Annotated in this window: 53 protein-coding genes (2 of these 53 running past the window's edge); 24 read left to right on the forward strand and 29 right to left on the reverse strand. The window is 64.8% G+C overall.

Going from position 1 to position 55690, the window contains the following annotated elements; all coding sequences use genetic code 11:
• Positions 1-198: the 5' portion of an MFS transporter gene (locus BMI86_RS17610; RefSeq protein WP_078542495.1), read on the reverse strand. Its footprint begins 1038 nt before the window's first position; the window shows 198 of its 1236 coding nt (coding positions 1-198); it begins with the start codon at positions 196-198; its stop codon lies beyond the left edge, outside the window.
• A gap of 172 nt (positions 199-370) precedes the next feature.
• On the opposite strand from BMI86_RS17610, the gene BMI86_RS17615 reads away from it, so the two are divergent.
• Positions 371-967 carry a glutathione S-transferase family protein gene (locus tag BMI86_RS17615; RefSeq protein WP_078542496.1) on the forward strand — a complete coding sequence of 199 codons (597 nt, stop codon included), beginning with the start codon at positions 371-373 and terminating at the stop codon, positions 965-967.
• A 52-nt stretch (positions 968-1019) separates the two neighbouring features.
• On the opposite strand, the gene BMI86_RS17620 is transcribed toward BMI86_RS17615, so the two are convergent.
• The 7 genes from BMI86_RS17620 to BMI86_RS17650 form a co-directional block, all read right to left on the reverse strand.
• Positions 1020-2378, reverse strand: coding sequence for a cytochrome c peroxidase (locus tag BMI86_RS17620; RefSeq protein WP_210402737.1), 1359 nt, complete (start codon positions 2376-2378; stop codon positions 1020-1022).
• Between the two features lie 25 nt (positions 2379-2403).
• Entirely contained in the window at positions 2404-4038 is a 1635-nt protein-coding gene (locus BMI86_RS17625) for an alkaline phosphatase family protein (RefSeq protein WP_078542498.1), read from the reverse strand.
• A gap of 294 nt (positions 4039-4332) precedes the next feature.
• Positions 4333-5520, reverse strand: coding sequence for a TIGR03862 family flavoprotein (locus tag BMI86_RS17630; protein ID WP_281480122.1), 1188 nt, complete (start codon positions 5518-5520; stop codon positions 4333-4335).
• Positions 5517-6539, reverse strand: coding sequence for a DNA polymerase III subunit delta (gene holA, locus BMI86_RS17635; RefSeq protein WP_078542499.1), 1023 nt, complete (start codon positions 6537-6539; stop codon positions 5517-5519). Before holA ends, BMI86_RS17630 begins: the two co-directional genes overlap by 4 nt.
• The gene (gene lptE, locus BMI86_RS17640; RefSeq protein ID WP_078542500.1) at positions 6536-7033 is read right to left on the reverse strand and encodes an LPS assembly lipoprotein LptE; all 498 of its coding nucleotides are present in this window, start codon (positions 7031-7033) and stop codon (positions 6536-6538) included. Before lptE ends, holA begins: the two co-directional genes overlap by 4 nt.
• The gene (gene leuS / locus BMI86_RS17645; protein WP_078542501.1) at positions 7020-9578 is read right to left on the reverse strand and encodes a leucine--tRNA ligase; all 2559 of its coding nucleotides are present in this window, start codon (positions 9576-9578) and stop codon (positions 7020-7022) included. The genes lptE and leuS overlap by 14 nt, the downstream gene beginning before the upstream one ends.
• A gap of 153 nt (positions 9579-9731) precedes the next feature.
• A complete protein-coding gene (locus BMI86_RS17650) occupies positions 9732-10280 on the reverse strand; it encodes a DUF3576 domain-containing protein (RefSeq protein ID WP_078542502.1) in 549 nt (182 codons plus the stop codon).
• 350 nt (positions 10281-10630) lie between these two features.
• Between BMI86_RS17650 and BMI86_RS17655 the strand changes: the two genes are divergently transcribed.
• Together BMI86_RS17655 and BMI86_RS17660 are read left to right on the forward strand one after the other, a co-directional pair.
• Complete coding sequence (locus BMI86_RS17655) at positions 10631-11665, forward strand: porin (RefSeq protein WP_078542503.1); 1035 nt, start codon at positions 10631-10633, stop codon at positions 11663-11665.
• Positions 11666-11764: 99 nt separating this feature from the next.
• Positions 11765-12418, forward strand: a complete 654-nt coding sequence (locus BMI86_RS17660; protein WP_078542504.1) for a YggS family pyridoxal phosphate-dependent enzyme — start codon at positions 11765-11767, stop codon at positions 12416-12418.
• Here the strand turns inward: BMI86_RS17660 and BMI86_RS17665 are convergent.
• Both BMI86_RS17665 and ribA read right to left on the reverse strand, forming a co-directional pair.
• The gene (locus BMI86_RS17665) at positions 12415-12969 is read right to left on the reverse strand and encodes a L,D-transpeptidase family protein (protein WP_078542505.1); all 555 of its coding nucleotides are present in this window, start codon (positions 12967-12969) and stop codon (positions 12415-12417) included. The two genes, BMI86_RS17660 and BMI86_RS17665, sit on opposite strands and share 4 nt — an antisense overlap.
• Positions 12969-14045 (reverse strand): GTP cyclohydrolase II, encoded by a 1077-nt coding sequence (ribA, locus tag BMI86_RS17670; RefSeq protein WP_078542506.1) that lies wholly within the window; start codon positions 14043-14045, stop codon positions 12969-12971. The genes BMI86_RS17665 and ribA overlap by 1 nt, the downstream gene beginning before the upstream one ends.
• Before the next feature lie 142 nt (positions 14046-14187).
• Here ribA and BMI86_RS17675 point away from each other — a divergent pair, with 142 nt between their 5' ends.
• Positions 14188-14874, forward strand: a complete 687-nt coding sequence (locus tag BMI86_RS17675; protein ID WP_078521549.1) for a response regulator transcription factor — start codon at positions 14188-14190, stop codon at positions 14872-14874.
• Positions 14875-14965: 91 nt separating this feature from the next.
• On the opposite strand, the gene BMI86_RS17680 is transcribed toward BMI86_RS17675, so the two are convergent.
• The 12 genes from BMI86_RS17680 to BMI86_RS17735 all read right to left on the reverse strand — a co-directional run bounded on the left by BMI86_RS17680 (position 14966) and on the right by BMI86_RS17735 (position 28996).
• Positions 14966-15310, reverse strand: coding sequence for a DUF3775 domain-containing protein (locus BMI86_RS17680; protein ID WP_078542507.1), 345 nt, complete (start codon positions 15308-15310; stop codon positions 14966-14968).
• Positions 15311-15377: 67 nt separating this feature from the next.
• Positions 15378-15995, reverse strand: a complete 618-nt coding sequence (locus BMI86_RS17685) for an aminotransferase class IV family protein (protein WP_078542508.1) — start codon at positions 15993-15995, stop codon at positions 15378-15380.
• Positions 15968-17080 carry an aminodeoxychorismate synthase component I gene (locus tag BMI86_RS17690; RefSeq protein WP_078542509.1) on the reverse strand — a complete coding sequence of 371 codons (1113 nt, stop codon included), beginning with the start codon at positions 17078-17080 and terminating at the stop codon, positions 15968-15970. The genes BMI86_RS17685 and BMI86_RS17690 overlap by 28 nt, the downstream gene beginning before the upstream one ends.
• 61 nt (positions 17081-17141) lie before the next feature.
• Entirely contained in the window at positions 17142-18320 is a 1179-nt protein-coding gene (gene rmuC / locus BMI86_RS17695; protein ID WP_078542510.1) for a DNA recombination protein RmuC, read from the reverse strand.
• Positions 18317-20215 carry a DNA mismatch repair endonuclease MutL gene (gene mutL / locus BMI86_RS17700; protein ID WP_078542511.1) on the reverse strand — a complete coding sequence of 633 codons (1899 nt, stop codon included), beginning with the start codon at positions 20213-20215 and terminating at the stop codon, positions 18317-18319. Before mutL ends, rmuC begins: the two co-directional genes overlap by 4 nt.
• Positions 20216-20280: 65 nt before the next feature.
• Complete coding sequence (locus tag BMI86_RS17705) at positions 20281-21606, reverse strand: pitrilysin family protein (protein WP_078542512.1); 1326 nt, start codon at positions 21604-21606, stop codon at positions 20281-20283.
• Positions 21603-22985 (reverse strand): pitrilysin family protein, encoded by a 1383-nt coding sequence (locus BMI86_RS17710; RefSeq protein WP_078542513.1) that lies wholly within the window; start codon positions 22983-22985, stop codon positions 21603-21605. Before BMI86_RS17710 ends, BMI86_RS17705 begins: the two co-directional genes overlap by 4 nt.
• Before the next feature lie 93 nt (positions 22986-23078).
• Positions 23079-23630 carry a DUF3035 domain-containing protein gene (locus tag BMI86_RS17715; RefSeq protein WP_078542514.1) on the reverse strand — a complete coding sequence of 184 codons (552 nt, stop codon included), beginning with the start codon at positions 23628-23630 and terminating at the stop codon, positions 23079-23081.
• Positions 23631-23701: 71 nt separating this feature from the next.
• Positions 23702-24181 carry a signal peptidase II gene (gene lspA / locus BMI86_RS17720; protein ID WP_078542515.1) on the reverse strand — a complete coding sequence of 160 codons (480 nt, stop codon included), beginning with the start codon at positions 24179-24181 and terminating at the stop codon, positions 23702-23704.
• Positions 24182-24265: 84 nt separating this feature from the next.
• Positions 24266-25852 (reverse strand): bifunctional phosphoribosylaminoimidazolecarboxamide formyltransferase/IMP cyclohydrolase, encoded by a 1587-nt coding sequence (gene purH, locus BMI86_RS17725; RefSeq protein WP_078542516.1) that lies wholly within the window; start codon positions 25850-25852, stop codon positions 24266-24268.
• Positions 25853-25916: 64 nt separating this feature from the next.
• Positions 25917-27638, reverse strand: a complete 1722-nt coding sequence (locus tag BMI86_RS17730) for a heparinase II/III family protein (protein ID WP_078542517.1) — start codon at positions 27636-27638, stop codon at positions 25917-25919.
• Positions 27639-27724: 86 nt separating this feature from the next.
• Positions 27725-28996 (reverse strand): transcription antitermination factor NusB, encoded by a 1272-nt coding sequence (locus tag BMI86_RS17735; RefSeq protein WP_078542518.1) that lies wholly within the window; start codon positions 28994-28996, stop codon positions 27725-27727.
• Positions 28997-29076: 80 nt separating this feature from the next.
• Between BMI86_RS17735 and BMI86_RS17740 the strand changes: the two genes are divergently transcribed.
• Complete coding sequence (locus BMI86_RS17740; RefSeq protein ID WP_078542519.1) at positions 29077-29262, forward strand: DUF1674 domain-containing protein; 186 nt, start codon at positions 29077-29079, stop codon at positions 29260-29262.
• Between the two features lie 78 nt (positions 29263-29340).
• Here BMI86_RS17740 and dapB read toward each other — a convergent pair whose 3' ends face one another.
• Positions 29341-30150 carry a 4-hydroxy-tetrahydrodipicolinate reductase gene (dapB, locus tag BMI86_RS17745; protein WP_078542520.1) on the reverse strand — a complete coding sequence of 270 codons (810 nt, stop codon included), beginning with the start codon at positions 30148-30150 and terminating at the stop codon, positions 29341-29343.
• A gap of 97 nt (positions 30151-30247) precedes the next feature.
• Between dapB and rbfA the strand changes: the two genes are divergently transcribed.
• From rbfA to putP, 7 genes are all read left to right on the forward strand, one after another.
• A complete protein-coding gene (rbfA, locus tag BMI86_RS17750; RefSeq protein WP_078521678.1) occupies positions 30248-30679 on the forward strand; it encodes a 30S ribosome-binding factor RbfA in 432 nt (143 codons plus the stop codon).
• Between the two features lie 13 nt (positions 30680-30692).
• Positions 30693-31409, forward strand: a complete 717-nt coding sequence (locus tag BMI86_RS17755) for a phosphodiester glycosidase family protein (protein WP_246831764.1) — start codon at positions 30693-30695, stop codon at positions 31407-31409.
• A gap of 51 nt (positions 31410-31460) precedes the next feature.
• Entirely contained in the window at positions 31461-32363 is a 903-nt protein-coding gene (gene truB, locus BMI86_RS17760; RefSeq protein ID WP_078542522.1) for a tRNA pseudouridine(55) synthase TruB, read from the forward strand.
• A 79-nt stretch (positions 32364-32442) separates the two neighbouring features.
• Positions 32443-32973 (forward strand): DUF1643 domain-containing protein, encoded by a 531-nt coding sequence (locus BMI86_RS17765; protein WP_078542523.1) that lies wholly within the window; start codon positions 32443-32445, stop codon positions 32971-32973.
• A gap of 87 nt (positions 32974-33060) precedes the next feature.
• Positions 33061-34089 carry a calcium-binding protein gene (locus BMI86_RS17770; protein ID WP_078542524.1) on the forward strand — a complete coding sequence of 343 codons (1029 nt, stop codon included), beginning with the start codon at positions 33061-33063 and terminating at the stop codon, positions 34087-34089.
• Between the two features lie 125 nt (positions 34090-34214).
• Positions 34215-34484, forward strand: coding sequence for a 30S ribosomal protein S15 (gene rpsO, locus BMI86_RS17775; protein ID WP_075776826.1), 270 nt, complete (start codon positions 34215-34217; stop codon positions 34482-34484).
• A gap of 254 nt (positions 34485-34738) precedes the next feature.
• Complete coding sequence (gene putP / locus BMI86_RS17780) at positions 34739-36184, forward strand: sodium/proline symporter PutP (RefSeq protein WP_078542525.1); 1446 nt, start codon at positions 34739-34741, stop codon at positions 36182-36184.
• A gap of 61 nt (positions 36185-36245) precedes the next feature.
• Here putP and BMI86_RS17785 read toward each other — a convergent pair whose 3' ends face one another.
• The gene (locus tag BMI86_RS17785; protein WP_078542608.1) at positions 36246-36929 is read right to left on the reverse strand and encodes an NYN domain-containing protein; all 684 of its coding nucleotides are present in this window, start codon (positions 36927-36929) and stop codon (positions 36246-36248) included.
• A 264-nt stretch (positions 36930-37193) separates the two neighbouring features.
• Between BMI86_RS17785 and pnp the strand changes: the two genes are divergently transcribed.
• Positions 37194-39338 carry a polyribonucleotide nucleotidyltransferase gene (gene pnp / locus BMI86_RS17790; protein WP_078542526.1) on the forward strand — a complete coding sequence of 715 codons (2145 nt, stop codon included), beginning with the start codon at positions 37194-37196 and terminating at the stop codon, positions 39336-39338.
• A gap of 139 nt (positions 39339-39477) precedes the next feature.
• On the opposite strand, the gene BMI86_RS17795 is transcribed toward pnp, so the two are convergent.
• Positions 39478-40131: a peroxiredoxin gene (locus BMI86_RS17795; protein WP_078542527.1), complete on the reverse strand. Its 654-nt coding sequence runs from the start codon at positions 40129-40131 to the stop codon at positions 39478-39480.
• Between the two features lie 179 nt (positions 40132-40310).
• Between BMI86_RS17795 and BMI86_RS17800 the strand changes: the two genes are divergently transcribed.
• The 5 genes from BMI86_RS17800 to BMI86_RS17820 all read left to right on the forward strand — a co-directional run bounded on the left by BMI86_RS17800 (position 40311) and on the right by BMI86_RS17820 (position 44551).
• Positions 40311-41747: an aldehyde dehydrogenase family protein gene (locus BMI86_RS17800; protein WP_078542528.1), complete on the forward strand. Its 1437-nt coding sequence runs from the start codon at positions 40311-40313 to the stop codon at positions 41745-41747.
• 126 nt (positions 41748-41873) lie between these two features.
• On the forward strand, positions 41874-42662 hold the full coding sequence (locus tag BMI86_RS17805; RefSeq protein ID WP_078542609.1) for an exodeoxyribonuclease III: 789 nt from the start codon (positions 41874-41876) through the stop codon (positions 42660-42662).
• A 96-nt stretch (positions 42663-42758) separates the two neighbouring features.
• Entirely contained in the window at positions 42759-43676 is a 918-nt protein-coding gene (locus BMI86_RS17810; protein ID WP_078542529.1) for a co-chaperone YbbN, read from the forward strand.
• Between the two features lie 27 nt (positions 43677-43703).
• Positions 43704-44342, forward strand: coding sequence for an LON peptidase substrate-binding domain-containing protein (locus BMI86_RS17815; RefSeq protein WP_078542530.1), 639 nt, complete (start codon positions 43704-43706; stop codon positions 44340-44342).
• Positions 44339-44551, forward strand: a complete 213-nt coding sequence (locus tag BMI86_RS17820) for a Trm112 family protein (protein WP_078542531.1) — start codon at positions 44339-44341, stop codon at positions 44549-44551. Before BMI86_RS17815 ends, BMI86_RS17820 begins: the two co-directional genes overlap by 4 nt.
• 10 nt (positions 44552-44561) lie before the next feature.
• Here the strand turns inward: BMI86_RS17820 and BMI86_RS17825 are convergent, their stop codons facing one another.
• The gene (locus BMI86_RS17825; protein ID WP_143594856.1) at positions 44562-45788 is read right to left on the reverse strand and encodes an FAD-dependent monooxygenase; all 1227 of its coding nucleotides are present in this window, start codon (positions 45786-45788) and stop codon (positions 44562-44564) included.
• A gap of 82 nt (positions 45789-45870) precedes the next feature.
• Between BMI86_RS17825 and BMI86_RS17830 the strand changes: the two genes are divergently transcribed.
• From BMI86_RS17830 to BMI86_RS17845, 4 genes are all read left to right on the forward strand, one after another.
• Positions 45871-47187, forward strand: a complete 1317-nt coding sequence (locus BMI86_RS17830) for an amidase family protein (protein WP_078542533.1) — start codon at positions 45871-45873, stop codon at positions 47185-47187.
• A 120-nt stretch (positions 47188-47307) separates the two neighbouring features.
• Positions 47308-48486, forward strand: a complete 1179-nt coding sequence (locus tag BMI86_RS17835; protein WP_078542534.1) for an aminotransferase class I/II-fold pyridoxal phosphate-dependent enzyme — start codon at positions 47308-47310, stop codon at positions 48484-48486.
• Positions 48487-48498: 12 nt separating this feature from the next.
• Positions 48499-51666: a DNA translocase FtsK gene (locus tag BMI86_RS17840; RefSeq protein ID WP_078542535.1), complete on the forward strand. Its 3168-nt coding sequence runs from the start codon at positions 48499-48501 to the stop codon at positions 51664-51666.
• A 229-nt stretch (positions 51667-51895) separates the two neighbouring features.
• Positions 51896-52492 carry an outer membrane lipoprotein carrier protein LolA gene (locus BMI86_RS17845; RefSeq protein ID WP_078542610.1) on the forward strand — a complete coding sequence of 199 codons (597 nt, stop codon included), beginning with the start codon at positions 51896-51898 and terminating at the stop codon, positions 52490-52492.
• Between the two features lie 4 nt (positions 52493-52496).
• Here BMI86_RS17845 and BMI86_RS17850 read toward each other — a convergent pair whose 3' ends face one another.
• Positions 52497-53075: a lytic transglycosylase gene (locus BMI86_RS17850; protein WP_078542536.1), complete on the reverse strand. Its 579-nt coding sequence runs from the start codon at positions 53073-53075 to the stop codon at positions 52497-52499.
• Positions 53076-53265: 190 nt separating this feature from the next.
• Between BMI86_RS17850 and hspQ the strand changes: the two genes are divergently transcribed.
• Entirely contained in the window at positions 53266-53592 is a 327-nt protein-coding gene (hspQ, locus tag BMI86_RS17855) for a heat shock protein HspQ (RefSeq protein ID WP_078542537.1), read from the forward strand.
• 48 nt (positions 53593-53640) lie between these two features.
• On the opposite strand, the gene BMI86_RS17860 is transcribed toward hspQ, so the two are convergent.
• Positions 53641-54084 (reverse strand): ATP-binding protein, encoded by a 444-nt coding sequence (locus BMI86_RS17860; RefSeq protein WP_168173886.1) that lies wholly within the window; start codon positions 54082-54084, stop codon positions 53641-53643.
• A 64-nt stretch (positions 54085-54148) separates the two neighbouring features.
• Positions 54149-54493 carry an STAS domain-containing protein gene (locus BMI86_RS17865; protein WP_078521484.1) on the reverse strand — a complete coding sequence of 115 codons (345 nt, stop codon included), beginning with the start codon at positions 54491-54493 and terminating at the stop codon, positions 54149-54151.
• Positions 54494-54580: 87 nt separating this feature from the next.
• Here BMI86_RS17865 and BMI86_RS17870 point away from each other — a divergent pair, with 87 nt between their 5' ends.
• Positions 54581-55690: the 5' portion of an acetyl-CoA C-acyltransferase gene (locus BMI86_RS17870; protein ID WP_078542539.1), read on the forward strand. 69 nt of this gene lie beyond the right edge of the window; the window shows 1110 of its 1179 coding nt (coding positions 1-1110); it begins with the start codon at positions 54581-54583; its stop codon lies off the right edge, out of view.

Here is a 55690-nt window from a genome sequence, read left to right on the forward strand (position 1 = left end):
CGCGCCGAAGATCGGCTGCCCGATCCCCCAGGCGAGGTTCTGTACCGCGATGGCGAGCGAGAATTCGGCGCGTGGCCAGTTGAACTCGCTGGCGATCGGAATCTGGAAAACGCCGAAGCTCGCCCGGATGGCGAAGCTCAGCATCAGGATCACGGCACCGCCGATCAGAACCGGCGTGAACAGTTTGGCTTGCGTCATTTTACATCTCCCGGCGGATCTCCCTTCCGCGCGGGCCGCATTTCGACATGTATGCTGCAGCGCGTCAATCGCGGGCTTGTCCGGGTCACAATCGCGCGGAGATGATTGTGCGGTGCCCTTGAACCTCCCCCGCAGCCGTGGCCCAATGTCGCGACTTTCGACGGGAGGCAGGATGTATACGGTTATCGGAACGGTCGGCTCGCGGACGCTGCGCGTGCTGTGGATGCTGGAGGAACTGGGCGCGGAGTATCAGCATGTGCGGGCCGCGCCGCGCTCGGACGATGTCGTCGCTTTCAACCCGGCGGGCAAGGTGCCGGTGCTGGTCATCGACGGCACGCCGATCACCGATTCCACGGCGATTCTCACCTATCTCGCGGATGCGCATGGGAAATTTACCCATGAGGCGGGCACGCTGGAACGCGCGCGGCAGGACAGTCTGACGCAATTCCTGCTCGATGAGTTCGACGCGAATCTTTGGACCGCGGCGCGGCACAGTTTCATCCTGCCCGAGGAATTGCGGCTGTCGGGCATAAAGAATTCGCTGCGCTGGGAGTTCGAGCGGTCGCAGCGCACGCTGATCCACCGGATGGGCGAGGGTGAGTTCGTGATGGGCGAGGAAATGACCGTGCCCGATATCATTCTGGCGCATTGCCTCGACTGGGCGCTGATGGCGAAATTCCCGATCGTCGAGCATCGGCTGAGCGAATATCACGACCGGATGCGGGCGCGCCCTGCCTATAAGCGCGCGGTTGCGATGCGCGACGGGTGAGGGGGCGGCCTGCGAGCCCCCACTCCGCACTGGCAATCAGCCTTGACCCAAGTCATTCATCTGAAGGCGAGTAGCCGTCGGTGAGGGTTTGCAGGAAGGCGATGATATCCGCCTGATCTGCCTCGGTAAGCGCGTCGCCATCCTCGGGCGCGCGTCCGAACGGCGCATCGGCGCGATCGATATTTCCCTGATAGCGAGTGGGCAGGTCGTCGAAGCGCTTCACCTGACCGTCGCGTGTGGGATAGATCGCGCGCGGGTCGCTGTCGCGCTTGGCGTAGAAGCGCAGCACCTGTTTCAGGCTCGTATAGACGCCGTTGTGAAAGAAGACGTGCCGGGTCGCGACGTTGCGCAGGCTCGGCGTCTTGAACATCCCGCAATTGCCGGGCTGCGTCGAAATCGCATCGTGGCGCAGCGGGCCGCACAGGCCGAGATCGACATAATGCGGATCGGCATTGGCCGGGATCGCCGGGTTGCGCGGCACGCCGAGCGCCTCATATTCGTAATCGGTGAATTGCGGCGGGCGACCGTCGGCGGACCGCGTGTCGAGATGACAGGCCGCGCAATTGCCTTTCTTCGGATCGTCGAAGAGTGCCCGTCCGCGTGCCTCTGCGGGCGACAGCTGCGCCTCGCCCGCGAGAACCGCATCGTATTTGCTGGTATAGGGGTGAAATTCCACCGCCTCGGTCTGGTAGCGCGACAGAGCGAAGGCGGCCTCGTCGATCAGCATCTTGTCGTCGTCCCGCACGGACGCGCCAAAGAGCTGCGCGAAGCGGTCGCCGTAGCGCGCTCGCAGGGTCGCGGCGAGGGTTGCGCGGTCGGGCTCTGCCATCTCGAAATGGGTGAAGAGGACGGCGAGCGCCTGCTCTTGCAGCGTGTCCGCGCGCCCGTCCCAGAACAGACCACCGCGCGGCACCGGGCTCGCGGGAGCGGGCGCACCGGCGGTTTTCCGCGGCGCGGGCAGCGTGGAGGCGCTTGGCGCTGCGGTCTCTTTCGCGCCTGCGCCGCGCTGTGCGACCGCCAGCGGCGCGGCTTCTCCCGCCTCCGAGGTCGGATCGAGCACGCCGAAGGTGAAGGGTGGCGTCTGGCGCTTATAGGTGAGCGAGGGCACCGCGCGCAGCCCGGGCAGGTCGAGATGTGGCCCGCCAAGCTGCACTGCGCGGGCATTGGAGGGCGCGAAGTGATTTTTCGGGTCGTGGCAGCTCGCGCAGCTCATCTGGCCACTGGCTGACAGGTTCGGGTCGGAAAACAGCGCCTTGCCGATCGCGGCCACGGCGCTCAGATCGGCATCGCCCTGTGGGGGCGCATCCGGCGCGGGGTCGGACGCAGCCCCGACGGAGGCGGCCGAAAGGAAGGCCGCGAGCGTGATGCTCGCGGCCCCCTTTGCCGAACGGATCGTCTTGGGAGTGATCAATCGTAGGTTCGGCAATCTCATCGCCTCAGCCCTTCGGGGTGCCGGTGGCCGGGTCGAGGATCAGCTTGCCATTGGCCGCTTTCGAGAAGTCGAACATGCCGTTGAGCGTGCCCGCCTGTGCGTCGAAGGAGCCCTGACTGATGCGCTGCCCGTTCAGCCAGTTATCCTCGATGAACTTGGTGACCGAGGATTGATCGACCAGCGTGTGATCCACCGCGTTCTTCTTCGCATAGGGCGAGATCACCAGCATCGGAATGCGGGTGCCGTAGCCGCAGCGACCCTGCGCCGGCTTGCCGTCGAGACCGGGCAGCGTCTTGTCGCTGGCGCATTTGCCGCCATTGAGCACGTCATAGCCCGCGACCGGGATGTTCGAGCCGTTCACCACCGCCATCGCGTGGTCATACCAGCCATCGGAGTCGTCATAGGTCACGACGATCGCGGTGTCCTTCCAGTCCTTCGATTGTTGTAGCGCGTTCACCGCGTTGACGATGAATTCCTGCCCGTCGAGCGGGTCGGAATAGCCCGCATGACCGTCCTGATAGGCGGACGCTTTCAGGAACGTCACCGCCGGCAGGTTGCCGTTCTTCAGCGCGGCGTAGAAATCCTTGCTGTCATATTGGTGGTTCGCGCCGCCATCGTCAGAGGTGCCGATCGCATCGACCGAGGCGGGCCGGGTGTGATCGAGGTTCTGGGTCGATTTGTAATACTGGAAGGGCTCGTGGTGGGGGATGTAGTCCTTCGAGGTCTCGCCGGTCACCTGCGAGAGCGACGAGCGGTCGCAGCCGGTGGTGCCGTTGCCGTTCACCGCGGTCAGATCGAAGCCGCCCTCGAACCAGCCCCAAGTGACGTTTTTCGCGTTCAGCAGATCGCCGATATTCTTGCCTCCCATCAGCGTGGTCGGGTATTTCGGGTTCGAGCAGACATCGCCGGTCGGGTCGAGATCCGAGATCATCGTCCAGCCGCCATTGCCGTCGGGCACGACGCGACCCTTGTCATAGGTGCCATCGGCCGCGAGCTTGTAACCCTTGGGCAGCACAGCGCCATTGGTCTGGCCCGAGACGAGGTTGATCGCGCCCGGCGTCGAGGGGCCGAAGGTGCTCGAGAAGGCGTTGTCGTTCATCGCGTAGGCCTGCGCGTAGTTCCACAGCGCGGTGACGGTGTTGCCGTCATAATAGCCCATCACCTGACCCTTGGTGCCGAAGGCGCCCGTGCCGCCCTTGGTGCCCTTGCCGGTATTGGCCGGGAAGGCATCCATCTTGCCACCGTGGAACGCGGCCTGCTCGGCGGTGTAGCCGTGGTTCTGGTCCGCAGTCGCGGCCTGCGTCCGGTCGAGCCGGAAGGGGGCGGCGGCATTCGCGCCATTCGCGGCATTGGTCTTGTTGGGGTTGTTCTTCAGCAGACCGGCGCTTGCGAGCGTATCGGCCTTGGGGGTGTCCTTCGCGGCGGTGAATTGCGGCTCGCCCTTGGGGTTCGCGGCGTTCGGATAGGTCGCGAAGTAGTGGTCGAAGGAGACGTTCTCCTGAAAGATCACCACGAGATGCTTGATCGGGGTGGCGGTCTGGGTGTCGGCGGCGGCGGTGGTGCCCGCTTGGGCGGTCGCGGCGGCGCAAGTCAGCGCGAGTGCGCTGACGGCACCGGTGAGGCGGAGCGTGTCGGTCATCTAAAGTCCCTCATTCAAATGGCAGCTTCCCCGTGAGCTACGGGGCGCGTGGCATCTCGCTAGGAACGGCGTTTGGCAATTTGGTGACAGTCCCGCTCACGCACCATCACCACTGGGTGAGACCCCCGCGGATGCACGCGGATGGGATGCAGCGTGAGCGTTCGGTGATCGGCCTGGGCGGTGGCGATGCGCGACGGGTGAGGGGGCTCTGCCCCCGTCGCCGGAGGGCGACAAGCAATGCGGAAAGAGGGGGCTCCGCCCCCGGTCCTACGGACCTCCCCCGGGATATTTCTATCAAGAAGAAGCGAGCTGTCGCGCGGCGGCGCGTCCGGCATGGCGGCCGGAGGCGAGGCAGGCGGTCAGCAGATAGCCGCCCGTCGGTGCTTCCCAATCGAGCATCTCGCCTGCAGCATAGACGCCGGGCAGGGCATTCAGTTCCAGATCGTCGGTGAGGCTGTCCCACGTGATGCCGCCTGCGCTGGAGATCGCCCCGGCGATCGGGCGCGGTGAACCGAGCGGGACGGGCAGGGATTTCAGCGTTGCTGCGAGCTGCGCCGGGTCCTTGGGCAGCGGGCGGCCCCATTCCAGCGCGAGCGCGAGCTTCACCGGGTCCAGCTTCGCGCCTTTGCGCAGGCGGTTGGTCAGGCTCTGTTTCGGCGGGATTTTCGCAAGCCGCGCGGCGAGGTCTTCGGCGCTTTGATCCGGGGCGAGATCGAGGCTCAGCGGCGCGCCCTCGCGCAATTCGGCGGAGAGTTCATAGATGCCGCCGCCTTCGAGCCCGCGCTCCGAGATCACGAATTCCCCGCGCGTGCGCCGCGTCGGCGTAATCAGCGCAGCACCTTTCACAGGCTGGCCAAGCTGGTTTGTCATATGCGCCGACCAGTCGATCTCGAACCCCATATTGGCGGGGGCGAAGGGGGCGATCTCCACGCCTTTTGCGCTCAGCCACGGCACCCATGCCGCATCCGAGCCAAGCCGCGGCCAGCTTGCGCCGCCGAGCGCGAGGACCGTGGCATCGGGCCTCAGGCTCTGACGTCCCTCGGGCGTGTCGAAAATCAGCGCGTCGCCGTCGAAGCCCTGCCAGCGCCAGCGGGTGCGGATCGTGACGCCAAGGGATTCGAGCCGCGCGATCCAGGCGCGCAGCATCGGCGAGGCTTTCATCACGGTCGGGAAGACCCGGCCGGTGGAGCCGGTGAACAGCTCGACACCCAGATCGCGGGCGAAACTCTGCGTGGCCTCCGGGCCGAATTCGCGGGTGATCGCGGCGATCTGCGGGTGGGAATAGTGGGACAGGAAGGCGTCGAGCGGCTCGTCCCTGGTCAGGTTCAGCCCGGATTTTCCCGCCATCAGGAATTTGCGCGCCAGCGTCGGCTTGGCCTCTGCCAGTGTGACGGAGACGCCGGCCCGCGCCAGTTCCTCGGCTGCCATCAGGCCCGCCGGGCCGCCACCGATGACGAGCGCGGATTTCGCCGCCGCGCTCACCGCCGGGCCAGCATCGCGAGCCGCATCAGCGCGCGCTCCATCACCGCCATTTGCGGCGCGCGGCTGGCGGAGCGCAGCGTCAGATCGGTCTCGACCAATTCCTTCAGCGCTGTCTCCAGCTTGTACATGCCCCAGCTTTGCGCCTGCCGCTGCATCCGGTCGCGGCGCGGGCCGAAGATCGGCGGGCGCATCCGCGCGATGCCTGCACCGGGGCCCTGCGGGTCGGAAGCGGCGGCATGCAGCGCGCGGAAATGGCGCATCGCGGCGATGGCGAGCTGCACGGGCTGCACCCCTTGGCTTTCCAGCCGCCGCATCACCGGGCCAAGCTCGGGCGCGCGGCCCTCGGCCACGATGGAGAGCACATCATCGACGCCCGCCTCGACCGAAGAGGGCGCGCAGGCGGCCACGTCGGCGGGGCCAAGTGGCGTGGTGTCGCCGAATTTGTAGAGCGAGATCTTCTCGACGGTCTGGCGGAAATCGCCCGGATCGAGCGCCCGCGACAGCGCCACGAGGTCGGTCATCGCGTCGTTCGAGATGTCGCGCAGACCGGCGCGGCGCAGGATATCCTCGATCTCCTCGCGGCTTGGAGGGTCGTCGTAAATCCCGACGGAATAGGCGTTGTTGTGGCCCTCAAAGGCTTTGCGCAGCTTCGATTTCGCGGCGAGCGAGCCTGCGGTGATCACGATCTGCGCATCGCCTTCGCGCCATGCGTCGAGCGCGGTCTTCACTGCGTCCGAGACCGCATCCGTCGCGTCCTCGACGAAGGCCACGCGCGGGCCGGGGAAGAAGCCGACCTCCTTGATCGCATCGAGTAGTAGCGAGGGTTGCTTGCGCAGATCGCCGCCGGCGATCCGGCTCAGGCGCATCTCTTCTTCGCCCTTCGGGCCGATCAGCGCGGCGATGACTTCCTGACGCCGCAGGGCCACGCGCATCGCATCGCCCCCGAAGATCAGCAGGCCGGTGCGCTTGGGCTCGGGTTTGGCGAAATAGCGGGTCGCTGCTACGCCGGTCAGCTTCATTCCGGCAGACCCGGCGCTTGTGACAGAAGTCGCGTCACGATCTGATCGGCGAGGATCACCATCAACCGGCGATGCGCGTCTTCCTGCGCGGCCTGCGAGGCGACAACGGTGCCGGTCGCGGACCACGAGGTGAAGGAGGTGACGCGCCCGGTCAGCAGCACGGCACTATCCGCCGCATCGCGCAGCGTGTAATCCACCGTGCCGTTGAGCTGGTAGCGCGTCGTGGCGTTGTCGGGCGAGATGCCCTGACCGAGCGACTCGGTGTCGATCTTGTAGTCGAGCCGGTAGCGGGTGACCTGCGAGGCCCCCAACCGGGCGTTCAGCTGCTGGACGAGGGCGAAGGCGTCGCGCGTCGTGGGCGCGGCCGGTTCGACCCCTTCGAGCAGTTTCGCCGCCCCACCCTGAGGCCCGTAGGCCGGGGTGAAGCCGCAGCCCGCGAGCAGGCCAGCCGCCCCCGCGAGCCCCAGAAATCCGCGTCTGTCAGATGACCACATTGACGATCCGCCCCGGCACAACGATCAGCTTCTTGGGCTGGCCACCGGCCAGCGCCTTCACGACAGCTTCGTCGGCCAGAACCAGCTTTTCAACCTCTTCCTTCGGCATGTCCTTGGGCACCGAGATTTCGGCGCGGCGCTTGCCGTTGATCTGGATCGGCAGCGTCACCGAATCCTCGACCAGCAGCGCCGGGTCGGCCTCGGGCCAACGCGCCGCGATCACGAAGCCCTCGCCGCCCAGCATCGACCAGACCTCTTCGGCGAGGTGCGGCACCATCGGCGCCAGCAACTGCGCCATCAGCTTCATCGCCTCGCGCTTGGTCTCGGCCCCGGCCTTCGACTTCGACATCGTGTTGGTCAGGCCGTAAAGCGTGGCGACCGCCTTGTTGAAGGTGAAGCCCTCGATCGACTTGGTGACTTCGTCGATCGCCTTATGGGTGGCCTTCAGCAGCGCCGTATCTTCGGCCTCGTTCGCGGGCGCGTCCGAATTGGCGATATCGTCGGCAATGCGGTGCACGCGGGCGAGGAATTTCGAGGTCGCTTCGGCGCCAGCGGCGGTCCATTCGACGTCGCGCTCGGGCGGGCTGTCGGACATCACGAAGAAGCGGGCGGTATCGGCCCCGAACTCGGCGATGATGTTCATCGGATCGACAACGTTCTTCTTCGATTTCGACATCTTGGCCGAGGGGATGGTCTCGACCGCTTCGCCGGTGGCCTTCAGCTTGCCGTCTTCGACCTCTTCCGGGAGGTGGTAGACGGGACGATTCTTGGCGTCACGCGTGAGGTAGATCTCATGCGTCACCATGCCTTGCGTGAACAGCGCGTCGAAGGGCTCGATCGCTTTCGCGGGCAGGTGGCCGGTCTTGTGCATCGCGCGGGCATAGAAGCGCGAATAGAGCAGGTGCAGAATCGCGTGCTCGATGCCGCCGATATATTGGTCGACGTTCATCCAGTACTCGGCCTCGGCCGGATCGGTCGGCGTGGTAGCACCGGGCGAGGTGAAGCGCGCGTAATACCAGCTCGAATCGACGAAGGTATCCATCGTGTCGGTCTCGCGCTGACCCGGCCCGCCGCAATTCGGGCAGGTGCAGTCGCGCCAGCTCGGATGACGATCGAGTGGGTTGCCGGGAATCGAGAAGTCGATCTTCTGGCCGTCCTCGTCATAGGGCAGCTCGACGGGGAGGTTTTCCTTCTTCTCCGGCACCACGCCGCAGGTCTCGCAATGCACGACCGGGATCGGGCAGCCCCAGTAGCGCTGGCGGCTCAGGCCCCAGTCGCGCAGGCGGAACTTGGTCACGCCCTGACCGATGCCGTTTTCCTCGCAGAAGGCGATCGCACTCGCGACGCCCTCTTCGCCGGTCTGCACTTCGTCGCCCGCGAAACCACGGATGTAGCGGACTTTCTCGGATTTCAGCGGAACGTATTCGGCCTCAGGGTTGTCACCCTCGACCGGCTCGAAGACGGGCGTGATCGGCAGCTCGTATTTCGTCGCGAATTCGAAGTCGCGCGCGTCATGCGCCGGGCAGCCGAAGATCGCGCCGGTGCCGTAATCCATCAGGATGAAGTTGGCGATATAGACCGGCAGTTCCCAGCTCGTGTCGAGCGGGTGGCGGACCTTGATGCCGGTATCCATCCCCAGCTTCTCGGCGGTTTCGATGGCTTCCTCGGTCGTGCCGCCTGCGCGGCATTTCGCGACGAATTCCGCGACTTTGGGATCGTGCCGCTCCAGATGCTTAGCAAGCGGATGATCGGGCGAGATCGCCGCGAAGCTCGCGCCGCGCAGCGTGTCGGGGCGGGTGGTGTAGACTTCGAGCCGGTCGAAGCCTTCCGGCGCATCGACGGTCGAGAAGGCGAATTGCAGACCGCGCGACTTGCCGATCCAGTTGGCCTGCATCAGGCGCACCTTCTCGGGCCAGTCCTTGAGGTTGTCGAGCGCGTCGAGCAATTCCTCGGCATAGTCGGAGATCTTGAAGAACCACTGCGTCAGCTCGCGGCGTTCGACTTCCGCGCCAGAGCGCCAGCCCTTGCCGTCGATCACCTGCTCATTGGCCAGCACGGTCATGTCGACCGGGTCCCAGTTCACCACCGCGTTCTTGCGATAGACGAGACCGGCCTCGAGCATGTCGATGAACATCGCCTGCTGCTGGCCGTAATAGTCCGGGTCGCAGGTCGCGAATTCGCGCGACCAGTCGATCGAGAGGCCGAGCGGCTTCATCTGGTCCTTCATCACGGCGATGTTGCCGTAGGTCCAGTCCTTCGGATGGCCGTTATTGTCCATCGCGGCGTTCTCGGCGGGCATCCCGAAGGCGTCCCAGCCCATCGGATGCAGCACGGAAAAGCCCTTGGCCATCTTATAGCGCGCGACGACATCACCCATCGTGTAGTTGCGCACGTGGCCCATATGGATGCGGCCCGACGGGTAGGGGAACATCTCGAGGACGTAATATTTCGGTTTGGCCGGATCACGGCGCGCGGCGAAGAGATCCGCCTTGTTCCAAGCCTCTTGCCATTTCGTCTCGCTCTGGCTCGGTTCGTAGCGTGCCATGTCGGGCCCCTCATCACGTCGAATTCTGCGCGAGCTTGCTACACTGGCCTTGGGGGCGAGGTCCAGCCGCCGCGCTCATTTGGACAGAAATATCCCCGCCGGAGGCTGGCTCGGGCGGGGATCTGAATGCGTCGTGCGATCGTCGTGCGGGAATCAGAGTTGCGAGTCGCGGACCCGCAGCTGACGTGCACGGGTGAGAATCGCGTTCTCCACGGCGCGCTGCGTATCTGCCGAGACCGCGCCACCCTGCGTGCGGATCGACACCTTGAGCGAACGCGCATCGAGCGCCGGGTCGGTAACGTAAACCGTGGCCTTATAGGCGCGGCCGCCACCCGGCGGGGTGCCGTAGCCGGTCACGATGACGCCGGAGAAGGGGTCAACCTCTTGAATCGGCAGGAAATCGAGCACTTCGAGCGAAGCCTGCCAGAGATACTTGTTCACTTCGACGGTGATATTCGGATCGCCATTGCCGCCGAAAATGTCCCAAACGGTCGACTTCTTCTGAACGCGGCGCGTCGGGCCGTCGATCACGGCTTCATTCGAGCCGGGCGTGTGGTCGAGCTGATTGGCTTCGCGCTGTGAAGCGGTAGCCCCGCCGCCACCCGAAAAGATGTTGCCGCTTGAGATACCCTTGCCGCAGCCTGCGAGCACGAGGCACAGGCCCAGAATTGCCGTGCGTTTCAAAAGGGTTCTGGAAGTCATGCGAAGCTGTCCCCGTCGGCCTGCGTCATTGATTGCCTTTTCTCTAGCTCATGGCCCCCAGCCCGACAAGGTTTTTCCCCTTTGTCCACGGATTTCGACCGACCGGCGCCTCGGGGGAATGCGAGCCGATGCCGCTATACGCGCGTGTAAAGGGAACTGAAAGGCGATGTGCGAGGCGAGCCGAAATAGTAGGCTGACGTTACTGTGACATGTCTGCACCATCAAACGCCCTATTCGACCCGGGCGGGCGCTTTGAGTTGCAATGAAAGGGGTGGAGAGAGAAAACACCGTCATACCCAACTTCGGATTCCCCAGGTTGGGGGTTACCTGTAAGACAATGAGGGAAAACGATGAAAAAGGTTCTCTTCGCGACGACCGCGCTCGTGTTCTCGGCTGGCATCGCTGCCGCTGAGGTCTCGGTTGGCGGCGACGGCCGCATGGGTGTCGTCTACAATGGCGACGACTGGAACTTCAACAGCCGCATCCGCGTCTCGTTCACCGCTTCGGGCACCACCGACGGTGGCCTCGAGTTCGGCGGCTCCGTCCGTGCTGACCAAGCTATCGGTGCTACCCGCGGCACCGAGGCTTCGGTCTACATCTCGGGCGCGTTCGGCAAGCTCTCGATGGGCGACGTTGTCGGCGCTCCGGAAGCTCTGTTCGGCGACTTCTACGAAGTTGGCTACACCGACCTCGACGGTCGCGGTGGCAACGACATCGGCTACCTGACGGCTGACAACGGCGGCAATGTCGACTGCGCCTCGACTGCTGGCCTCAGCGCCTGCGCCAACACCGGCCCGAACCTGCTGTACACCGGCACCTTCGGTGCGTTCTCGGTCGCAGCCTCGATGTCGGACGGCAAGCTGAACGGCGCAACCATCGGCGGTCTCGGCGTTCCGGTCGCGGTCGGCAACAGCACCGTTGCGGCAGCTCTCGGCACCACCGAGACCTCCGTCACCCAAGAGTACGCCATCGCTGGCGCTTACACCTTCGGCAACTACACTGTTGGCATGGGCTACGAGTACTCGAACGGCCGCAACCAGCTCTCGGGCACCGACGTTGACGTCGACATGGTCTCGCTGGCTGGCGTCGGTCAGTTCGGCAACACCTCGGTCAAAGGCGTGATCGCTCACCGTGGTCAAGACGCTGACGTCGACTGGTATGGCATCGGCGCTTCGTCGGTCTTCGGTGCAACCACTGTTGGCGGCTACGTCCAGTACATGAAGGACAACAACGCTCTGGCCGGCACGGATGACGACGTGACCTGGTACGGCATTGGCGCTGAGTACGACCTCGGCGGCGGCGCGTCGATCAAAGGCGGTATCGCTGACAACGACAACAGCGACACCGACCCGATCGCCGACCTCGGCGTGACGTTCTCGTTCTAATCCTTCGGGACAGAACGATGGGAAGAGCGGGCCTTGCGCCCGCTCTTTTCTTTTTGGGCCCTTCGGTGTTTCTTGGGCGCGCTGACGAGGGAGGGCCATATGGGACTGAGCGAGATTCAGGCGCGGATCGCGAAAGCGGAAGCAGAGGCAGGGCGCGAGACGGGATCGGTGAAGCTGATCGCCGTGTCGAAGGTTCAGCCCGCCGAGCGGGTCGAGGCGGTTCTGCGCGAAGGCCATCGGCTATTCGGCGAAAACTATGTGCAGGAAGCGCAGGGCAAGTGGCCCGCCTGGCGCGAGGAATTTCCCGGCTGTGAGGTCCACATGATCGGACCGCTGCAATCGAACAAGGCGAAGCTGGCGGTGGAGCTGTTCGAGGCGATTCACACGCTCGACCGGCCCTCGCTGGGCAAGAAGCTGGCCAATCTGGCGCAGACGCGCGGCGCTTCGCCGGACCTTTTCATTCAGGTCAATACCGGGTGCGAGCCGCAAAAGGCGGGCGTGCTGCCCGACGATCTCGACGCTTTCGTCGCGGATATGCGCGGGAAGGACCTGCCGGTCGTCGGTCTGATGTGTATTCCTCCCGAATCCGAGGACCCCGCACCGCATTTTGCGATGCTGGCCGAGATGGCCGGGCGCAACGGGCTCGACGGTCTGTCGATGGGGATGAGTTCCGATTTCGAGAAAGCGATCGCGGCGGGCGCGACCCATGTGCGTGTGGGTTCGGCGATCTTCGGCGCGCGCGACTATTCCTAAGCTTTGTCGCGGGCGTTGAGCGCCGGGGGCTTTCCGCCCCCGGACCCCCGGAGGATATTTCCGCCAAGCCGAAGGGGAATCTCCAGCGGCTCACCTGGTGTGATGCGCTGTGCGATCCAGATCAGGTGATCGCGGCGGAAGGCGAGGCAGCCCGCAGTCGGGTAGCCCGCGCGGCGGCGCTGATGCAGGAAGATGGCGGAGCCTTTGCCTGCCTCTGCGGTTGGATAGTTCCAGTCGGTCACCAATACGATGTCATAGAGGGGATCTGCGCGCCGCATCGCCTCATGCGAGGCGGGGTAGGGGGCGCGGACCAGTTGGTTATAGGCCGAATCCCCGGGCGCGTCGCACCACAGATCGCGCGGGCCGATCGGTTCGGCCCAGTCCTGAGGCGCGACGATCCGATCCGCGCGGTAGAACATCCGAAGGATATGCAGCCGCCCAGAGGGGGTTGCGCCGTCGCCCTCCTGCTTGCTGCCGCTGACGCCGCCGCGGCCGATCTCGACCGGGAAGCGGCGGCCGCGAAACAGCAGGCCGGTGGGCGTGAGGCGCATCACAGGATGTGCCCCGATTTCGCGGCCTTGGTGGCGAGGTAGTTCTCGTTATGGCGGCTCATGCCAACCTTCAGCGGCACGCGCTCGGTCACGTCGATGCCGTTGGCTTCCAGCATCGCCACCTTGGCAGGGTTGTTGGTCAGCAGCCGCACCTGCGAAAATCCGAGCTTGCGCAGCAGCGCCGCGCCGATGCGGAAATCGCGCTCGTCATCCTCGAAACCGAGCCGGTGGTTCGCCTCGACCGTGTCGAATCCCTGATCCTGCAGCGAATAGGCGCGCATCTTGTTGGCCAGCCCGATCCCGCGCCCTTCCTGATTGAGATAGAGCAGGATGCCCGCGCCCTCATGTCCCATCAGTGTCAGCGCCGCGTCCAGCTGCGGGCCGCAATCGCATTTCAGCGAGCCCAGCACGTCGCCGGTGAAACAGGCCGAATGCAGCCGCGCGAGGACAGGTTTGGAGCGATCCGGGCGACCGATCTCGATCGCGTAATGCTCCTCTGCACCGTTGTCGGGGCGGAAGATATGCAGCCGACCGGCTTCGGCGGCGCGCATCGGCACGCGCGCGGCGGAGACCGGGGCGAACGCCTGCGGGATGTCGGCAGCGGCGAGCGCCTCCTCGGAGGTGACGGTGGTCAGATCCGTCGGCGCAGGGTCGGGCGCTGCGACCATCAGCGCTGCGGGCAGAAGCTGCGCCGATTTCGCCAGCCTGATCGCGGCGCGGGCGAGGTCCGCATCGCCGCCGCGGAGCGCCTTGAGCGGGCCTTTCATCGGCACGCGCAGATCGTCGGCCGGATCGGCGAGCGCGCGCAGCCAGAGCAGATCGGCGTCAGCGGGCACCTCGATCCGCGCGATATCGGCGTCATAGACGCGCGCTTTCAGCGTCTCGGCCCGGCGCGCGGTCAGGACCAGCGTCAGCGGCCCCAGCGCGCGCAACGCGGCCAGCCGCTCGGGCGAGAGCGTCTCGACCGCCACGGTGAGGTGATCGGACAGCAAAACGGGCAGCCCCATGCGCAGATCGGCGCGGGCGCGATTCAGTCGTTCAGCCGGGCTCGGCCCGAGGGAAAAATTGCCGGTCATGCGCTCTGAGATAGCCTCGACTGTAACAAATTGAAATATCTGCCGGTGATTCGACACGTCAGCGTGAGATAGGTTTCACCACCCTTGCCATCGCTGTGAAAGGGCAACAGCTATTCGTCGAACACATATGGAGGCTCAGGACATGGCATCATTGAAGAAGGTCCTTTTGGTTGACGATGACAACGATCTGCGCGAGGCGCTCGCCGAGCAGCTCGTCGCGACCGACGATTTCGAGGTCTTCGAGGCCAGCAATGGTCACGAAGCGGTAGATAAGGCGAAATCGACGCTTTACGACCTTGTCGTTCTGGATGTGGGCCTTCCCGATACCGATGGCCGCGAGCTGTGCAAGAAGCTGCGCAAGAGCGGCGTGAAATGCCCGGTCGTGATGCTGACCGGCCATGACACCGATGCCGACACGATCCTCGGCCTCGACTCCGGCGCCAACGACTACGTTACCAAGCCCTTCAAGTTCCCGGTGCTTCTGGCCCGTCTGCGCGCCCAGCTTCGCACCCATGAACAGTCCGAAGACGCCGTCTTCCAGCTCGGCCCGTATACGTTCAAGCCGGCGATGAAGATGCTGGTGGACGACAAGGACCGCAAAGTGCGTCTGACGGAGAAGGAAACCAACATCCTCAAGTTCCTCTACCGTGCGACCGACGGCGTGGTGCCGCGCGATGTGCTACTGCACGAGGTCTGGGGCTACAATGCGGGCGTCACCACCCATACGCTCGAGACGCATATCTATCGCCTGCGTCAAAAGATCGAGCCCGATCCCTCGAATGCGCGCCTGCTGGTGACGGAATCGGGCGGCTATCGTCTGGTGGCCTGATCCGAGGCGTTTTGCACACCAAGGTTGGAAATGAGGAAGGCGGCTCCTGCGGGGGCCGCCTTTGTCGTTTCCGATGGTCGGAGCGCGCGGCTCAGACCGTGGGGTAGATGTCTTCCTCGGCCTCTTCGAGCGAGATGCCGAGCGAATTGAGCCCGTCTTCGAGATGATCGGCCAGCATCGGATTGCCCAGCAGGTAATCCTCGGTCGGCGCGGTCGCCTCGGCCTTTGCGGTGGCGATCGCCTCGTCGAGTTCCGACGCGTCATAGGTGTCGCGCCCGATCCACATCACCGCGGTCAGCGATGCCTTTTCATCCTCGTTCAGCGCAGCGATGAAGGCGCGCAGCTCGCGGGCCTGCCCTGATCCGGGCACGTCCGCATCGAACTTGCGCGCGCGGATTATGACATGGGCGATTTTCGCCGGGCTGATGGTGAGCATGGCTGCCTCCGTTCTTGGGCTCATCATCTCGCCATTGCACGACCTGCGCAAGCGTTTGCGTGTCGCATCACAACTGCGCGGGGATCAGGCCGCGCAGGGAGTTGCCCATGAAGACCTCGCCTTGCGCCAGATCTTCGGGCCGCAGGACGGCTTCGCGGGCGGCCCCTGTCTCCAGCATCTCCTCGCGCAGGATGCCCGGCAGTAGTCCGCAGGCGCAGGGCGGGGTGAGGTAGATGCCGTCGCGTTTCAGGAAGAGATTGGTGATCGTGCCTTCGCAGAGCTCGCCGCGCTCGTTGAGAAGGATCGCCTCGTCCACGCCCTCGGGTAGGGCGGCGCGGGCGGCATCGTAGGGCGCGCGCGCCGTGGTCTTGAGGCGCAGCATCGGGTCCTGGCTGTCGAGCGTGACGCCCGAGATATGAAGGCGCCAGGCGGTGGTTGGCGTCAGGGGGGCAGAGGTGATCTCGATCGCGCCCTTGGCGTCGAGGGTCAGGCGCACCCGCAGCGGGCTGTCGCCGGAAACTGTCGCGAGGGCCGCCGTCAGTTTCTCTCCGTCGAGCGGATAACCAAGCTGCTCGGCGCTGCGCGTCAGCCGGGCGACATGGCGGGCGCGGCGGCGGATACCTTCGCCGGGATGCCAGCCGAAGGTCTCGATCAGTTTCAGATCTTCAGGAACCGGGTTTTCCAAAGCGCTTCCTCATATTCACCGTGGGCGGTGGAATCATAGACCAGCCCGCCGCCGACATTCACCCGCCATTGGCCGGGGCCGGTCTGCATCAGCGTGCGGATCGCGACGTTGAACTCCATCCGCCCGTCGGGCGCGGCCCAGCCGATCGCGCCGCAATAGATGCCGCGCGGGTCGGGTTCCAACTCGTGGATGATCTCCATCGCGCGGATCTTCGGCGCGCCGGTGACCGAGCCGCAGGGGAACATCGCGCGCAGGATCTCGGGCAGGCCGGTGCCGGGGACCAGCTCGCCCTCGATCTCCGAGATCATTTGGTGAACCGAGCGATAGGTCTCGACCTCGAAAAGGCGCGGCACCTTGACCGAGCCCGGCGTGCAGATGCGCGATATGTCGTTGCGCAGCAGATCGACGATCATCAGGTTCTCGGCGCGGTCTTTCTCGGCCCCCATCAGATCGGATTTAAGAGCGGCGTCCTCATCGGGCGTCGCCCCGCGCGGGCGGGTGCCTTTCATCGGCCGGGTGACGATCTTGCCGCCTTCGACCCGGAAAAACAGTTCGGGCGAGCGCGACAGCAGGCGCACCCCGGCCAGCTCGACATCGGCCCCGTGCGGGACTTGTCCGGCGCTGGACAGGGCGGCGTAAAGCGCCTCGGGCGCGGCGTCGCTCGTCACGGGGATCGGGAAAGTCAGGTTCACCTGATAGCAATCACCCGCGCCGATATAGTCGTGGACAGCCCGAAAGGCTTCGGCATAGCGCGCCTCGGGCCAAAGCGGCTCGCCCAGCTCGATCTGCGGCGCGTTCTCCGAGATCGGCGGCGGGACATCCTCGGGCGCGTCGTAAACCCCGAAGGCCAGCAGCGGCAGGTCGCGGTTCTCGGGCAAGAGCGGTGCGAGGCGTTCGCTCAGACAATAGCCCAGCTCGTAGGACGCGAACCCCGCCAGCCATCGCCCCTCGTCCTGCGCGCGCGTGATCGCCGCGAAAGCTGCGGCCAGATCCTCCGGCGCGTCGGCGCGGATGACCTCATGGGGATCGCGGAAGCGGCAGGGCCGACCGTCCGGCCCCCTGTCGAAACGGACCTCGTCACTCATGGGCGCACTCTATGCCAGTCTCCGGAGGGTCACGCAGCCGAAAAGCGACGCTTGGCGCCGCTTAGGCCTTCTTTTCGGCGGTCGAGACAAGCAGCGGCTGTGCGGCCGTATCCGGGGCCAGCTCCTCGAAATCGAAATTATCGAGGCGGCGCGCGCGTTTCCCGGCCTTCTCGGCGGAAATCTTGATCTCGGAGATGTCTTTCGCCGCCTGCCCGAAATGCCGGTCGAGGTTTTCGACACGGGTGCCGAGCCGGTCGACATCGGAATAAAGCGCGGCCAATTCCTTGCGGATCGCGCCCGCCTGTTCACGCATCCGTGCATCTTTCAGCACGGCGCGCATCGTGTTCAGCGTCGCCATGCAGGTCGTGGGCGAGACGATCCAGACCTTCGCGGCAAAGCCTTCGCGCACCAGTTCGGGGAAATTCGCGTGCAGCTCGGCATAGACCGCCTCGGAGGGCAGGAACATAAGCGCGCCGTCCGCCGTCTCGCCTTCGAGGATGTATTTCTCCGAGATCGCCTTGATATGGGCGCGCACGGCGGTTTTCATCGCGCGGCTGGCCTCCTGGCGCTCCCATTGCGTGTCGGCGCGGCGCAGCGCCTCATAGGCTTCCAGCGGGAATTTGCTATCGATCACGATGGGTCCGGGCGGGTTCGGCAGATGGATCAGGCAATCCGCGCGCTTCCCGTTCGAAAGCGTCGCCTGCATCGTGAAACTGTCCGAGGGCAGCGCCTTGCCGACGATATCGTGCAGCTGAATCTCCCCGAAAGCGCCACGGGTCTGCTTGTTCGACAGGATGTCCTGCAGGCCCAGCACATTGCCGGAAAGCTTCTCGATATTGGCCTGCGCCTTGTCGATCGCCTCCAGTCGCTGATGCAGATCTCCCAGCGAGCGCGCCGTGCGGGTCGCGGTGCCATGCAGGCTTTCCGACATGCCGCGCGAAACTTCGGCCAGGCGCTGCTCCATCAGAGCAAGCACCTTGGTCTGGCTCGCGGCCTGCGCCTCGGAGACGTGATGCAGCCCGCCGGACAGTTGTTGCTGCCCGTCCGAGAGGCTTTGCACCCGCTGAGCGAGAAGGTTCATCTGGCCGACCATCGGGTCCATCGCACGGGTCTGACGGCCCGCAGCGCGCAGCATGGCGACCATCAGGATCAGCAGGATAACAAGCGCCGCGCTGCCGAGCAGAAGGCCGAGCGTCAGCGGGTCGTTCAGGGTCAGGGTCATATCGCCAAGCTGGATCATGTGCGGCCAAACAGTCTTTCAATATCGCTGAGCTTCAATTCGACATACGTCGGACGCCCATGGTTGCACTGGCCGGAATGAGGCGTGGCCTCCATCTGGCGCAGCAGCGCGTTCATCTCATCGGCGCGCATCTGGCGGCCCGAGCGGATCGAGCCGTGGCACGCCATGCGGCTGAGTACCACTTCGATCTTGGCCTGCACCAACTGGCTGTCACCGAGATCGGACAGCTCGTCGAGCACGTCGCGCAGCAGTCCTTCGGCATTGATCTCGCCCAGAACGGCGGGGGTCTCGCGCACCGCGATCGCGCTGCCGCCGAAGGGCTCGATGGTGAGGCCAAGGCGCGACAGAGCGTCGGCATGTTCCAAAAGCAGCGCGGCGTCGCCCTGGCTGAGTTCAACGATCTCGGGGATCAGCAGCGCCTGTGCGGGCACCCCATTCTCGGCCATCTGGCCCTTCAGCTTCTCATAGACGAGCCGCTCATGCGCGGCGTGCTGATCGACGATGACGATGCCGCGCTCGGTCTGGGCGATGATGTAATTCTCATGCACCTGCGCACGCGCCGCGCCCAAGGGCTTCTCGGTCAGCGCAGGTTCGGCGGGCGCCGGGGCCTCGGCGCGGGCCGAGGGCGCATAGTCGAAGCTGGGCGCGGGGGCCTCCTGGAAGGACGGCTGCTGGTAGGACGATTGTTGATAGCCCGGATCGGGCAGCGGCGCCTGCGCGGAGTAGGACGACCGCATCGCGCCAAGGCTCGGGCGATCCATCTGATAGATGCGCGGCGGCTGATCGGCGGCCGGTTCGGGGCGCATCGCGCCAAGCGTCGCATCCGAGACGGTCGAGGACGCCCGATGCCCGGCCTGCGCCAGCGCATGGCGCAGCCCCGTCACGATCAGCCCGCGCACGGTCGCGGCCTCGCGGAAGCGGACCTCGGCCTTGGCGGGGTGGACGTTGACGTCGACGCGCTCGGGCTCGCAGGTCAGGAAGAGGCAGGCGGCGGGGTGACGCTCGCGGCTGAGGAAATCCATGTAGGCCGCGCGCAGCGCGCCGGTCAGTTGCTTGTCGCGCACCGGGCGGCCATTGACGAACAGGAACTGCTCCACCGCCGCGCCGCGCGAATAGGTGGGCAGCGCCGCGTAGCCGGTGAGGCGGATATCCTCGCGTTCGGCCTCGATCCGCACCGCGTTATCCGAGAAGGCGCGCCCGATCACCCGGGCCAGACGTTCCGAGAGCGCGTCGAACAACTCGCCCTGCTCTCCATCGGCGCGGAAGATTTCGCGCGCTTTGCCGTTCGAGACATCGGTGAGGGTAAAGCTGACATAGGGCTCTGCCATAGCCAGCCGCTTCATCACATCGGCGATCGCCTGCGCCTCGGCCCGGTCGGTGCGCATGAATTTCAGACGTGCGGGCGTGGCGAAGAACAGATCGCGCAGCTCGACCACGGTGCCCCGGTTCAGCGCCGCCGGTTTGACCGGTCCGATCTGGCCGCCCGCTACGCTGATCTGGAAGGCGTCGAGACCATCGACGCGCGAGGTGATCGTCAGCCGTCCGACCGCGCCGAGCGAGGGCAGTGCCTCGCCGCGAAAGCCGAAGGTGTGAATGTTCAGAAGGTCCGAACCGTCGATCTTCGAGGTGGCATGGCGCGAGAGCGCCAGCGGCAGATCGTCGGCGGTCATCCCGCAGCCGTCGTCGGTCACGCGGATCAGCGTCTTGCCGCCATCGCAATATTCCACCGCGACCCGCGACGCGCCTGCATCCAGCGCGTTCTCCACCAGCTCTTTCACCGCCGAGGCCGGACGTTCGACCACCTCGCCCGCTGCAATGCGGTTTGCCGCAGCGTCATCGAGCTGCCGGATCACGGGACGCTCAGACGCGCCGATATTGCGGTTGTGCTGGTTCATTCCACTAGGGATAGCATGGCGCGACGCTCATCTAAAGAGATTCGCGCCAGCTATCCCCAGCCAAATCAGTTCAGGCCCTGCGGGCGTCCGACGACCACGAAGGTGAGGTTGTCGGGGTTCAGGATCCGCTTGGCGACGCGCTGGACATCTTCTTTCGTGACCGCGTTCACCTTATCGTTGCGGGTGTCGATATAGCTCGGCGCCATGTCGTTGAGCTGCATCCCCGTCAGGATGCCCGCGATCGTGCCATTGCCGTCGAAACGCAGCGGATAGGCGCCGGTGAGGTAGGTCTTGGCGTCCTCCAGCTCCTTGTCGGTGACATTGCCGGTCGCCGCTTTCTTCCACTGCTCTTTGACGACCGAGATCGCCTCGGCGACCTTCTCATTGGCGGAGGCGAAGCTGCCCTGCCACGTCTTCGCCAGATCCTTGTCGACGATATAGGAGGCGATGCCATAGGTCAGGCCGCGCTTCTCGCGTACCTCGTCCATCAGCCGCGACGAGAACCCGCCCGCGCCGACGATCTGGTTGAGCACATAGGCCGCGAAGAAATCGGGGTCTTTCAGCCCGATCCCCTTCTGGCCGAACATCACCACAGATTGCGGGCTGTCGAAATCGACCGTGGTCACGCCGCCCTTGAAGGAGGGGTCGGCGGGGGGCGGCATGTCGGCGCCCTTGGCGGGCAGATCGCCCAGCAGCTTGTCGAGCATCGGCCCGAGCTCTTCCGGGGTGACGTCGCCCACGGCGGAAACCACCATGTGATCGCGGCTCATCACGCGGTCCTTGGCTTCGAACAGATCCTCGCGCGTGAGGCCCTTCACGCTCTCGACGGTGCCGTTGAGCGAACTGCCATAGGGGTGATCGCCATAGGTGATCTCGCGGAATTTCTCGGCCGCGATGTCGTTGGGGTTTTGCTTGTCAGATGCGATCACGGCCAGCACCTGCTGGCGCACGCGTTCGATCGCGCTTTGATCGAAGCGCGGATTGACCAGCGCCTCGCGCAGAAGCTCGACGGATTTGTCGCGGTTCTCGGTCAGCATCCGGGCCGAGATATCGAGCGAGTCGTCGCCCACGTCGAAGCCGAATTGCGCGGCCAGCGCTTCCTCGGCCTCGGCGAATTGCTGCGAGTTCTTCTCGCCCGCGCCCTCTTCGAGCGTGGCGGTCATCAGGTTGATCGCGCCGCGCTTGCCCTTTGCATCAAGGCTCGCGCCGCCGCGGAAGGCGATGTCGAGCGCGGTGAAGGGAATGTCGTGATTCTCCACCAGCCATGCCTTGATGCCGCCGGGCGAGGTGACCTGCTGAATGTCGATCGCACGGGCGGGCAGCGCCAGCACGAAGGCGAAGAGCGACGCCATCACGAGGCGCGCTGTGATCGGGAAACGGGTGTGGATCATTGGGTGATCTCCTGCGCAGGCGCGGGCGGCGCGGCGGGGGCCGCAGCTTCGGTGGGGGCGTCATCGGGGCGCTTCGCGTAGCCCGTCACCGAGTCCTTGTTCTGGAACAGGTCGCGGGCGGCGGCCATCACGTCCTCTTCCGTCACCGAGGTCAGAACATCCGGCCAATCCTCGACGTCTTTCACCGAGAAGCCCGAGGCCAGCGCCTCGCCATAGCGCCGCGCGAGGCCTTGCGTGTTGTCGCGCGAATAGATTTCGGCGGCCTTCACCTGCGTCTTGATGCGGGCGAATTGCTCGGGGTCGATGCCCTCCTTCAGGAATTGCTTCAGCGCCGTGTCGAGCGCCTTTTCGGCCTCGGGGAGGCTCACATCCTTGGCGGGCATCACCGAGAGATTGAAGGTCGTCGCATCGATCGACATGCCGTCGTAATAGCTCGACGCATAGATCGCGGTGCCGTCGCCATAGATCAGCTTGCGGCCCAGCACGGAGGTCGCCTGATTGCCACCGAGAATCTCGGACAGAACGGTCAGGGCGGCGGCGCGCTTCTGGTCGCCCGGATTGCGTTCGGGGGCGAGGTAGCTGCGCACCAGATAGGGCTGGGCGATCTGCGGATCCTCGAAGGTCAGGTGCCGCGAGGCGCGTTGCGGCGGCTCCTGCGGACGGGCGCGGGGGCTGAGGTCTTCGGTCGGTTTCAGCTTGCCGTAATATTTCTCGGCCAGCGCCTTCACCTCGTCGGGTTTCACATCGCCCGCGACCACGAGGATCGCGTTATTGGGTGCGTAATATTCGTGATACCAGTTGAGCGCGTCCTGCCGGGTCAGCCCTTCCATCTCCTTGCGCCAGCCGATGACCGGCGTGCCGTAGGGCGAGTTGAGGAACTGGGCGGCGCGCTCCTGCTCGTTGAACAGCGCCCGCGGGTTGGAATCGGTGCGTTGCGCACGCTCTTCGAGGATCACCTGCAGCTCGGTCTTCGCATCATCGGGCGAAATCCGCAGATTGCGCATCCGATCCGCTTCCATCTTCATCACCAGCGGCAGCCGGTCGGCCGCGATGCGCTGGAAATAGGCGGTGTAATCGTAGCTGGTGAAGGCGTTGTCCGAGCCGCCATTGGCCGCGACCGTCTTCGACAGCTCACCGGGCGCCATCGTGTCGGTGCCCTTGAACATCAGATGTTCGAGGTAATGGGCGATGCCGGATTTACCGCGCTTCTCGTCGGCCGATCCGGCTTTGTACCAGACCATATGGACCACGACCGGAGCGCGGTGATCCTCGATCACGACGCCTTTCAGGCCGTTTTCCAACTCGAAGGTAGAGACGTCACCGGCCACCGCCGGGCTCAGACCTGCCAATGTCAGCAGGGCGAACAGAAATGCACGCAATGCCCAACTCCTCACAAGACACAGTTTGAGCGAAGATAAGCACTCTCGCCCGACGTGCAAACGCCGGTGACGTTCTCGTGATGATTTTTCGGATTACTTGACCGCGCGCTGCGCTTCGCCCGAGGGCGGCGCACCGGGCGTGACGACGCCGAGGCGGCGCCAGCGCTCGAGCTCTGCCGACTGGTCGAGCTCCATCGGCTTGTAGGCTTTGTAATAGACCGAAACCTGGAACAGACGCTCCAGCAGGCGGCCGTCGTGATCCTTGCGCCATTGATAATCCTCGGCGGCGAGGGTCTGGCGGATGCCCGACTGGCTGCCGTAGCGCGACGCGGCGGAGACCAGCGCGCGATCCGAGGTCGGGACCTGTCCGGTCTCGTCGAGGCGGCGCGGATTGCCACCAAGAGCGGCAACGGCATCGGCTTCGGGCGTAGGATCGGTGATGTTCTTGCCACCCGGCGTGGGCGGCGGCAGCGCATCGAGGTTCTCCGGCATCTCCAACGGTTTCGTCGGAATCACGCCGAATTCGTCCGGGCCTTGGTGCGAAGAGCGCAGATTCATAAGGCTGGGGTCGCGGGAATTGCCGCAGGCAGCCAGCGTCAGTACCGCTGTAAACGCGAGTCCGAGCGTGCCGATCTTCGCCTGCATGAACCACTCCCTTGCCAGTTCCGCCCCCGTCTTAACGCAACATTGGAGCGTCGTCACCTGCGAAAAACAGGCTAGCCTTCGTTGGCGCGATGGTCCTTGCCGGTGAACAGCACCAGACCGACCGCGCCGAGGAAAATCGCCACATCGGCGACGTTGAAAGAATAGGGGTTCTGCCAACCCGGTAGCGACATGTTCAGAAAGTCCGCCACCGCGCCATAGACGAGCCTGTCGACCACGTTGCCAAGCGCACCGCCGACCAGCAGCCCTGCCGAGATATTCACCCGCGCCGAATGCGGCTCACGCGCGATCCAGACCCAGACCCAGAGCGAAATCACAAGCGCCACGATAATCAGTACCCAGCGCATCCAGTCGGTTTCGCCGGAGAACAGGCCGAAATTCACGCCGCGATTCCATGCCATGCGAAAGTTGAGATAGGGGGGGATCACGTCGATCGCGCCGCGCTCATCGAGATGCATGCCCTGCACCACGATATATTTCGACACCTGGTCGAGGAGCAGGACGCCCGCTGTCACTTTCGCTGCTAGCCGCATCTGGCCCTCGTTTGTTTCTCGTCACGTCTTCATGCCAGAAGGCGCAGCCCGGTATCTACCGGGCTACGCAAAGATACCGGCAGATCAGTGGCGGAAATGGCGCATTCCGGTGAAGACCATCGCGAGGCCGCGCTCGTTCGCCGCGTCGATCACTTCCTGATCGCGCATCGAACCGCCGGGCTGGATGATCGCGGTGGCGCCGGCTTCGGCCGCGGTGATCAGACCGTCGGCGAAGGGGAAGAACGCGTCGGAGGCCACGACCGAGCCCTTGGTGGGCGTCTCAGCCATGCCGCAGGCCTCCATCATGTCCTCGGCCTTGCGCGCCGCGATCCGGGTCGAGTCGACACGGCTCATCTGGCCCGCGCCGACGCCGACGGTCGCGCCGTCCTTGACGTAGATGATCGCGTTCGACTTGACGTGTTTCGCGACTTTCCACGCAAACAGCAGGTCTTTCAGCTCCTGTTCCGAGGGCTGGCGCTCGGTCACGACTTTCAGGTCGTCCAGCGTGATCACGCCGTTGTCCTTGTCCTGCACGAGGAAGCCGCCTGCGACCTGACGATAGGTCGTGATCGGTGCGGTGATGTCGGGCAGGCCGCCGGTTTCCAGCAGGCGCACATTTTTCTTCTTCGCGATGACTTCTTTCGCGGCCTCATCGACCGAGGGCGCGATGATGACTTCCGAGAAGATCTTGGTGATCTCTTCGGCGGTGGCCGCGTCCAGCGTCTGGTTCAGCGCGATGATGCCGCCGAAAGCCGAGGTGCGGTCGCAATCGAACGCACGCTTATAGGCCTCGATCACGGTCTCGCCGGTCGCAACGCCGCAGGGGTTGGCGTGCTTGATGATCGCGACGGCGGGTTTCTCGGTGCCGAATTCCGAGACGAGCTCGTAGGCGGCATCGGTGTCGTTGATGTTGTTGTAGCTCAGTTCCTTGCCCTGAAGCTGCTTGGCGGTCGCGACGCCGGGGCGGTTCGTGCCGTCGAGGTAGAAGGCCGCCTGCTGATGCGGGTTCTCGCCGTAGCGCAGGGTCTGCGCAAGCTGACCAGCGAAAGCGCGGCGGCGCGGGGTCTGCTCGCCGATGGCACCGGCCATCCAGGTCGACACGGCGGCGTCATAGGCCGCGGTACGGGCATAGGCGATCTGGGCGAGGCGCTGGCGGAACGGGTAGGAGGTCGCGCCGTCATTCGCGTCGAGCTCTTCCAGAACGGCGGCGTAATCTTCGACATCCACGACGGTCGAGACGAAGGCGTGGTTCTTCGCCGCAGCCCGGATCATCGCCGGACCACCGATATCGATATTCTCGATGCAGGTGTCGTAATCGGCGCCCTTCGCGACAGTTTCCTCGAACGGGTAGAGGTTCACCACCAGCAGGTCGATCGCCTCGATCTGGTGCGCTTCCATCGCGGCGAGGTGTTCTTCGTTGTCACGCAGCGCCAGCAGGCCGCCATGCACTTTCGGATGCAGCGTCTTCACGCGGCCGTCCATCATCTCCGGGAAGCCCGTCAAATCGGCGACGTCACGCACGCTGAGGCCAGCTTCGCGCAGGGTCTTGGCGGTGCCGCCAGTCGAGAGAAGTTCGACGCCGCGCGCAGCGAGCGCTTGGGCGAAGTCGACCAGTCCGGTCTTGTCGGAAACGGAAATCAGCGCACGGGTCAGGGGGATCGGGCGGGTCACGGGCAGCTCCTCGCAAGGCTCAGGTCAGGGGCGCCCAGGGCTATCCTCGGGATCTGCCCCAAGGTCAGGGCGCGTCGATGGCCGTGGAGTTATCGCGTGCTTGCGAAAAGGTCCAGCCAATCTGGCAAGCCCGGTCCAGAACCTTGCTGGAAAGCACGATCTGTTGCGCGGGACGCGGGCGAATGCGCCCTTTTTCGAGGTAAACGGAGGGTTCCAGCGCCAGATCGGCGACCCCGTCATGCCGGAAAATCCAGATTTCCCCGGTGCGCAGCGCAACTGAGACGGCGGTGCCGCCCAGATCGAGCGCCGCGTCGCAATCGGGATGTAGGTGGAAGCGGATGTCGAAGGGAATGCCGCGCAGACCTTCACGCTCAAAAATCTGGTCGAACCGGTCGATGTCGTCAGGGGTCATCGCGCCGAGCGTGTCGCGGCCGCGCAACTCGCGCCCGTCGACGCTCAGGTCCAGTTCCCGGATATGCGACATGCCATGGGTCTCGGCATAGCCGTCATGGCCGAAGATCATCCCGGTCTCGGACAAATCGTCGGGCTTGAACCAGACGGTTTTCGGCGTCTTGTCGAGATAGGCGCGCGGGGCCCGCCCGAACAGACGCTCGGGGCCGAGGCGGGACGAGGAATAGCCGTAGATCGAGAGGGTCGAATGGCTGGCAGTGGCGCGGCCTGCGCGGTGCCAGTCCGAGCCGAACTGCGCACCCGAGCCGCAATTGACGATCAGCGGGCGGCGGCCCGAGGTCAGTTCGAAGGCCAGCGTCGAAGCATGGGCATTGGCCGATGCCTCGCCCTGCGGCGGTCGCGCCGCGTCGATGATCAGCGAGCCGCGCCCGCCCTGCATCCGCACGAAACCCATCGCGATTGGCTCGCGCCGGACGCTGCGGATGCCGGTCGCCGAAAGCGCCGTGTCGAGCCGCCCTTCGGGTCCGCGCCCGCCACCGTGAAACCGCGCCAGTGCCCCATCGGAGTGGCGCAGCGCGCGCAGGGTGGGGGCGATCCGCGCGATCGCATCGAGGATCGGACTGGGCGGCGTGCGCCCTGCCGTCTGCAACGCCTCCGCGGCCCAGTTCAACAGCGTCAGAATCTCCAGCAATTCCTCGGGGTTTCGGGTCGCGATCCCGCCCTCGGCGTCGATCTCCGCCGCGCAATCGCGCGACAGGGCCTCCAGCGCGGGGTCGGCATGGCGCTCCATTCCGGTCAGCGCAAGACCCGCATAGACAAGCCCAGTCAGCGCCTCAAACCGCGGAAGCCCGCAGGCCGCGCCCGCCCAGCGTTTCGATAGGAAGATCGTCTGTTGCCCCAGCGCACGGAAGAACCGGTCGGCATCCTCGCGTTCGCGTCCGTTCAGCAGCAGGATCGCATGGTTGATCCAGCGGATCAGGCGGCGCCCCGTCAGATCGGGCGTCCAGCCCGGACCGCTGCCGTCGCCGAAGCGGTCGATCCAGCCGAAGACCCAGTCTTGTGCGCGCAGGCGCGCCTCGCGGGTGCCCAGCGCCGCAAGGTCGTCGAGCCAGCCGCAGCCCTGCAGCGCATCCTCGAAAGCCGGGCCGGGTATCGGCAGATCCCAGATATTGACCCCGGGGCCTTCGATCAGAGAGCCCGCAAACAGGAAATTGCCCTGAACGAGTTGCCGCCCCTTGGCGTAAGAGCCGATCGTGCGCGGCTCGGGCTGGCTGACGAATCCGGTCGCCGTCTGCGCACGGCCTGCGCGCGCAGCAGCAAGGCGGTTCAGCGCCGTGCCGAGTTTTGCCGATGATCGGGTTCTGTCCTTACCCATTCCGTTGCCGCTTGCATGCCCTTCTGTCGGGGAATGCGGTCACGTTACTGGGAGGCAGGCGCGCTGTCACCGCCTCGGCGGTCGGTTCACGCAGAGCGTTGCAGTCGCGCCATGTAGAACCCGTCCATCCCCCCGAGATCAGGCCAGAAATCGGGCCGCAGCCGCAGCCCGCCCTCCTCGGTGATCCAGTCGAGCGCAATGCCGGGCAAGTCGGGACGGATCATGGTGAGGTCCGGATGCCGTGTAAGCGCCGCCTTGATCTGCGCCTCGCCCTCTTCGGGCAGAAGCGAGCAGGTCGCATAAACCAGCGTGCCGCCGGGTTTGAGCCATTGCAGCGCGCGGTCCAGAAGCTGTTCCTGCAGCGCGAAAAGCGGCTTGATCGAGGCACCGTCCTTGATGAAGGGCAGGTCGGGATGGCGGCGGATCGTGCCGGTGGCCGAGCAGGGCGCATCGAGCAGGATCGCATCGAAGGGCGCGTCAGGCTCCCATTCGAGCGCATCGGCCGCGACGATCTCGGCTTCCATCTGCGTCCGGTCGAGGTTTTCCGCCAGCCGCTCCAGCCGCGCCTCGGAAATATCGAGCGCGGTGACATCGGCGCCCATCGCGGCGAGTTGCAGCGTCTTGCCGCCGGGAGCTGCGCACAGGTCGAGCACGCGTGCACCAGATGCCGGGGCCAGCAGTTTCGCGGGCAGCGCGGCGGCGGCATCCTGCACCCACCACGCGCCGTCTTCGAAACCGGCCAGTTCGGACACTTTGCCCGGATCGGTCAGTCGCAGCGATCCCGTCGGAAGAAGCGTCGCCCCCAGCGTCTCGGCCCAGCCCTCGGCATCGTCCTTCACGCTCAGATCGAGCGGCGCGCCCGCCAGATGCGCAACCTCCATCGCCTGCGCGGCCTTCTTGCCAAAGGACGACATAACGCGCCCGCGCAGCCAGCCCGGCATTTCCGGCGCAGGCGTCGCGGCCCATTTCTCGCCTTCCTCGGAGACCTTGCGCAGCACGGCATTCACCAGCCCCGAGAAGCTTTGCAGCTTCGGCCCGGCCGATTTCACCAGCGTCACGGCAGCATCGACCACGCCATGCGGGGCTTGTTTTTCCTCCAGCAGTTCGACCGTGGCCAGCCGCAGGATCGCCATTACATCCGTTGGCGTGCGGCGGCGCAGATGCGGTTTGATGATCCGGTCGGCGCGGCCCAGATGGCGCAGCGTCGTCGTCGCGAGGCGCTGGGCGCGGGCACGCTGTGCAGGCTCCAGCCCGTCGAGCGCCTCCGCACCGATCTGCTCGGCGAGGCTCTCGCGATCCTCGAGAACGCCCACGATCAGGCCAAGGGCTGCGCGGCGCGCGGGGTCGGGTCTGGACATGGGCTGCGGCTTCCTGGCTTGTTGCGGCTTAAGCACGGGCCTATATCATGCCCCGATCCACAGACAAGAAAGGACGCGCCATGTCCGATCAGCCCAAAGAGACCCGCGACCTGCCGCCCGCCGCGATCCGCGCGCTCGCCGAAGCCGAAGAGCGCCGCAGGAACGCGCAGGCGGCGGAACTGCCGACCGAGCTTGGCGGTCGCGACGGACCCGAGCCCGTGCGTTATGGCGATTGGGAGAAGAAAGGCCTCGCGATCGACTTCTGATCGCGGTGGGGTCTCAGAGGCCGGGGGCGCTGCCCCCGGACCCCCGGGATATTTGAACCAAGAGGAAGGGGGCGCCTTTTAGAGCCCCAGCACGTCGAGCATGTCGTATTCGCCCGGCCGCTTGTCCTGACCCCAGAGCGCGGCCTTGAGCGCGCCGCGTGCGAAGATGGCCCGGTCGGTGGCGACATGGCGCAGGATGATCCGCTCGCCCATGCCGGCAAACAGCACGTCATGCTCGCCCACGATATCGCCGCCACGAATGGCCGAGAAGCCGATCGCGCCATGCTTGCGCGCACCGGTGATACCGTCGCGGCCCGACTCGCGATTGTCTTCGAGCGAGATGCCACGGCCTTCCGCCGCCGCCTCGCCCAGCATCAGCGCGGTGCCCGAGGGCGCATCGACCTTCTTGTTGTGATGCGCTTCGATCACCTCGATATCCCAATCGGTATCGAGCGCGGCTGCGACTTTCTTCGTCAGCTGCGTGAGAAGGTTCACCCCAAGGCTCATGTTCCCCGCCCGCACGATCACGGCGTGGCGCGCGCACGGCTTGAGCGCCGCGATGTCATCGTCATCCATGCCGGTCGTGCCGATCACATGGGTCAGGCGTGCCTGCGCCGCGATCTTCGCGAATTCGCGGGTGGCGGCAGGCGCGGTGAAGTCGATCACGGCCTGCGCGCCGGAAAACGCCTCGAGCGGATCGTCGGTCACGATCACGCCGTTCGGCGCGCCGCCCATCGCCTCGCCCAGATCTTTGCCGACCCAGTCGTGGCCCGTGCGTTCGACGGCGCCCACAAGGCGCGCCTTGTCGCTCTCGCTCACGGTGCGGATCAGCATCTGGCCCATCCGGCCCGACGCTCCGGTGATCACGATGCCCGGCAGGTCGCTCATGTCTTTCTCCTTCACGGTTTCGCGCTATCTAGCTTGCACAGGCGGGCTTGGCAAAGCCCCCGTTGCGCAAAACCCGCAGACGCCCTATGTGAGCGCCATGGCAAAGAACCGTTTCTCCTCGGGCGATGGCCCTTCGCAACGTCAGCTTCGCATGGGCGAGTTGATCCGACGCACGCTGTCGGACCTCCTGATGCGCGGCGATGTGCATGATCCCGACCTCAACCGCGTCTCGGTGACGGTGGGCGAGGTGCGCTGCTCTCCCGACCTGAAGGTCGCGACCGCCTATGTGACGCCCTTGGGCGGCGAAGGCGGCAAAGAGCTGATCGCGGCGCTTGCGCGCAACAAGGGCGAGCTGCGCCGCTTGCTCGGCAAGGAAATGACCGCGAAATACAGCCCCGATCTGCGCTTCCGGCTGGACGAGACCTATGACCGTCTCGATGAGACGCGTCGGATTTTCTCGGACGAGACGGTGCAGCGCGATATCGCTGCGCGCGACGATGACGAAGACGATGAAGACGATCGCGACTAATGCCGCGGCGCTGATGCTGCTGGCCACGCCTGCGCTGGCCGACGCACCTTGCGCGGATCGCAGCTTTGACGGCACGACCTACACGATCTGCGAAGCCAAGCTCGGGCAAGACCTGAAGCTGTTCCTCGACGATCCCGACGGCAATCTGATCGGCACGCCCGAGCGGCTTTCCGAGGTCGTTCCCCAGGGCGACCGAGTCGTCTTCGCGATGAATGCGGGGATGTATCATCCCGATCGCAAGCCGGTGGGCCTGTTCATCGAGAACGGCAAAGAGCTGCATTCGATCGTCACCTCGGAAGGGCCGGGCAATTTCGGTCTGCTGCCCAACGGGGTCTTCTGCATCGGCGAGACGTTCTCGGTGACGGAATCGCGCGCTTTTGCCGCCGATCCGAAGGACTGCACCTATGCGACGCAATCGGGGCCGATGCTGGTGATCGACGGCGCGCTGCATCCGAAATTCCTCGCCGATGGCACGTCGAAGAATATCCGTAACGGGGTCGGGGTCTCGGCCGATGGCAAGACCGCCTATTTCGCGATCTCCGATGCGCCGGTGAGCTTTCACGAATTCGGCCGCTTCTTCCGTGACGAGATACAGGTGCCGAATGCGCTCTATCTCGACGGCAAGATCTCGCGGCTGACCGTGCCCGGTCAGGGGCGCGAGGATATGGGCCTGCCGATGGGACCGATCGTCGCGCTGATCGCGCCTGCCGCCCCCACCGCTGGAGATTGACGGTTCGCGCCGCTTGGGCTAGCAGGCGCACCCTTGGAATATGGAGGCCTCATGGCACGCAAGAAGGGTCGCGACATTTCCGGCTGGCTGATCGTGGATAAGCCCGCGGACATCACCTCCACCTCGGTGGTGAACAAGGTGCGCTGGGCGCTGGGCGCCAAGAAGGCGGGCCATGCGGGCACGCTCGACCCGGCGGCGACCGGGGTTCTGGCGGTCGCGCTGGGCGAGGCCACAAAGACGGTGCCGTTCATCACCGATGCGCTGAAATGCTACCGGTTTCAGGTGCGGCTGGGCGCTGCGACGAAGACCGACGATGCCGAGGGCGAGGTGATCGAGACATCCGATCTACGCCCCACGGATGAAGAGATCGCCACTGCGCTGACCGCCTTCGAAGGCGATATCGAACAGGTGCCGCCGCAGTTTTCCGCCGTGAAGGTCGATGGCGAGCGCGCCTATGCGCTGGCCCGGGCGGGTGAGGAAATGGAACTGGCCGCGCGGCCGCTCTATGTCGAAAGCCTCGTGATGCTGGGCCGTCCCGATGCCGACACGGTCGAGCTGGAGCTGGTTTGCGGCAAGGGCGGCTATGTGCGCTCCATCGCGCGCGATCTGGGGCAAAAGCTCGGCTGTCTCGGCCATGTGCTCTGGCTGCGCCGGGAATGGTCGGGGCCCTTCGAGGCGAGCGACGGGATCACGCTTGCCGAGATCGAAGAGCTCGCCAAGACGCCCGAGCTCGATGAGAAGCTTCTGCCCGTGGAGCTGGGGCTCGACGATCTGCCGCAGCTCAAGGCCACGCCCGAAGGCGCGGTGCGGCTGAAGAACGGCAATCCGGGCATGGTGCTGCCGGGCGAGGCCGAATGGGGCGAGGAAGTCTGGGTCAGCCATGAGGGCAAGCCGCTTGCCGTCGGTATCTATAAATCCGGCGAGGTCCACCCGAGCCGCGTCTTCAACCTTTGACGCGCCCCTTCCCCTTGGTCCAAATATCCCCGCCGGAGGCATCCGCCCTCTGTCACGCACATAACGGTCAGGACGAGAGATGATCACCCGCGAGCATATCAAAGGCGACGCCCCCTCCATCGCGGTCTATTCGGATTGCGAGAATTACCGCTATCTGCTCACGCGGGTCTGGGACGACAGCAAGCCGCGGGCTTTGTTCATCATGCTCAACCCCTCGACTGCGACCGAGGTGCAGAACGACCCGACCGTGGAGCGCTGCGAGCGCCGCGCGCGGGCGCTGGGCTTCGGGGCGTTCCGGGTGACCAATATCTTCGCCTATCGCGCGACCGATCCGAAGGTGATGCGGGCGCAGCCGGACCCGGTCGGGCCGGAAAACGATGCGGCGATCCGCGAAAGCCTCGACTGGGCGGGCGGCCCCGAGGACCGGATCATCTGCGCCTGGGGCGCGCATGGGGCGCATCTCGCGCGGGGCGCTGCGGTGGAAGACTTGCTGCGCGAAAGCGGTCGGGCACTGCATCACCTCGGCCTGACCAAGGCGGGCGCGCCGAAACATCCGCTCTATATCGCCTATGAGCATCAGCCCGAGCTGTGGTTCACCCGCGAAGGCTGAGCGCGCCGTTAAGCATTTAACGCTTGTTTTCTAGGGTATCCGCGCCGGCAGCGGTAGATTTCTCGCGTCTTCACGGGGGTGAGAGAGATGTTGTTTCTGTCGGGTGTTCTGGGCCTGCTGATGGCGGGCGCCACGGCGGGTCTCATGGTGGCTTCGTCGGATGCCGAGAGTGATGAGCCTCCGGCGGATGAAGCGGATCCCAACGTATCGAGTGACGGCGCAGGGTCGCTGCTGGCCGAGGTCAGCGCGGGGGAGGCGCCAACCGATCCGGTCGAGCCACCGGTTCCCGGACCGGGCGACGATATCACTTGGGGTGACGCGCAGGACAATGCGATCGCAGGCGAAGCGGGTGACGACCAGATCAATGGCTATGGCGGCGATGACAGCCTCTGGGGCGGGGACGGCGACGACCAGATCCTCGGTGCGTCCGGCAACGATACGCTCTGGGGCGATGCGGGGACCGACACGCTGATCGGCGGCGACGGCGAGGATGAACTCGTCGGCGGCACGGAGGCGGATCTCCTATCCGGCGAGTTCGGATCGGATCGGCTCTTTGGCGAGGCCGGGGAGGACACGCTGATCGGCGGCGCGGGCGATGATATGCTCGCGGGCGGCGCCGACGATGACACGCTGAGCGGGGCGGATGGCGCTGATACGTTGACCGGGGATGCCGGGCGCGACGAGTTGAACGGCGATGCCGGGAACGATCTGCTGATCGGCGTCACACCGGAGACGCGCGATGCGGGGGCGGCCGATGCCGATACGCTCAATGGCGGGGCAGGGGAGGACGTGCTGCTAGGCGGCTCGGGCGATTGGCTGCATGGCGGCGAAGGGGGCGATAGCTTCGCGCTGGGCGATTGGATCGATCCGAACGCCCCTGCGACAATCGCAGATTACACGGCCGGGCAGGACCGGTTGGCGGTCATCTACGATGCGCAGGGCACCGCCACGCCGCAGATCAGTATCGAGCCTTCCGAGGCGCATCCCGGTGCGGCGTGGATCCTGCTCGACGGCGTCCGGCTGGCCGAGGTGCTGGACGCGGCCGGGCTGAGCGCGCAGGACGTGGCGCTGCTCACGCCCGCGCAATTCGCAGCGCAGCAGGCCATAGCGCTTTGAAATAAGGCTTTTCAACAAGACGATTCGCGTCTATATGCGCGCATCTGTTCCGAAAGGGGCAGTCTATGGACCTTGCTGGACGACATCCCGGCTTGCGCCCGAACCCTCAATGTAAGGAGATCCCGATGTCGATCACTGTCGAAGACAAGAACGCGCTTATCAAGGAATACGGCACCAAAGAAGGTGACACCGGTTCCCCCGAAGTTCAGGTCGCAGTTCTGACCAAGCGCATCGCGAACCTGACCGAGCACTTCAAAGAGCACAAGAAAGACAACCACTCGCGTCGTGGTCTTCTGATGCTCGTCGCGCAGCGCCGCAAGCTGCTCGACTACCTGAAGGCGAAAGACGTCGCACGTTACCAGTCGCTGATCGAGCGTCTCGGCCTGCGCCGCTAATCCGCCTCGGATTGGAATTCGAAACGCCCGTGCCTTTGGCGCGGGCGTTTTCATTTGCACTATTCCGACTGAATTGCGCAAATTGGCAATAACAGCCCTTCTGCCTGCAAATTTTAAAACTTTTGGGTAAATGATCTTCCCAGGAAAAAACTTTGGTCGGTTCGACTTCTTGTCCTCCTGTATCGTCCGCTCCAAACGGGAAAACGCAAGCATCTGCCCTACCTTGCAGGTGCGTTAACAGGGAGGATTGAGATATGCAGATCGGAGTCTGGATCAGCTTGGCACTGTATTTCGTGCTGATGCTGGCCATTGGGGTCTATGCGTGGCGCAAATCCACGTCGAGCTCCGAGGAATATATGCTGGGCGGACGTAACCTGCCGCCCGCGGTTGCCGCCCTGTCGGCAGGCGCATCGGACATGTCGGGCTGGCTGCTTCTGGGCCTGCCGGGCGCGCTCTTCGTGTCGGGCCTGACGCAAAGCTGGATCGGCATCGGCCTTTTCGTCGGGGCTTTCGTGAACTGGGTCATCGTGGCGCCGCGCCTGCGCGAGCAGACCGAGCGCTATGACAACGCGCTGACCATCCCCGGTTTCCTCGCCAATCGCTTCCCGAGCCACGCGACATTGCTGCGGATGGTTTCGGCGGTGATCATCGTGGTGTTCTTCGCGGTCTACACCGCGTCGGGCCTCGTCGGCGGCGGCAAGCTCTTCGCCAGCGCCTTCGGTGGCAGCTACATGACCGGGGTCATCCTGACGCTGGGTGTCGTGCTGGTCTACACCGTGATCGGCGGCTTCCTCGCCGTGTCGCTCACCGATTTCGTGCAGGGCTGCATCATGATGCTCGCGCTCGTCATCATGCCGATCGTGATCCTCACGACCGGTCAGGGCGACGGCGTGGACGCGGCTGCGAGCCGGTTGAGCAATATCGACCCGAATTTCCTCTCGATGACGAACGGGCTGACCTTTGCGGGCTGGCTCTCGGCGGTCGCCTGGGGTCTGGGCTATTTCGGCCAGCCGCATATCATCGTGCGCTTCATGGCCGTGCGCTCGGTTGCCGATGTGCCGAAAGCACGGAATATCGGCATGGGCTGGATGGCGATCTCGCTGATCGGCGCGATCTCGGTCGGTATCTTCGGCCGCGCCTATGCGCAGCGCAACGGGCTCGACGTGCAGGATCCGGAGACGATCTTCATCATCCTCTCGAACCTGCTGTTCCATCCGCTGGTGACGGGCTTCCTCTATGCCGCGCTTCTGGCGGCGATCATGTCGACCGTGTCGAGCCAGCTTCTGGTGTCGTCCTCGTCGCTGACCGAAGACTTCTACAAGATCGTCTTCAACAAGGACGCGTCGGACCGCACGCTGGTGAATGTCGGCCGTCTTGCCGTGCTGGCCGTGGGGATCGCGGCGATCATCATCGCCTCGAACCCCGACAGCAAAGTGCTTGGCCTCGTGTCGAACGCATGGGCCGGGTTCGGTGCCGCCTTCGGTCCGCTGATCATCCTGTCGCTGACCTGGAAGCGGATGACGGGTCTGGGCGGCGTGGCTGGCCTCGTCGTCGGTGCGCTGACCGTGATCGTCTGGATTTCGCTGGGTTGGGGCTCGTTCCTCTACGAGATCATCCCGGGCTTCATCGCGGCCTTCATCGCCATCGTGGTGGTGAGCCTCGCGTCCGAAGACAGAGGCGAGTTCCGCCCGATCGAATGATCGAAGAGCTTACGAGTATCATTGCGCCCGTCCCGAAAGGGGCGGGCGCTTTGCGTTCTGGCTATTTCGCTGCGGCGGAAAGTTGAGAAAATCCATTAGGACGGCATCGCACGCGTGCCTTGGGCCCCTTTGGATCAAGCGCGAAGAGGTTCGGACGGTTCGAAAAATAGGGGCGCCACTTTTTATCTGGCAAGTTCCCGATCAAGACCCCGTGGTCTTTCTTCATGATCGTCGCCAGTTCCGCGAGGGGCACTCCAGCGCCGTCCTTGCTGTGTGCCTCGATCGCTGCGCGAATTTTTTCATCGAGACTGGCAGATTTCTTGACTGCTGGCGGTCGTGCCGGAGCTGCGGTCGTTTTTGACTTCAGCAGATGAAACACTGAACAGCTTTCACGAAATGCCTTCGGCGCTTTCTCCTGTCCGACGCCGAGCACTTCCATCCCTTTTTCGCGGAGCCTGGTCGCGAGGTGGGTGAAGTCACCATCGGAGCTTGCGATGACGAACCGTTCGGCGCGTCGTTCCAAAGCGAGCTCGAGTGCGTCGAGGGCGAGCAACACGTCTCCTGCGTTCTTGCCGCTTCCGGAATGCACCAGCCGGATCGAAGGGCTGTCACCCCACGATCTAATCTGCGCGACATCACCGTAGGCACGCCGGATGAAAGCGCCTGGCGCGAACTTGAGGATCTGGGAAGCAAAAGTGGCGGAGATATTCTCGCCATCGATGAAAAGGGCAGTGGGTTTGCTCATGGGGTCACAATGTTCAATGTTAATAACTACAGGCCGACGATGGCGCGCCAATCTGGCCAGAATTGGGCGTTGGTCGTTTCTTTCCCTCAGGACTCTTCGCTTCCCAAACCCCTTCATTTCCTGTATTGGCAGGCCCATCTGAGACGTGACGCCTCGAGCCCCCGGGCGCGTGCAACAGGATAAGGGGGCGGCGGCAATGGGGCCGCCATTCAAATCGGGAGACACGGGATACGCCCGTGAGAGCTCCCAGACAGGATACGCTGAATGTTCAATGTTGTGAAAAAATCCATCCAGTGGGGCGAAGAAGAGCTCACGCTGGAAACCGGCAAGGTTGCCCGTCAGGCTGACGGTTCGGTCATCGCCACTCTGGGCGAAACCTCCGTCATGGCCAACGTGACCTTTGCCAAGGAACCGAAGCCGGGCCAGGACTTCTTCCCGCTCACGGTTCATTACCAAGAGAAATACTATGCCGCCGGTAAAGTGCCGGGCGGCTTCTTCAAGCGCGAAGCTCGTCCGTCCGAGAAAGAGACGCTCACCTCGCGCCTGATCGACCGCCCGTGCCGTCCGCTCTTCGTGGAAGGCTTCAAGCATGAAGTGCTCGTGATGTGCACCGTGCTGTCGCATGACCTCGTCAACGAGCCCGACATCGTCGCGATGATCGCCGCGTCGGCCGCGCTGACGATCTCGGGCGTGCCGTTCATGGGCCCGATCGCCGCTGCGCGCGTCGGCTTCTCGGATGGCGAATACATCCTGAACCCCGAAGTCGACGACATGCAGAAGCTGCGGGAGAACCCCGAGCAGCGTCTGGACCTCGTCGTCGCGGGCACCAAGGACGCCGTGATGATGGTGGAATCGGAAGCTTACGAGCTGTCCGAAGCCGAGATGCTGGGCGCGGTCAAGTTCGGCCATGACGCGATGCAGCCGGTGATCGACATGATCATCGATCTCGCCGAAGCCGCCGCGAAAGAGCCCTTCGACTTCAAGGCGCCCGACTACTCGGCGATGCTCGAGACCGTCAAAGGTCTGGGCGAAGAGAAGATGCGTGCCGCTTACGCGATCTCGGACAAGCAAGAGCGCGTGGCTGCCGTCAACGCCGCCAAGGAAGAGATCAAAGCGCAGCTTACCGAAGAGCAGCTCGAAGATCCGACCCTCGGCACCGCGATGAAGAAGCTGGAATCGGCTGTTCTGCGTGGTGACGTCGTGAAGAACGGTCGCCGCATCGACGGTCGTGCGCTGGACGAGGTTCGCCCGATCGTGGCGGAAACCGGTCTGCTGCCGCGCACCCACGGGTCGTCGCTGTTCACCCGCGGTGAGACGCAGGCGCTGGTCGTGACCACGCTGGGCACCGGCGACGATGAGCAGATCATCGACGCGCTGCATGGCAACTCGCGCTCGAACTTCCTGCTGCACTACAACTTCCCGCCCTACTCGGTCGGCGAAGTGGGCCGCGTCGGTTCGCCCGGTCGTCGTGAGATCGGCCACGGCAAGCTCGCATGGCGCGCGCTGCAGGCGGTTCTCCCGGCTGCGACCGACTTCCCCTACACGATCCGCCTTGTCTCCGAGATCACCGAGTCCAACGGCTCGTCCTCGATGGCGTCGGTTTGCGGTGGCTCGCTGGCAATGATGGATGCGGGCGTTCCGCTGAAATCGGCCGTGGCGGGTGTCGCGATGGGTCTGGTGCTGGAAGAGGATGGCTCCTGGGCCGTTCTGACCGACATCCTTGGCGACGAGGATCACCTCGGCGACATGGACTTCAAGGTCGCAGGCACCGAAGAGGGCATCACCTCGCTGCAGATGGACATCAAGGTCGCCGGCATCACCGCGGAGATCATGGAGAAAGCTCTGGAGCAGGCACGCGCTGGCCGCATGCACATCCTCGGCGAGATGAACAAGGCGCTCTCCGCGGGCCGCACGGAATTCTCCGCCCATGCTCCGCGCATCGAGACGATGACCGTTCCCACCGACAAGATCCGTGAAGTGATCGGTTCGGGCGGCAAGGTCATCCGCGAGATCGTGGAAGTCTCGGGTGCCAAGGTCGACATCAACGACGACGGCGTGATCAAGATCGCTTCGGCCAATGCCGAGGCCATCAAGAAAGCGCATGACATGATCCACGCCATCGTGGCTGAGCCCGAAGAAGGCCAGATCTACACCGGCAAGGTCGTGAAGCTCGTCGATTTCGGCGCCTTCGTGAACTTCTTCGGCAAGCGTGACGGTCTCGTCCACGTCTCCCAGATCGCCAACAAGCGCCTGAACCACCCGAGCGATCTGCTCAAGGAAGGTCAGGAAGTGAAGGTGAAACTTCTGGGCTTCGACGATCGCGGCAAGGTGCGCCTTGGCATGAAGATGGTCGATCAGGAAACCGGCGAAGAAATCGCGCCGGAAAAGCGTGAAGAGAAAGCCGACTGATCGGTTTGATCCGCTGGAAGATTGAGAAAGGCCCCGGAGCGATCCGGGGCCTTTTGCTTTTTGCGCTTCGGGTGGGGCGCGCGGATATGAAAAAGCCCCGGACGCTGCCGGGGCTTTCTCGTAAGCGGGTAAGCTGGGCTCAGCCCTGCGACTTGACGGTGCGCAGGTAGGGCAGCTTGACGTCGACTTCGCCGAACTGCTCTTTTGCATCGTCGGTCGACATCGACAGCGCGACGATCACGTCCTGACCCGGCACCCAGTTCGCGGGGGTCGCGAAAGGCTTGCCGTCGGTCGCCTGAACGGCGTCGAGCGCGCGGATGATCTCGGCGAAGTTGCGGCCGACCGACATCGGGTAGGACATGGTCAGGCGGACTTTCTTGTCCGGGCCGATGATGAAGACGGTGCGCACGGAGGCCGAATCCGCGGCGGTGCGGCCGTCGGGCATGTAGGCATCGGCGGGGAGCATGTCATACAGCTTCGACACGTTCAGCGAGGTGTCGTCGATGATCGGGAAGTTCGCGGGCGCGCCGGCGACCTGCTCGATGTCCGATTTCCACTTCACGTGCTCTTCGACGCTATCGACCGAAACGCCCATGACCTTGGTGTTGCGCTTCTCGAACTCCGGGGCGAGTTGAGCAACTGCGCCGAACTCGGTGGTGCAAACCGGGGTGAAGTCTTTCGGGTGCGAGAACAGGATGGCGTAGCTGTCGCCGATCCAGTCGTGGAACTTGATCTCGCCAGCGGTCGAGTCAGCGGTGAAATCGGGAGCGGTGTCATTGATACGCAGGCCCATGAAAAACCTCCTGTGTTTGCGTAAAATCACGTCTTTCCGGGATATAAGCCCTCGCCGGGATCCATTCCAGCCAGTTTAGAACCTTTTTAAACTCGGAGGCTGCGACCTTTCGTCAGGCCTTGCGCAGGACGGGGCGCGGTGAGACGCTCGCGCGCGACATCTGTGTGCCGGAGGCTGATATGATCGAGAAACGGAATTTCTACATCGACGGGGCGTGGGTCGCTCCCAAGGCGGCGCGCGAGTACGAGGTGATCGACCCGTCCACTGAGGATCCCTGCGCGGTGATCTCGCTGGGTGACCAAGCCGATACGGATGCGGCGGTCGCCGCGGCGAAGGCCGCGCTGCCCGGCTGGAAGGCCACGGGCCCGGCAGAGCGGATCGCGGCGGTCGAGCGGATCGCCAAGGTCTATGCCGAGCGCGCCGAGGACATGGCGCAGGCGATGAGCCTCGAGATGGGCGCGCCGATCGATCTGGCGCGCAAGAACCAGTGGGGCGCGGGCGCCTATCACATCAAGAATTTCATCGACGCGGCGAAGGCTTTCGACTGGGTGCATCCGCTGGGCGACGGCACGCCGGGCGCGATGATCGCTTATGAGGCCGTGGGCGTCGTCGGTCTGATCACCCCGTGGAACTGGCCGATGAATCAGGTGACGCTGAAGGTGATCCCGGCGATCCTCGCGGGCTGCACGATGGTGCTGAAACCGTCCGAGGAAGCGCCGCTGTCCTCGCTGCTGTTTGCGGAAATCCTCGACGCGGCGGGGCTGCCCAAGGGCGTGTTCAACCTTGTGAATGGCGATGGCGTTGGCGTCGGTACGCAGCTTTCGACCCATCCGGATGTCGAGATGATTTCCTTCACCGGCTCGACCCGCGCGGGGCGCGCGATCTCGAAGGCGGCAGCCGATACGCTCAAGCGGGTGACGCTGGAGCTGGGCGGCAAAGGCGCCAACCTGATCTTCGCCGATGCGGATGAAGATGCGGTGGCGCGCGGCGTGCGCCATTGCTTCCAGAACTCGGGCCAAAGCTGCAACGCGCCGACGCGGATGCTGGTCGAGCGTTCGGCCTATGACAAGGCCGTGGAAATCGCGCGCGAGACCGCAGAGGCTACGCAGGTGGCCAGCCCGCGCGAGGAGGGCAAGCATATCGGTCCGGTCGTGAACAAGGCGCAGTTCGACAAGATTCAAGGCCTGATCGAGACCGGCATCGCGGAGGGCGCGAAGCTCGTCGCGGGTGGTCCCGGGCGGCCCGAGCATCTCAATCGCGGCTTCTATGTCCGCCCGACGGTCTTTGCCGATTGCGATCCCTCAATGACGATCATGAACGAGGAAATCTTCGGCCCCGTCCTGTCGATCATGCCGTTTGACAGCGAGGAGCAGGCGATCGAGGTGGCCAATGCCACGCCCTACGGTCTGACCAACTATCTGCAATCGGGCGATGGTGCGCGGCGCAATCGTCTGGCGCGGCAGCTGCGCTCGGGCATGGTCGAGATGAACGGTCAGGACCGTGGCGCGGGGGCGCCGTTCGGCGGCGTCGGTTCTTCGGGTCGGGCGCGCGAGGGTGGCCGCTGGGGCATCGAGGAATTCTGCGACGTGAAGTCGATCTCGGGCTGGGCGGAATAAGGGGCGCTGCCCCTCTTGGCCTCTCGGCCAATTCACCCCGGGATATTTCTGCCAAGAGGAACAGGGCGGTTGCGAAAGCGGCCGCCCTTCGACATGATCGCGCGGCTTTTGGAACGGGAGAATGAGATGAGCTTCACGCTGGCGACCTGGAACATCAACTCGGTGCGGCTGCGCGAGGGGCTGGTGCGCAAGCTGATGGAGGAAGAGGCGCCCGACGTGCTCTGCCTGCAGGAGTGCAAGAGCCCGGTCGAGAAGATCCCGCTCGAGGGGTTCAAGGCACTGGGCTACACCCACATGGTTGCGCGCGGCCAGAAGGGCTATAACGGCGTCGCGATCTTCTCGAAAATCCCGATGGAAGAGAACAGCGCCCATGATTTCGCCGATCTCGGCCATGCGCGTCACGTCGCGGGCACGCTCGAGAATGGCGTGACGATCCACAACTTCTATGTCCCCGCAGGCGGCGACGTGCCGGATCGCGAGGTGAATGAGAAGTTCGGGCAAAAGCTCGATTACCTCACCCAGATGCGCGACTACTTCAAAGCCGAAGCGCCGCAGAAATCGATCCTCGTGGGCGACCTAAACATCGCGCCGCGCGAGGATGACGTCTGGAGCCACAAGCAGCTTCTGAAGATCGTCAGCCACACGCCGATCGAGGTCGAGCATCTGCACGACACGATGGAAGCGGGCAAATGGGTGGACATCACCCGGCAGGACATTCCCGAGGGGCTTTTGTATTCGTGGTGGTCCTATCGGGCGCGCGACTGGGATGCCGCCGACAAGGGGCGCAGGCTCGATCACATCTGGGCGACGCCGGATATTTCGAACGCGGCCCATGGCAGTCGTGTGCTGCGGGCTGCGCGCGGTTGGGAGAAGCCCTCCGATCACGCGCCGGTTTTCGCGACCTTCGATCTGTAATCGCTTGCGGCAGCGCGCCGCGGTCAAACGGGTTTGCGTTCGGCCCATCCGAGGCCATATAGGAAAGCAAATCCTCCGCAATTTCGGGAGACGGACATGCTGGAACTGGGTGGCGGCGCCAAGGCCGCAGGCAAGAGCGACTACGTCAAGGACGTGACCGAAGCCAACTTCATGGCCGAGGTGATCGAGAAATCGCAGACCGTGCCGGTCATCGTCGATTTCTGGGCGCCGTGGTGCGGCCCGTGCAAGCAGCTCGGCCCGGCGCTGGAAGCCGAGGTCGAAGCCGCGAAAGGCGCGGTCGTGATGGCCAAAGTCAATGTCGACGAAAACCAGATGATCGCGGGTCAGATGCGCGTGCAGTCGATCCCGACCGTCTATGCCTTCTGGCAGGGCCAGCCGATCGATGGTTTCCAGGGCGCGCTGCCGCCTTCCGAGATCAAGAGCTTCGTGGCCAAGCTGATCGAAGCGTCCGGCGGTGAGACCGGCAACGGTCTGGGCGATGCGGTCGAGGCGGCGGAAGCCATGCTGGCCGAGGGCGCGGCGGAAGACGCGGCGGAGACCTTCGCAGCGATCCTCGAAGAAGATGGCGAGCTGGCGGAGGCCCATGGCGGCCTGATCCGCGCGCGCATCGCGCTGGACCAACTGGACGCGGCAGGCGCGGCTTTGGCCGCCGTGCCCCCGAAGCTGTCCGACAGCGCCCCGGTCGAGGCCGCGCGTGCGCAGCTCGATCTGGCGAAGCAGGCGCAATCGGCGGGTCCGCTCGACGATCTGAAGGGCAAGGTCGAGGCCAATCCCGACGATCATCAGGCGCGCTTCGACTATGCGCAGGCGCTTTATGCGGCCGGCAATGCCGAGGAAGCCGTGGACCAGCTGCTCGAGTTGTTCCGCCGCGATCGCGAATGGGACAACGAGGCCGCGAAGACGCAGCTTTTCACCATTTTCGACGCGCTCAAGCCGAACGATCCGATCGTGGCGAAAGGACGCCGTCGTCTGTCGTCGATGATATTTGCCTGAGGGCATGGGCGCGCTAGTTTCATCCGCATGATGAAGAAAGGCGACTTGCCCGAAATCCTTCCGCTTTTTCCGCTGCCCGGTGCGCTGCTGCTGCCCCGGGCGCGGCTTCCGCTGCATATCTTCGAGCCGCGCTATCTGCAGATGATCGAAGATTGCATGAAGACCAAGTCTCGGCTGATCGGGATGATCCAGCCGATCAAGGGGCCGGAGGGGCAAAACCACCTCAACGCGATCGGCTGCGCGGGCCGTCTGACCGGGTTTTCCGAGACCGAGGACGGGCGCTACATGATCACCCTGTCGGGGATCTCGCGCTATCGCATCGTGAAACAGATCGAGGGCTTCACCCCCTATATTCGCGCCGAGGTCAGCTGGGCCGGGTTCGAGCGCGATCTGGGCGCGGCCGAGCGTGACAACGGCTTCGACCGCGACGAGTTTCTCGACCTGCTGGCGAAGTTTTTCCACGCGCAGGGGCTGGATACCGATTGGGAAACGCTGAAAGATGCCGATGACGAGTTGCTGATCAACTCGCTCGGGATGCTGTTGCCGCTGGAGCCGGAGGACAAGCAGGCGCTGCTGGAGGCGCCCTGTCTGGCCACCCGGCGCGAGACCTTGGTGACCCTGATCGAATATGCGCTGCACGGCGGCGGAGAGGAACGGTTGCAATGAGCGACGAGACTGAGAGCGAAACGGCTCGCGAGAAGCCGCTGTTCGACCGGCACATGCTGGAGGCGCTCGTGTGCCCTCTGACCCATGCGGTGCTGAAATACGATGCCGAGAAACAGGAACTGGTCTCGCAGCCCGCGAAACTGGCCTTCCCGATCCGGGGCGGCATTCCGATCCTGCTGGCGGACGAGGCCCGCCGGATCGACGAGTAAGGCGCGTCGCTTACAGCGCGCGGCCCTGCAACAGGCGGGGCAGGGGGCCTGACAGGCCCGCCGCTTGCTGCATGAAACCGCGGCGCAGCCCCGGGATCGCCTGCACCAGACCCATCCCCAGATCGCGCCCCGCCTTCAGTAGCGGATTGTCGTTCGAGAAGAGCTTGTTCACGGTATCCATGCCGAGCGCGAGCGAGGTCGAGTCGAAGCGCCGCCAGCCCTGATAGCGTTCCAGCACATCCTCGGCCCCGATATCCTCGCCGCGGCGCATCGCTTCCACCACGATCTCCGCCAGCGCCGCCACATCGCGTAGCCCGAGGTTCAGGCCTTGGCCCGCGATTGGATGCACGCCATGCGCCGCATCGCCCACCAGCGCCACGCGCGGCGCGACATAGGCTTTCGCAAGCGTCAGGTTCAACGGGTAGGAGAAGCGCGGACCGGCCAGTTTGATCTCGCCGAGGAAATCGCCGAAGCGCGGGCGCAGCACGGCGAGGAAATCATCGTCATCCAGCGCCGAGATCGTCTTCGCGTTCTCCTCGGTCTCGCTCCAGACGATCGACGACCGATTGCCCTTCAGCGGCAGGATGGCGAGCGGCCCGGTCGGCATGAAGAACTGCTGCGCGATGCCGTTATGGGGCTTCTCGTGCTCGACCGCGGCCACCAGCGCGGTCTGGCCGTAGCCCCAACCCTCGCGGGTGATCCCGGCGCGTTCGGCCACGCCTGAGCGGCGACCGTCTGCCCCGATCAGCAGCTTCGCGGTCAGGGTCTTGCCGGTGGACAGGCTCACTTCGACCCCGCCCGGCACGACCTGTTGCCCTGTCACCTGCGTCTCGTGCAGTAGCGTGATCTTGTCGCTCGCCTCCATCGCATCGAGGAAAGCGCGATAGAGGTAGCGATCCTCCAGCATGTAGCCGACCGGCGCCTGATCCAGCTCGCGCGCGTCGAAATGCAGGAAGAACGGGGCCGCCCCTTCGCCTGCGTGACCGTCGGCGGCTTTCACTTCCATCATCGGCTGCGCCTGATCGGCCAGCCCGTCCCAGACGCCAATCGCGCGCAGCAGTTTCTGCGACGCGATCGCCAGCGCATAGGCGCGGCCGTCGAATGTGTCGGTCGCGCGCTGGCGTGCCGGCGCGGCGTCGACAAGGGTCACGGAAAGGCCGGCGGAGGCCAGTGCAAGCGCCAAGGCGGGGCCGTTGAGCCCGCCGCCCGCGATGATGACGTCTGAATCGTGTTTCATGGCGCTTACTATGGCGCTGGAAGCGGGATTGTCCATGCGCGGGACTGTCGCTAGCGTGGCGGAAAGAACGAAGGAGGCGGGCATGGAATGGCGGTTGGCAGGGGCTGCGGAACAAGGGCGGGCGATTGCCGCCGGTCAGCTCGATCCGGTGGAGCAGACCGAGGCCTATCTGGAGGTGGCTGAAGCCTCGGAGGACATCTATGCGCGTCTCACGCCGCAGCGGGCGCGCGACGAGGCGATGGCCGCGCATCAACGCGCCAAACAGGGAACCCGGCGCGGGATGCTCGACGGGGTCGCGCTGTCTTGGAAGGACCTGTTCGACACCGCCGGGGTAGCGACCGAGGCTGGTACGCGGCTGCTGGCGGGGCGTGTGCCTGAGCGCGATGCGGATGTGCTGATCGAAGCCACGCTGGGCGGCTCGGTCTGTCTGGGCAAGACGCATATGACGGAACTGGCCTTCTCCGGGCTGGGCGTGAACCCGATGACGGCGACGCCGCCGAATATCCATGATCCCGAACTCGCGCCGGGCGGTTCGTCCTCCGGCGCGGCGCTGTCGGTGGCACGTGGTTTGGCGGCGGCGGCGATTGGCTCGGACACGGGCGGGTCGGTACGTATTCCGGCGGCGTGGAACGATCTGGTCGGGCTCAAGACGACACATGGGCGGATCACGACGAAAGGCGTCGTGCCGCTGTGCCGGACCTTCGACACGGTCGGGCCGATCACGCGCAATGTCGAGGATGCCGCGCATGTCTTTGCGCTGCTCGAAGGGCGCAGCGCGCCCGATCTGCGTGACGCGAGCCTCAAGGACAAACGGCTGCTGGTGCTGGAAGGGCTGCCCTTCGAGGGCACGCGCGAAAAGCCGGTGCAAGGCTTCGAGCGGGCCGTCGAGGCCTTCGCCAAGGCGGGCGCGGTGATCGAGCGACGGGGCTTGCCGATGGTGCGCCCGGCGATGGACCTTTCCGGTGTTCTCTTCGCCCCCGAAGCCTATGGTGAATGGAAGCACGAGATCGAAGCCGCGCCCGAGAAGATGTTCGCGGCGATCCTCGAACGGTTCCGCAGCGGGCGCGACGCGCTGGCCTCGGATTACGCGAAAGGCTGGCACGAACTGGCGGGCTACCGCGCCGCCTATCTGGAGGCGACCGCGGAATATGACGCCGTGCTGGTGCCGACCTCGCCGATCCTGCCGCCCGATGTGCGCCGTCTTCTCAGCGACAAGGCCTATTTCCAGGAAGAGAACGTGCTCGCGCTGCGCAACACCCGGATCGGCAACGTGTTGGGGCTATGCGCGCTCAACCTTCCGACGGGCATCCCAAGCTGCGGGATTTCGCTGATGGCGCCGCCGATGACGGAGGATCGGTTGCTGCGTTTGGGCATGGCTGCCGAATCGTCGCTGGCCTGAAAACCACATTTCTTGTGGTCAACCCGCTCTGGAGCTTGTCTTTTTCTGGACGAAACGGCGGAGCTTTTGTAACCTCGTCGGCAATAAGGGGCGACATAGACCCCATTCGATGAGGCACAGATGGACTTTCCCGAGCGGTTTTCGAACCTGCCCGAATACGCATTTCCGCGTTTGCGCGCGCTGCTCGATTCGCATGAACCGGGCGGCGACGTCTTGGCGATGTCCATCGGCGAGCCGCGCCACCCCATGCCCGAGTTCGTCGGCGATGTGATCGCGCAAAGCCTTGGAGAGTTTGGGAAATATCCCGCCAATGACGGCACGCCCGAATTGCTGGAAGCGATCTCGGGCTGGCTGAAGCGGCGCTATTCGGTCGAGATCGGACCCGAGCGGATCATGGCGCTCAACGGCACCCGCGAGGGTCTCTACAACGCCGCGATGGCGCTTTCGCCCGAACAAAAACGCGGCAAAACGCCCGTGATCGCGATCCCGAACCCGTTCTATCAGGTTTATGCGGTGGCGGCGGCAGCGGTCGGCGCGGAGCCGGTTTTCGTGCCCGCGGGCGCTGATACCGGGTTTTTGCCTAATTATTCGGCACTTCCGGCGGAGGTGCTGGACCGCATCACCGTGGCCTATCTGTGCTCGCCCTCGAACCCGCAGGGTGCAGTCGCGAGCCGCGAATATCTGGCCGACCTGCTGCATCTGGCCGAGAAGCACGATTTCATCGTCTTCGCCGACGAGTGCTATTCCGAGATCTGGCGCGAGGCCCCGCCGCCCGGGGCGGCACAGGTCGCCGCCGAGGAGGGCATCGACCCCGAGCGCGTGGTGATCTTCCATTCGCTCTCGAAGCGGTCGAACCTGCCGGGTCTGCGCTCGGGCTTCCTCGCCGCCGGGCCGCAAAGCATCAAACATATCCGTCGCCTGCGCGCCTATGCCGGCGCGCCGCTGCCGCAGCCGTTGCAGCGCGTGGCCGAGCGGGCTTGGGCGGACGAGGCCCATGTCACGGAAAATCGTCGCCTCTACGCCGAGAAATACGAGATCGCGGGACAGATCTTCGACGGCGTCGATGGCTTCCAGCTGCCGCAGGGCGGCTTCTTCCTCTGGCTTCCTGTCGAAGACGGGGAGGCAGCGGCGCTCAAGCTTTGGACAGAGACCGGCATTCGCGTGCTGCCGGGCGCCTATCTCGCGCGCGAGGTGAACGGGGAAAACCCCGGCCAGAAATATATCAGAGTGGCTCTGGTCGCTCCAAAAGCAGAAACGCAGCGCGGGTTGATGCAGCTTCGCGACTGCCTATACGGTTGAGGACGGTAGGTTATGGCATCTTATCAGGTTCGACAGCGCGATCCGCTTTTCGATCAGGACACGCAAGCCGTTCTGGAACGGCGTGGCAAGGAGTTGGTGGGGGGGCTGCTGGTCGTCTTCGGCCTGCTCGCCGCCATGATGCTTTTCTCCTATCACCCCGAAGATCCAAGCTGGATGGCCGCCTCGGATGAGCCGGTGCAGAACTGGCTGGGCCGGATCGGTGCCGGGATCGCCTCGCCGCTCTTCGTGATCGTAGGCCACGGCGCGTGGCTGCTGCCCGCGGCGCTGGTGGCCTGGGGCCTGCGCATGATCACCCATCGCGGCGAAGAGCGCCTCGTATCGCGGATGATCTTCTTCCCGATCGCCGTGGCCGTCGCCGCCGTTTACGCAGCGCTTCTGGTGCCGGGCGACCAATGGGGTCAGGCCTTCGGTCTCGGCGGGCATTTCGGCGATATGATCGCGGGCGCGATGCTGGGGATCGTCCCGATTTCCGGCGTGGTCGGGCTGAAGCTCCTGTCGCTGGTCCTCGCCGCGGCGATGCTGGCCATGGCGACCTTCGTTCTCGGCTTCACCAAGCCCGAGCTGCAGGCGATCACGCGCTTCATGTGGCTGGGCACGGTCGCAATCTATGTCGGCGCGATGAACCTTCTGGGACGTGGGGCGTCGGCCTCGGTCATGGGGGCTCGCTCGGCGGCAGAGCGTGCGCGCCAGCGCCGCGCCGAAGCGGCCGAACGCGCCGCAGAGCTGGCAGCCTGGGAAGAGCAGCAGGCCTACGCCGCGCATGACTGGGCGCCCGAGGTCGAAGCGGCCCCCGCGGCACGCCCGTCCTTCCTGTCGCGCATCCGTCGCCCGGTGGAACCCGATTACGATCCCTATGACGCCTCGCCCGAACTGTTCGAGACCGAGCCCTATTGGGACGACCAGCCGCAGCCCGCAGCGCCGACCGAGGATCGCATCCGCGCCCGGATCAGCCAGGCGGTGCAGAACCGTAAAGCCGCGCCGATCGTGACCGATTACGCGCCCGAACCCGAGGCCCCGCTGCATCACGATATGCCCGAGACCTTCGCCGACCCCGAGCCGGAGCAACCGCGCCCCTCGGCCTCGGTGCTGGCCGCCGTCGCCAAGCGCCTCGCGCGCGGCCCGCGTCAGCCGCAAGTCGTGCATCAGGAACCGCCGCTGCGGGCCGAGCCGCAACTGCGCGCCGAGCCGCCGCTCAAGGCCAAGCCGCGCTTCATGCCGGGCTTCGGCGCGCCGGCCGCTGCTGCCCCCGAGCATACCCCCGAAATGGCCTATGCCGGTGCCGACGAGCCGCATATGACGGCGGCGGAGCAGGTCGCGCAGGACTATGACTACGCGGATGATGACAGCCGCGACTGGACCCATCCGGATTACGAAGGCTTCGAGGCCGATCCCCGCGACATGCGCACCGAGCATTTCTACGCAGGCGAGCCGCACTCCTTCGACGAGACAGGCGCTGCGCAATGGATCGAGGAAGACGTGGTGCCGGAGATTCCGGCCTCCGCGCGTGGTCTCGACCGTCAGGTGATCAAGCAGCCCGAGCCGAAGCGCGTCGTGCAGCCTGCGGCGAAACCCGCAGCCCCCTCGCGTCGCGCGATCGAAGAGGCGCAGCCGAAGATGGCCTTCGAGAAGCCGAAAACGGCGCCCTTCGAGATGCCGCCGCTGTCGCTGCTGACCAACCCCACGACGATCCAGCGTCACCAGCTCTCGGATGAGGCGCTGGAAGAGAACGCGCGGATGCTCGAAACCGTGCTCGACGATTACGGCGTGAAGGGCGAGATCGTCTCGGTCCGCCCCGGCCCCGTCGTCACCATGTATGAGCTTGAGCCCGCGCCGGGTCTGAAAGCCAGCCGCGTGATCGGTCTGGCCGACGATATCGCCCGCTCGATGTCGGCGCTGTCGGCACGTGTCTCGACCGTGCCGGGCCGCTCGGTGATCGGTATCGAACTGCCGAACGACCACCGCGAGAAGGTCGTGCTGCGCGAGATCCTCTCGGCGCGCGATTTCGACGACAAGAACATCAAGCTGCCGCTGGCTCTGGGCAAGACGATCGGCGGCGAGCCGATCGTGACCAACCTCGCCAAGATGCCCCACCTGCTGATCGCGGGGACGACCGGCTCGGGTAAATCGGTGGCGATCAACACGATGATCCTGTCGCTGCTCTACCGTCTGACGCCGGAAGAGTGCCGCCTGATCATGATCGACCCGAAGATGCTCGAGCTCTCCGTCTATGACGGCATCCCGCATCTTCTGTCGCCGGTTGTGACCGATCCGAAGAAAGCGGTCGTCGCGCTGAAATGGGTCGTCTCGGAGATGGAAGAGCGCTATCGCAAGATGTCCAAGATGGGCGTGCGCAACATCGAAGGCTATAACGGCCGCGTGAAGGAAAGCCTTGAGAAAGGCGAGATGTTCAAGCGCACCGTGCAGACCGGCTTCGACGAGGAGACCGGCGAGCCGATCTTCGAGACGGATGAATTCCAGCCCGAGCCCTTCCCCTATATCGTCGTCATCGTCGACGAGATGGCCGACCTGATGATGGTCGCAGGGAAAGAGATCGAGGCCTGCATCCAGCGTCTGGCGCAGATGGCGCGGGCCTCGGGCATCCACCTGATCATGGCCACGCAGCGCCCCTCGGTCGATGTCATCACCGGCACGATCAAGGCGAACTTCCCGACCCGGATCTCCTTCCAGGTGACGTCGAAGATCGACAGCCGCACCATTCTGGGCGAGCAGGGCGCCGAGCAGCTTCTGGGCATGGGCGACATGCTCTACATGGCGGGCGGCGGCAAGATCACCCGTTGCCACGGGCCGTTCGTGTCCGACGAGGAAGTCGAGGAAATCGTCAACCACCTCAAGAGCTTCGGTCCGCCGGAATACATGTCGGGCGTGGTCGAAGGTCCCGATGACGACACGGCGAGCGATATCGACGCGGTGCTCGGCCTCAACACCGGCGGCAATACCGGCGGCGAGGATGCGCTCTACGATCAGGCGGTGGGCATCGTGATAAAGGATCGCAAATGCTCGACCTCCTACATCCAGCGCAAGCTGGGCATCGGCTATAACAAGGCCGCGCGTCTCGTGGAGCAGATGGAGGATCAGGGCATCGTGTCCTCGGCCAACCATGTCGGGAAGCGCGAAATCCTCGTGCCCGAGCAGCAGTAAGCCGGTCACAGTCAGAAATTCGACGCGCCCCGGGGGAGACCTCGGGGCGCTTTGCGTTTCAGGGGCCCCTTACTCGGGACGACCGCCGGGCGCAGTGATCGGATACGGGGGCGCTGTTATTGAATGACATCCCCTGTTAGGCGCAAATGCGCTCAAGACGGACCCGCAGCGCGATTGGCGCGTTACGGCGGGACTTCCGCTTTCGCAAGGAGTGCCTAAATCTATGGTCATGAAACAGATCCGCATCCTGCTCGCCGCGATCTTCACGCTGGCGCTCGCCCTTCCGGCCTCGGCCGGGAAAGTCTCGCTGAATCAGATATCGTCCTATCTGAACTCGCTGACCTCCGCTTCGGCGGATTTCACGCAGGTCAATTCGGACGGGTCTATCTCGACCGGCAAGCTGTTCATCAAGCGGCCTGGTCGGGCGCGCTTCCAGTACAATAACGACAAGACGCTGGTGCTGGCCTCGGCCAACCGGGTCGCGGTGTTCGATCCGAAATCGAACCAGCCGCCGGAGCAATATCCGCTGGTGAAGACGCCGCTGAACCTGATCCTCGGGCGCAATATCGACCTGAACCGCAACGGTATGGTCGTGGGCTACACGACGGACGGGCCGAAGACGATCGTGACCGCACAGGATCCGCAGCATCCCGAATACGGGAATATTCAGCTGGTCTTCACCGACGGGCCGGTCGAGCTGCGCCAATGGGTGATCACCAACCAGTCGGGCGAGAAGACCACGACGATCCTGAACAACCTGCAAAAGGGCGGCAACTTCGCCACGTCGATGTTCTCCATCGATCAGGCGTTGGCCCAGCGGCGCTGATTTCTCAGCGCCGGCAGGATTGCAGTTGGATTTCGTACATCTGCGCGCGGGATGCGACGCGGTCGGCCACGGCGAGAAGCCAGGATTTCGACCGGTGTGACCCGCGCGAGTAGCCACCGCGCCCTTCGTGATAGGCCAGATACTGGTTGCGCGCGTCGGCCTTGGAGATGCCGAGCTTCTTCTGCGTGCCGTCCATGTACCAGCCCATGAAGTCGGTGGCATCCGAGATGCGGTTGCGCCTTGCACCGAAGCGATGGGTATCTTCGCGATACTCGTCCCAGGTGCCGTCCAGCGCTTGGCTGTAGCCATAGGCGGAGCTCTGGCGGCCCAGCGGGATGATCCCGAGCGCGAAGCGCTGCGGCGTCTTCGCATTGCCGTCGAACTTGCTTTCCTGGTGGATCGTGGCCATCTGCACGGCGACCGGCACGCCCCAGCGTGCCTCCGTCCGGCGCATGGCGTTGAAGTATTGCGGGCGTTCTTTGATGATCGCGCAGGCGTCATCAAGATTGCGCGGGGGCTTGGACGGTCCGCCTCCGCAGGCGGCCACCGCAAGCACTACGCCGAGGGCGAGGTATTTCTTCATAGCTGCTCTTCTTTGCTCTGACGGCCTTGTTTTTTGTCAGTCTATGCGTAATTGGCCCGTTCGAAAACCGGGAAACGCACAGGATCAGCGGACTGTCGCGACGAATCGGACAATCTGTTTCCGGCGGAAATGAGGCGAAAACGTGGACCTGAGCGGTTTCACGATTTAGAATTGAGGTATGAGGATAGATATGCATACCACGCACGCGAAATATCACATCGGCCAAGTGGTGCGACATCGCAACCACCCGTTCCGCGGGGTGGTGTTCGATGTCGATGCGATCTTCTCCAACTCGCAGGAATGGTATGACGCGATTCCCGAGGAGTCGCGCCCGTCCAAGGATCAGCCCTATTACCATCTGCTCGCAGAGAACGACGAGAGCTATTACGTGGCCTATGTGTCCGAGCAGAACCTCGTTGCGGATTTCTCCGGCGAACCGGTGAGCCATCCCGATCTCGAGGACCTCTTCGGCGAATTCGGTAACGGGTCTTATCAGCTGCAATTCCAACTGAACTGAACTGAACCGCGCCGCCCACGGTGCAAGGCTGCGGGTCGGGCAGGGGGCTTATCCCGCCTGTCGCATCTCGATCGGGTCTAGCGGCATGCGGAAGGCGAGCAGATTGCGCCCCTCCTCGCGGTGATAGCCCAGATCGGTCGCAAGATCGCGGATCAGGAACCAGCCGAAACCACCTTCGGGCAGGCTGGTCGGGTCGGGCCGCTCCGGGTCGCGGTCTTCCAGATCGAGGCAGGCCGGAGGCAGCGCGGCCCCGTCGTCGCTGACCGAGCAGGTGAGCCCCTTACCGTCGCGCGCGATGGAGAGCGAGATCGTGCCTTTGCCGCTATCGCCATAGCCATGCTCGACGATGTTGTTGAGGATCTCCGCGAGAATCAATTCGAGCGTCCCGGCCTCTTCCTCGGTCATCAGACGGATGAAACGCGCCACGGCGGCCCGCAGCGCGTCGCGCACCGCGATCGGTGTCGCCGCGAAGCTGAGGTTGAAGACCCGCATTTCGGCCTGCTGCGGGTGCGGGCTTGGGCGCGCGGTGCTGGGGGGTGATTTCGGTCTTACACGCTCACGCATATTTCCGGCCCTCCCCCAGCGCGGCTTCGAGGTCGGCGTGGATCGGCAGCACCGAATCCATCCGGGTCAGGCGAAAAACCTTCGCAACATTCGGCGTGAGCCCGCAAAGCTCCAGCTGCCGCCCCGGCGCGAGCGACTTCATCACCGCCACCACCGCGCCGAGGCCCGAACTGTCGAGAAACTCCACTTTCGAGAGGTCCAGCAGCACCCGCGCCGCCGGTTGCACGGTCACATCGCGCATTCTTTCCTTGAACCGGATCGCGATGGCAGCATCCAGCCGCGCCTCGGCCAGATGGACGACGAGCGCGCCTTCCAGCGCTTCGGCAGTGAGGTTCATATCCGACTCCCACGGTTGATCTGACGGGAAGGCTAGACGGCAATGCTTACCATTCGGTATCCGTGGGACAGAATTTTGGAGGGTATCATGGAAAACGTGGTGATCATCGGAGCCTCGCGCACGCCCATGGGCGGAATGCAGGGCGTGTTTGCAGGTGTGCCTGCGTCGGAACTGGGTGGGACCGCCATCAAGGCGGCGATGGACGGTGCGGGCGTCGCGCCTGCGCGGATCGAGGAAGTGCTGATGGGCTGCGTGCTGCCCGCAGGTCAGGGGCAGGCACCCGCACGGCAGGCAGGCTTCGCGGCGGGCCTTGGCGAAGAGGTGCCCGCGACGACGCTGAACAAGATGTGCGGCTCGGGCATGAAAGCGGCGATGGTGGCCTATGACCAGATCGCGCTCGGCCAGACCGGGGTGATGGTCGCGGGCGGCATGGAGAGCATGACCAACGCGCCTTACATGCTGCCGAAGATGCGCGCAGGGGCGCGGCTCGGGCATGCTCAGGCGCTCGATCACATGTTCCTCGACGGGCTGGAGGATGCTTATGACAAGGGGCGTCTGATGGGCACCTTCGCGGAGGATTGTGCGCAGGCGTTCCAGTTCACGCGTGAGGCGCAGGACGATTACGCGGTGGCCTCGCTGAACCGTGCCGTTGCCGCGGATAAATCCGGGGCCTTCGCGGGTGAGATCGCGCCGGTGACGGTGAAGACCCGCAAGGGCGAGACGGTGGTTTCCATCGACGAGCAGCCGGGCAATGCGCGCCCCGACAAGATCCCCCATCTCAAGCCCGCCTTCCGCAAGGACGGCACGGTGACGGCTGCGAATTCGTCCTCGATCTCGGACGGGGCGGCGGCGCTGGTGCTGGCTTCGGAGGCTGCGGCGAAGGCCGAGGGCCTGCCGATCCGCGCCCGCATTCTGGGCCATGCGAGCCATGCGCAGGCGCCGGCCGATTTTCCGACGGCGCCGGTGCCGGCGGCGGAGAAACTCCTGAAAAAGCTCGGCTGGACGGTCGATGACGTCGATCTGTGGGAGGTCAACGAGGCCTTCGCGGTTGTGCCGATGGCCTTCATGCACAAGCTTGGCATCTCGCATGACAAGGTGAATGTGAATGGCGGCGCCTGTGCGCTTGGCCATCCGATCGGCGCGTCGGGTGCGCGGATCATCGTGACGCTGCTCAACGCGCTGGAAAAGGCCGACCTG

The sequence above is a fragment of the Thioclava sp. DLFJ5-1 genome (genome assembly GCF_002020115.1).
GTDB classification, from domain to species: Bacteria; Pseudomonadota; Alphaproteobacteria; order Rhodobacterales; family Rhodobacteraceae; genus Thioclava; species Thioclava sediminum.

Excerpts from the sequence above, each read along its gene's own strand:
- BMI86_RS17770 (WP_078542524.1), top strand. The coding sequence starts at position 33,061 with ATGTTGTTTCTGTCGGGTGTTCTGGGCCTGCTGATGGCGGGCGCCACG.
- pnp (WP_078542526.1), top strand. The coding sequence starts at position 37,194 with ATGTTCAATGTTGTGAAAAAATCCATCCAGTGGGGCGAAGAAGAGCTC.
- BMI86_RS17860 (WP_168173886.1), bottom strand. The coding sequence starts at position 54,084 with ATGCGGGTCTTCAACCTCAGCTTCGCGGCGACACCGATCGCGGTGCGC.
- BMI86_RS17805 (WP_078542609.1), top strand. The coding sequence starts at position 41,874 with ATGAGCTTCACGCTGGCGACCTGGAACATCAACTCGGTGCGGCTGCGC.
- mutL (WP_078542511.1), bottom strand. The coding sequence starts at position 20,215 with ATGAACCAGCACAACCGCAATATCGGCGCGTCTGAGCGTCCCGTGATC.
- lspA (WP_078542515.1), bottom strand. The coding sequence starts at position 24,181 with ATGCGGCTAGCAGCGAAAGTGACAGCGGGCGTCCTGCTCCTCGACCAG.
- BMI86_RS17845 (WP_078542610.1), top strand. The coding sequence starts at position 51,896 with ATGAAACAGATCCGCATCCTGCTCGCCGCGATCTTCACGCTGGCGCTC.
- lptE (WP_078542500.1), bottom strand. The coding sequence starts at position 7,033 with ATGTGGTCATCTGACAGACGCGGATTTCTGGGGCTCGCGGGGGCGGCT.
- BMI86_RS17865 (WP_078521484.1), bottom strand. The coding sequence starts at position 54,493 with ATGAACCTCACTGCCGAAGCGCTGGAAGGCGCGCTCGTCGTCCATCTG.
- BMI86_RS17755 (WP_246831764.1), top strand. The coding sequence starts at position 30,693 with ATGCTGCTGGCCACGCCTGCGCTGGCCGACGCACCTTGCGCGGATCGC.
- BMI86_RS17740 (WP_078542519.1), top strand. The coding sequence starts at position 29,077 with ATGTCCGATCAGCCCAAAGAGACCCGCGACCTGCCGCCCGCCGCGATC.
- BMI86_RS17680 (WP_078542507.1), bottom strand. The coding sequence starts at position 15,310 with ATGCTCACCATCAGCCCGGCGAAAATCGCCCATGTCATAATCCGCGCG.
- BMI86_RS17715 (WP_078542514.1), bottom strand. The coding sequence starts at position 23,630 with ATGCAGGCGAAGATCGGCACGCTCGGACTCGCGTTTACAGCGGTACTG.
- BMI86_RS17690 (WP_078542509.1), bottom strand. The coding sequence starts at position 17,080 with ATGAGTGACGAGGTCCGTTTCGACAGGGGGCCGGACGGTCGGCCCTGC.
- dapB (WP_078542520.1), bottom strand. The coding sequence starts at position 30,150 with ATGAGCGACCTGCCGGGCATCGTGATCACCGGAGCGTCGGGCCGGATG.
- ribA (WP_078542506.1), bottom strand. The coding sequence starts at position 14,045 with ATGACCGGCAATTTTTCCCTCGGGCCGAGCCCGGCTGAACGACTGAAT.
- putP (WP_078542525.1), top strand. The coding sequence starts at position 34,739 with ATGCAGATCGGAGTCTGGATCAGCTTGGCACTGTATTTCGTGCTGATG.
- BMI86_RS17735 (WP_078542518.1), bottom strand. The coding sequence starts at position 28,996 with ATGTCCAGACCCGACCCCGCGCGCCGCGCAGCCCTTGGCCTGATCGTG.
- BMI86_RS17810 (WP_078542529.1), top strand. The coding sequence starts at position 42,759 with ATGCTGGAACTGGGTGGCGGCGCCAAGGCCGCAGGCAAGAGCGACTAC.
- BMI86_RS17830 (WP_078542533.1), top strand. The coding sequence starts at position 45,871 with ATGGAATGGCGGTTGGCAGGGGCTGCGGAACAAGGGCGGGCGATTGCC.
- BMI86_RS17675 (WP_078521549.1), top strand. The coding sequence starts at position 14,188 with ATGGCATCATTGAAGAAGGTCCTTTTGGTTGACGATGACAACGATCTG.
- BMI86_RS17850 (WP_078542536.1), bottom strand. The coding sequence starts at position 53,075 with ATGAAGAAATACCTCGCCCTCGGCGTAGTGCTTGCGGTGGCCGCCTGC.
- BMI86_RS17665 (WP_078542505.1), bottom strand. The coding sequence starts at position 12,969 with ATGCGCCTCACGCCCACCGGCCTGCTGTTTCGCGGCCGCCGCTTCCCG.
- rpsO (WP_075776826.1), top strand. The coding sequence starts at position 34,215 with ATGTCGATCACTGTCGAAGACAAGAACGCGCTTATCAAGGAATACGGC.
- BMI86_RS17660 (WP_078542504.1), top strand. The coding sequence starts at position 11,765 with ATGGGACTGAGCGAGATTCAGGCGCGGATCGCGAAAGCGGAAGCAGAG.
- BMI86_RS17785 (WP_078542608.1), bottom strand. The coding sequence starts at position 36,929 with ATGAGCAAACCCACTGCCCTTTTCATCGATGGCGAGAATATCTCCGCC.
- BMI86_RS17765 (WP_078542523.1), top strand. The coding sequence starts at position 32,443 with ATGATCACCCGCGAGCATATCAAAGGCGACGCCCCCTCCATCGCGGTC.
- BMI86_RS17815 (WP_078542530.1), top strand. The coding sequence starts at position 43,704 with ATGATGAAGAAAGGCGACTTGCCCGAAATCCTTCCGCTTTTTCCGCTG.
- BMI86_RS17825 (WP_143594856.1), bottom strand. The coding sequence starts at position 45,788 with ATGAAACACGATTCAGACGTCATCATCGCGGGCGGCGGGCTCAACGGC.
- BMI86_RS17835 (WP_078542534.1), top strand. The coding sequence starts at position 47,308 with ATGGACTTTCCCGAGCGGTTTTCGAACCTGCCCGAATACGCATTTCCG.
- BMI86_RS17730 (WP_078542517.1), bottom strand. The coding sequence starts at position 27,638 with ATGGGTAAGGACAGAACCCGATCATCGGCAAAACTCGGCACGGCGCTG.
- BMI86_RS17705 (WP_078542512.1), bottom strand. The coding sequence starts at position 21,606 with ATGATCCACACCCGTTTCCCGATCACAGCGCGCCTCGTGATGGCGTCG.
- BMI86_RS17650 (WP_078542502.1), bottom strand. The coding sequence starts at position 10,280 with ATGACTTCCAGAACCCTTTTGAAACGCACGGCAATTCTGGGCCTGTGC.
- BMI86_RS17625 (WP_078542498.1), bottom strand. The coding sequence starts at position 4,038 with ATGACCGACACGCTCCGCCTCACCGGTGCCGTCAGCGCACTCGCGCTG.
- BMI86_RS17655 (WP_078542503.1), top strand. The coding sequence starts at position 10,631 with ATGAAAAAGGTTCTCTTCGCGACGACCGCGCTCGTGTTCTCGGCTGGC.
- truB (WP_078542522.1), top strand. The coding sequence starts at position 31,461 with ATGGCACGCAAGAAGGGTCGCGACATTTCCGGCTGGCTGATCGTGGAT.
- BMI86_RS17800 (WP_078542528.1), top strand. The coding sequence starts at position 40,311 with ATGATCGAGAAACGGAATTTCTACATCGACGGGGCGTGGGTCGCTCCC.
- rmuC (WP_078542510.1), bottom strand. The coding sequence starts at position 18,320 with ATGATCCAGCTTGGCGATATGACCCTGACCCTGAACGACCCGCTGACG.
- holA (WP_078542499.1), bottom strand. The coding sequence starts at position 6,539 with ATGAAGCTGACCGGCGTAGCAGCGACCCGCTATTTCGCCAAACCCGAG.
- BMI86_RS17840 (WP_078542535.1), top strand. The coding sequence starts at position 48,499 with ATGGCATCTTATCAGGTTCGACAGCGCGATCCGCTTTTCGATCAGGAC.
- BMI86_RS17795 (WP_078542527.1), bottom strand. The coding sequence starts at position 40,131 with ATGGGCCTGCGTATCAATGACACCGCTCCCGATTTCACCGCTGACTCG.
- leuS (WP_078542501.1), bottom strand. The coding sequence starts at position 9,578 with ATGGCACGCTACGAACCGAGCCAGAGCGAGACGAAATGGCAAGAGGCT.
- BMI86_RS17820 (WP_078542531.1), top strand. The coding sequence starts at position 44,339 with ATGAGCGACGAGACTGAGAGCGAAACGGCTCGCGAGAAGCCGCTGTTC.
- BMI86_RS17615 (WP_078542496.1), top strand. The coding sequence starts at position 371 with ATGTATACGGTTATCGGAACGGTCGGCTCGCGGACGCTGCGCGTGCTG.
- hspQ (WP_078542537.1), top strand. The coding sequence starts at position 53,266 with ATGCATACCACGCACGCGAAATATCACATCGGCCAAGTGGTGCGACAT.
- rbfA (WP_078521678.1), top strand. The coding sequence starts at position 30,248 with ATGGCAAAGAACCGTTTCTCCTCGGGCGATGGCCCTTCGCAACGTCAG.